Here is a 57,671-nt window from a genome sequence, read left to right as displayed (position 1 = left end):
TTATTATTTTAGTCTAGGTGGGTAATCTAATGACGAAGCTTCGGTTTTGGTACGGTTTGCTGCCGAAATTTCAACACTTGACTTGAGAACCTTTTCGATGTTTAAACCGACTCAATAGAGCCGCAATACTCATAGCTTTAGCCACTGATTTAGGGTTAGTATTTTCACCCAGTTTAATTTTCAGTTCGGAAGCGTATTTTAAGGCTAGTGAATTTTGTGGGTTAAGTTTTAATGCTTGACAGATGTAAACCCTAGCCATCCCGATAAACTTCTGTTTGAGATGTACCAAACCTAATAAGGCATAATAGTCGCTGTTATTCGGCTGTAACTTGATGGCATCGCGCAGTTCTTGCACGGCTAGAGGCCATTTTCCTAGCCTGACGTATTCAATAGCTCGCTGGTAGTGACGTTGAGCGTAGTTTGTCAAAACTGGTTTGACATCATCAGTTAACGGCAATTGAACTGGATTTGAGTCTACTTCAGGGATGATGGGAACAATTTTTTGTGGTAAGAAGAGGTCTGGTTTATGGAAACGTAAGTAGACTAAATTCAGTATAGTAATTTGTTGCGTCACCTGATAAAACTGATCTAGTGATTTGTATTGAGCTTCTCCATAACAGGCGATCGCTTCTTCGTAAAACAATTCTGCTTCGGGTGTGGGCATTTTCATCATTTCCTGAGCTATGGCACTTTGAGAAGACAAAGGCTGCTGCTGCAAAACCCTTGCATCGGATCGCAGCATAGCGATCGCAATCAAGCGCTTCTGTCGATTTTTCAGTTGTTCATAAGCTGGATTGATCAAATGGCTAAATATTGCCGTTGCTAATTTTTGGTCTGAATTACAGTTTTTGGCATGGCGATCGGGATGTAGCAGCTTCGCTAAAGTGTGATAGCGTTTGAAAATCTGGCGATCGTCAGCAATCACAGAGATTCCTAACACTGCGTAAGGATCGCAAAGCTTTTCAACCCATCCCCGTGGTAGTAAGGTCTGTGACATAGTAGTAATAAAGCTGTTAAAAACTTAAAATTAGCATCAAAGCTCAATGCACAGTCATGTGAAACTTACTCAAATTTCTTCAAAATTGTGTGGGACTTTCAAAAGTTTCAAGGGCAAGCCAGGGTAGTTGACTGTCTGATTGTAGGAACTATGGTATTGATAGATTTATTAGAAATATGTTGACTAAGCGCAAAAGTCGAAGTGTCGCTGCTGTTTTAGCTTTTTCTGGAACGCTGACAATTTCAGGATTGCATAAATTCTATCTAGGACAGCCGTTGTGGGGTGTTTTGTACGTGCTGCTTTCCTGGACACCGATCCCCAAGGTAGCTAGTGCCATTGAGGGAGTTTGGTATTTAGCGCAAGACGAAGAAGCTTTTGATCAGAATTTTAATCTCGGCAAGTCAGCGACAAGAAACTCACAAAAGGTAAGTAATCAGGTAGGAGCAATGGCTGAAGCAATGCGAGAATTAGATGCTTTGCGTCAGGATGGACTGATTTCAGAGTATGAGTTTGAACAAAAGCGCCGCCAGCTGCTAGACCAGATTTCTTGAGGTAAGCGATGAATCATGAATAACTGGCTACCTTTGAACCCCAGGCTGCAAAAACTCCGCGCCAAGCTCCTCAACGATCCCTACTATCGCCTCCAATCTGGGGAAGAGATTCAGCTAGCGGCCAAATTAGGTATTCGCATTGATGCGAATCAAGCCACTGTAGATGATTGGTTACGCTTACCAGGTTTGTCAATTCACCAAGCGCGATCGCTTGTAGAACTTTCGCATTCTGGTGTTAAATTTTACTGTATTGAAGATATTGCTGCGGCTTTGGCTATACCAGCACCGCGCTTGGAACCATTAAAGCCTCTGCTGAATTTTATTTACTATGACCACGAATCTCTAGAAAGTCCGACCCATTTAGTCAATCCGAATACAGCAACAGTCGAAAAGTTAGCACAAATTCCATTTATAGATTTATCTTTAGCGCAAGCAGTGGTGCAAAATCGGCAATCAGTCGGGCCTTACCGTAACCTAGCTGATTTTCAACGGCGGCTGGAGTTACCTGGTGATGCGATCGCTCAACTGATGTATTATTTAAAGTTTTAAGTTAAAAGTTAGAAGTTTTAAAATAACTCCTAACTCTGTCAATTTTAGATTTTGAGTCGAACTTTTGGTGCGCTTACAGGGCAATTTGGATTAAAAGAAAAATCTAAAATCCAAAATTGACTAAATGAACCCAATGCGATCAAGAGGCCAAAAACGAAATGTTGCCCGACCGATGACATTTTTTCTGGGTAAAAAGCCCCAATAGCGAGAGTCATTACTATCGTTACGGTTATCTCCCATGACAAACAATTCGTCTTCTGGGACTTTTACTGGTTGATATGGCTGATTTGGTGGTTCAGCGATGTAATCTTCTGCCAAGGGTTGACCGTTGAGATAGACTTTGCCAGAAGCAACACTAATTACCTCACCAGGCTGGCCAATAACCCGCTTGATAAAAGCTTGGTCTTTGGGATATCCTCGACGTTGTAGTTCTGCGGATGGCTGAAAAACAATAATATCCCCAGTTATGGGAGGATGAAAATGGTAGGATATTTTTTCGACTACCAAGCGATCGCCAGTATGTAAGGTGGGCAGCATCGAGTCAGAAGGTATATAGCGGGGTTCGGCGATAAAAGTCCTGATCAAGAGTGCTAAAAATAATGCGATCGCAATTAAAATCAGATTCTCTCGCCAACTACGCCATACTTTTAACGACGCACGTTCTTCTTTTGCATCACTTTCGTGAGGAATCATAACAATTTGTAGCCAGTTTCAGAAGTGGGACAAATACCTTGATTATTTTGACTCAAAAGGTATATTAATAAAAAATTTAGGTTCTGCATCAACCCATACAGATATTAAATAATACAGTTATTGCATCTACTAAACACAAGTAAAAGTACTGTAAATAAACAATGACCTGTCTTAGGCAATATCAAGCAAATCATTAAGATTTCTAGATAATTAAGAATCTTAATTCTAATTGCTGCAATTATAAGGCAAGTTATTAGATAATTTTCAGTTTTACTTCCTCCTAACCTCTGCCTTTCTTTGGTAAAGGCTGATATGATGTTCGGTAAATTGCCCATACTTCTATGCCTTACCTTTGCCTAAGTTATCACTAGGGTTCCCTATAGAGCGGGTGGGGTAGTTTTATTATGGGTTATTAAGCAGATTGATATGAATTGAAAAGAAAATATATTTTTATATATTATTAAGTGATGTTACATAAAATTAACTCTGTTTAAGTGTATTTTTGAATACAAAATTTTCGGTTATTCAAGTTAGAATAGTCAAAATTTTTACCTTATCTACATTAAGCGTATAATTCAATAGTTCAATAGCATAAATGCTATATAGGACTCAATATTGATTAAAAAAACTTAGTACAAATAACAAAGCCTTCTTTCTTGTTGACTGTTCCTTACCTATGCAAGTAAGTATGGCTACGCCACGCTGCGCGAACAGAAACCGAAGCGGATTACTAGAATATTGCAATTTTCACAAGTTCCCTATATATATTTGATATTTTCCGTAATTACACGGTGACACTACATATTAGATTGTACTATTAATAAGATATAAATCTTCTAGACTATCGAAAACAACATTAACAGACAAAAGTCACTAAGAATTTAGGCTAAAAGTATCAGCATTAAAAATAGAACTAAACTGTTGATAAAATTATCTTTGCTAAATGAGCCAAAAGTATCTAGATTAACGAATAAGTGCCCCTTGGCAATGAGAAACTATATTTAATCAATTTTCGTCTAGTCTATTACATAGAAAGTGCAAGCTAATATTCTGTCACTTGAAAACTTAACTTTTTCTTAAAAAGGAAGTAATGGCAGTAGGCATTAGAATATATCTTATCAAGAATATAGCTAATAGTTTCCTAGACTATATTTGGAAAGATACCCCTCTTCTTATAAGTAGTTTTGTATTGTTAATCAAGTAATTCACAAAGTTGTATAACTTACAACTTTACTGTGAAAAACCTTGAAGATAAAAACTTCAGCCTGCGGAAGCTGCAAATTTTTAGCGCAGCATAGCTCATCTTATTGGTAAAGCTATAAAGCTTGAAATGATAATGCTGCCTTAGCAGTGAAGTTAAAGACAGAAACTAATTCAGTACTCCTATTTAATAGGATCTTGGGGTATGACTAATTATCTAATTTTGCTCCTTCTTAGAGCTAGCGTTAAAAAGGCGGAAGTACAAACTTTGCCTTTGATGGATGGGTTGATATTAAACAGTAGCAAATATTCTGTAAGCGCTCATCCAAATCTAAAGTATGTAGGTTCAGTTAAAGCCCTATAGTCTGTCTTCTCAATGGTGAATCTCCGTTAGCCGAATTCCCATTTTCAGGATTATCAGGAAGTAGCTGGTATTTAAGATATCTAAATAAGTGTGCTATAACGTACCGTCATAACTGTTGTTGATGGTTCGATATTTGAAGGAGCTATGAGGTGGAAAACAATAAGTCGTTTCTGTGGCCAGAAGGAATATTAATTGCACTGCTTGCTTTATGTGGTGTTTTTAGCCTTGCTTTCATGATGCTTTTAAGGCCAAATACTTCGGAGGCTCAGATTAGACAAAATATAGATGTCAAGGATGTAGCTGCAAAGGTAGGAACTCAGCAGCGTATTGAGAAATTAAAAGCGGCGATGCTTACGAGTTGGCAGCAAGAAGCACAAACAAAAGGGCTATCTTATGCCATACCATCACGTTTTCAAGGAGTAATAATTAAGGAAGCAAAACTCACTAAAGCAGAGAAAGTGATTGCTCTCACCTTCGATGATGGCCCTTGGCCTCAGACTACAGAGCAAGTATTAGATATTCTGAAATCAAATAATATCAAAGGAACGTTTTTTGTCGTTGGACAGAACCTAAAAAATTATCCAGAATTAGGAAAGCAAATTGTTGCTCAAGGCCACGTCATTGCGAACCATACTTGGCATCATTGGTATCACTTTTTTAATCAACAAGCAGCAGCTCATGAAATCGACCGCACAACAGACCTAATCTATCAAATTACAGGTGCTAAAACAAATCTCTTCCGACCACCTGGTGGCAACTTGCACAATGGATTAGCTGCTTATGCTAAAGGAAAGAAATATACTGTGGTGATGTGGTCTGCTGACTCCATAGACTACAAATTACCAACTGTACCAAAGTTGATAAATAACGTAATTAAAGATTCAAAGCCTGGTGGTATTGTACTGATGCATGATGGTGGTGGGAACCGTTCTAGAACTGTACAAGCTTTACCAGAAATTATTAGCAACTTTAGAAAGCAAGGCTATCGCTTTGTAACTATTCCAGAACTTTTAGAAATAGAAGATGCAGAGCAAAATTTGCTCGCTCACAAAAAGTAATTTTTATTAATTAAGCGTAATTAGCTAATAGTAATTGACTAATTACTAAAATTATATTTTTTGGTTAAAATACGTTATTTCTGAGTTAGTGAAGATTCGTCTTTAAAGGCGAATCTTTTTTTTCGATCCCTTTTTAAGTCAATACGGTTCAGTTAAGGCTAAAAACTACAACTGGCGTAGGTTGGTTTGAGGAACGAAACCCAACATTATCAAGGATTTTTTGGGTTTCGCTGCCGCTTAACCTAACCTACTACTCTTCTTACTGAACCGTATTGCTTTTTAAGGAGTAATATCATGTCCGGTTAAACGATTGTTATTGCACTTGCAATGAAATATCACAAGTAATTTACCGGACAATTAAGAGAATGGTTACAGCTACTAATGACTAGTTACTAAACTAAACTCAGTTGTTTGTCTTTGCGGATCAGCTTCTGGACTGTCAGCTTCAGAAGGCGGAACTAATTGCCAGAATTTCGGCAAAAATTCTTGCCAGTTTTGCAGAATTTTCTTCGCCTTGGGTGAACCAGTTCGTTCCGCATGAGTTTGGATTAACTCTTGCAGTTGTCTTGCACCTACTTCTGTAATCACTCTCTGAATTTTGACTATTTCCGGATTGACTAACTCTCTAAATGAGTCATCTTCATCTAAGAAGTATGCCAGTCCACCAGTCATTCCAGCAGCTACGTTACGTCCTACCTTGCCAAGGACGACAATTACACCACCGGTCATGTATTCACAGCAGTGATCCCCAGCGCCTTCAATCACTGCTATACCTTTGGAGTTTCTCACAGCAAATCGCTCTCCGGCTAAACCGTTGGCAAATAACACGCCACCAGTAGCACCATAGAGGCAGGTATTGCCAACTATGACGTTTTGTGATGCGTTATAGGTAGCATCAGTTGGAGGTTTGATGATGATTTCGCCACCATGCATCCCTTTACCTACGTAGTCGTTTGCTTCTCCTTGCAGAGTCAGAATTATGCCGGGGAGGTTGAAAGCACCAAAACTTTGCCCAACACTACCTGTAAAGTTGAGATTAATTTGCCCTTCAAAGTCACTGTCACCGTATTGAGAAGCGATCGCTCCCGCTAATCTTGTACCTACTGTTCTGTCAGTATTAACAATAGGATAAGTTTTGGTGACGGTAGACTGATCCCTGATGGCAGCCTGGATGTCGGCATCGGCAAGCATCTTGTCATCCAAAACTACGCCGTTGCTATGGACTTCTTCATGCAGTAACCAACTACGATTGTCTCTGGTATCTGGCAGCTTAAGTAAACAATCCAGGTTTAGCGATCGCGTTTTGGTAAGTTTTGCCTCCTCGCGCAGTTTCAACAAATCTGCACGTCCAATGATTTCTGACAAAGAACGGTAGCCAAGTCGTGCTAACAAACTACGCACTTCTTCAGCGATGAAGTAGAAAAAGTTGACAACCTGTTCCGGTATTCCCGTAAACCGCTTGCGGAGTTCTTCTTGTTGAGTAGCCACACCCACAGGGCAAGTATTCTTATGGCAAACTCGCGCCATGATACAGCCTTCAGCAATCATGGCGATGGAACCGAAACCGAATTCTTCAGCACCCATCAATGCACCTATTACCACATCCCAGCCACTCTTGAGTCCGCCATCTACACGTAAAATTACGCGATCGCGCAAACTATTTTCCATTAAGACGCGATGCACTTCACTTAAACCTAACTCCCACGGTGAACCAGCGTGTTTAATCGAACTAAGGGGAGATGCACCTGTACCACCATCATGTCCAGAAACCTGGATAATATCGGCGTTTGCCTTAGCCACACCAGCCGCGATCGTGCCAATGCCAACTTCTGAAACTAGCTTTACCGACACCTTGGCTTTGGGATTAATTTGGTGCAGATCAAAAATCAGTTGCGCTAGGTCTTCAATAGAATAGATGTCATGGTGCGGTGGCGGCGAAATCAGTGTCACACCCGGCTTTGAGCGCCTTAACATCGCAATATATTGGCTTACCTTAGGGCCTGGCAACTGTCCACCTTCCCCAGGTTTAGCACCTTGGGCAATTTTGATTTCAATTTGTTTGGCATTGACTAGGTACGCTGGCGTGACACCAAAGCGTCCTGATGCAACTTGCTTGATGGCACTATAGGCTTTATCACCATTCCGCAATCCTTTTAAATGAGGTAGAGTCGGCGAGTGGCCAGACTCGTCTACATCATTTAGAACTGTATACCGTACTGGGTCTTCGCCGCCTTCTCCAGAATTTGATTTACCACCAATGCGATTCATGGCGATCGCTAAAGTTTCATGGGCTTCTCTTGACAAAGCGCCTAAAGACATACCACCGGTGCAGAAGCGTTTGACAATATCAGCTACTGACTCTACTTCTTCTAGAGAAATTGGGGTGCGATCGCCTTGGAAATCTAGCAAGTCTCGCAATGCTGTTACTGGTCTGCCTTGGAGATGCTTTTTGTAAACTTCATAGTGGTCGTAGTTTTTGCCATCTAGAGCCTTATGCAGCGCCTTGACCATTTCGGGGCTATTCATGTGGTACTCGCCGCCAGGACGGTACTGCACAAAGCCCAGGTTTTCTAACTTCTTCGTTGTCAGTTCTGGAAAAGCTTTGACGTGGAAAGAAAGTACTTCATCAGCGAGTTCGCTAATACTCAAACCACCGATGCGAGAAGTCGTACCACGAAATCCTAGTTCGATTAAATCTCCACCGAGGCCAATAGCTTCAAAAATTTGGGCTGCTTGATAGCTGGAGAGCAGAGAAATTCCCATTTTAGAGAGAATTTTGAGCAAGCCTGACTCTACTGCTTTGCGATAGTTTCCTAAAGCTTGTTCTAGGGTAAGGGTGGGAATTTTTTCTACACCCATTAACTTTTGAGTTTTGGGATCAGACCACCAATCACGCACTGTATCCAAAGCCATATATGGGCAAACTGCACCAGCACCATAGCCAATCAGACAAGCAAAGTGATGAGTACTCCAGCATTGGGCAGTATGGACAATCAGGGATGTTTTCATTCGCAGCCCTTCCCGAATCAGGTGATGATGCACAGCACCCACTGCTAACAAGGGAGGAATGTATGTATCTTCTGGGTTTATACCGTCATTTCCCTTATCGCTTAAGATTAAAATCTTTGCACCTGCCCGGACTGATTCAGCTGCTTGTGCTTGTAAAGATTGGACTGCGGCTTTCAATCCTTCAGGGCCGGTAGCGATCGCAAATAAGGTTGACAACTCAGCCGTGGCAAATCCTGACAGCTTAATCGCCTCTAACTCACCATCTGTTAATACTGGCGATTCAAGTTTCAATCTCCGAGCATATTCTGGCTTTGGTTCTAATAAGTTACCCCGTTCACCTAATTCGACTTTCAAAGACATCACTAGCTTTTCCCGCAGGGGATCAATTGCCGGGTTCGTCACCTGAGCAAAGCGCTGTTTGAAATAGTCATAAAGCAGGTGGGGTTTTGTTGACAGCACTGCTAAAGGAATATCATCCCCCATGCAGAAAGTCGGTTCTGAACCTGCGATCGCCATTTGGTGAATCACCATTTCTACATCTTCTGTGGTGTAGCCAAAGGCAGTTTGAAGTTGAAGCAGGGTTTGTTTGTCAATTGTTACTTGTCCTTGGTCATTTGTCATTTGTCCTTTGCCATTGCCATTTGCTAATGACGCATGACCGACCCCTGACTTTAGTTCTTGACGGTACTGTTGCAGCCATTCTCCATAAGGGTGCTGCTTGGCGATACGCTGTTTAATTTCCCAATTCTTCAGCACTTCATGATTGACTAAATCCACGGCAATCATTTGTCCTGGGCCGAGTCTACCTTTCTCGACAATATCGGCTTCTGGAAAGTCCACTACACCAGCTTCGGAAGCTACAACAATGTAGTTATCTTTGGTGATTACGTAGCGAGCTGGTCTTAAACCATTACGATCTAGTGTTGCACCAACTTTTTTGCCATCGCTGAATACTAAAAGCGCTGGCCCATCCCATGCTTCTTGCAGACCACTGTAGTATTCGTAGAAATCAACAATTTCTGGAGAGTCATGCAAAGAAGGCTGATTTTGGTAAGCCTCTGGAACCATAATCATTAAAGCTTCCAAGGGGCTGCGTCCAGAACACACCAGCAATTCTAGTACGTTGTCTAGGGTTGCTGAGTCGCTGTTATCAATATGAACTAATGGTTTGAGTTCCTTAATGCGATCGCCCCATACAGGATGATCCAGGCTAGCTTCTCGTGCCATCATCCAGTTGATGTTACCCAACAAGGTATTGATTTCGCCGTTGTGACCCAAAAGCCGCATTGGTTGAGCTAGAGGCCATTTGGGCATCGTGTTGGTACTAAAGCGGCGGTGATAGACAGCAAAGGCGCTTTTGTAAACCGGATTTTTTAAATCTTGATAAAAATCTCCCAATACGGCAGAACGCACCATGCCTTTGTAAACAATTGTGCGGCTTGACAACGAGCAGATATAAAATTCTTCTGAGATATTAGTTGCAACTTTACTAATCCGGCGGCGGGTAATATACAACTGTCGTTCTAATTCATCGCCACTTTTATCAACAGAAGCTAACAAAACTTGTTCAATCTGGGGTTGATTTTCTCTTGCTTGTACACCCAGTAAATCAGATTGCACTGGCACTTCTCGCCAACCTAGTACAATCAATTTTTCTTCGGTTGCTACTTGCTCAACTGCCGTCCTAGCTTTTTGTGCTGCTTCTTGGTCTTGTGGGAGAAACATCATCCCCACAGCTATATTATTGATGGATGGGAATTCCTTCCCCCTTTGAGCAAAGTCTTGTTCGAACAAATCCCAAGGGATAGCTGTCAAGACTCCAGCACCATCACCAGAGTCTTGATCGGCGCTACAACCTCCCCGGTGTTCTAAACAGCTTAAAGCAGCTAAGGCTTTTTCTACAATTTCGTGGCTGGTATGATTCTCACGATGAGCAATAAAACCTACACCACAGGCATCTCGTTCTTCTACTAACCACTTTTGCCCCTGATAGGTATCTCTTGAGTTTATATTTGCTGTGATTTTCTGGTCTTGATTCATCGGTTGATTATTCATACCCTGTTCCTGAAGTATTGAGTTACCAATTTTGCCACTACTTATGGGAAAAAATTTCTAAATTCTGTGATTGAGAAATAACATATAAGCACCGAAATTTAGGGAAAAAAAATTTTAACTTCGGTTTTACTTTCTTAGTTCACCTGTGTTAAAATAGTTGCGTATTGCTTATGTATTTATACGGTGTTAGACAACTTACTGCTGCCAAGGCATGACTTTTGCCGTGACAGTTTCTTTTTTATATTGTGAAGCTAAGTATTTTCTCAATGTCCTTTTTCCAGATGCACGCTAGCTACTCACAGAGCCTTATTTCGGCTCACCTGAAACAAAACTAAAACTGAACGCTATCCTATGTTTTAAAGCCAAACTCATCCTGATTTGGCAATAAAATCAGCGTATTACAATATATACCCATTTGACAATTCCCAAATATTTTTGTTGTTGTCTGGAGTTTTGCTGCTTACCAGTTGCTATATATTACTATTAACCAGACCTCACTGAAGTAGCAATGTTCAGTCAGGATTGAATATCTTAATCTAGTTTTGATAACCAAGACTACCGTGTATAGTGTGGTTAGAATTAGTGCCAGTTAAAACACTTGATTGCAGTGGCTTCAGCGTCTAAATTTATTTTTCTTTATAAAGAGATGAGTAGCCAATATATAGAATAACATCTTTTTTAAGGAATAAAGTCATGTTATCTTTATATTTCCAAATAATTAGTTAGTTTATACCTTGGGTAATACTTTTCAAAAGTACTTAGTAAATTATGGTAAAAATGCCGAGTTGTTGCCAATCGGGGATTAGCGATGGCTTCTCTACAAAACGCTGCGCGAACGCCAACACCAAGGACAAGTGCAGATTTTTCCGGGCTACTGTCTCGCCAATACTCTTAACAGTATTGTGCTTAACAACTACTTGTGCTACTAATGCCCAGGAACCGCCGAAAAAAACCAAGCCAATACTGATCTCTCAGTCATCTGCACCTCCTTTAAAAGGTGTGGCATCCTCTGGTAATCAAATTTCTCTCAACGGTCGTACTTTAACAGCAACTTGGTTACAGCGACCTGGAAAATCTGGTCAGGTGACAACTCACCTCAGCGATGGGGCATTTAGGCAATTAATAGGAGTAAATTTTTTAAACACTAGTAATTCAGCGAAGCAGCCAATCCAGTGGTTTTCATCGGTGACAAAGCCACTAGTTTTATCCACTAGGCTATTAGGAGCATATCGCTATCTGGATATTAGCAATTTTGCTCAAACATCTGGATGGAAAATCCGAACCAATGGCAATATTTTAGTGATTGCTACCCCAAAAGCACAAATTACAAACATTGTTCAAAGCCAAGAACGTCCAGAGGCAAGTACCCCTTTGCAACAAACTCGGATTTTTGTCGATTTAGATCGTCCAACTCCCTGGCAAGTTGCACAAGGGTCAATCATTAAAAAAATCGAAACTCCATCCCCCGATCCAGACACGCCAACTCCAAAATCCACTGTACCGCCAAATAGAGAGTGGACAATTACCCTAGATGGAATAGCCGCTCCTGTTTTGATAGAACGCTATACCCCCCAGCCACCAGCAGCACCACCGACATTGCTGCCAAACCTACTCAAACAATTATTACCAGTTACACCAACACAACCAATACCACCAGCACCAGCCCCTGAACCACTGATTCAACAAGTGGAGGTGGTGAAAAACCAAACGATTATTAGTTTGAGCGTTCCCTTTGGTCTATCACCTCAGGTTAGTACTGTAGCTAACCCCAATCGCCTGATTATCAATATTCGACCCGATCCTCTGGAAGAACGAGATATTACTTGGGCCCCAGGATTGCGCTGGCGACAGAATTACGTAAACTTAGGCACAGAACGCTTTCCGGTAGTCTGGTTAGAAGTTAATCCCCGTAAAATTGGGCTAACCTTGAAACCTATGTGGGCTAGTCCTGATGGGCTTGCGGGTACTGCTCCCTTAATTCAAACAGCCCAACGTTACTTAGCAGTAGCTGGAATTAACGGTGGTTATTTTAATCGCAATAACAGATTGCCATTGGGTGCTATTCGTCGGGATAATCAGTGGTTATCAGGCCCTATTCTTAACCGGGGTGCGATCGCTTGGAATGATTCAGGTCAATTTTACTTCGGTCGTCTCACCTTAGAAGAAACTTTAATTACTGCAAATAACCAGCGCTTACCAATTCTGTTTCTTAATAGCGGTTATGTGCAGAGTGGGATTGCTCGTTACACCCCAGTTTGGGGAGCAACTTATACGCCCCTAACGGATAATGAAATTATTTTAGTAGTACAGAAAGACCAAATTACTCAACAGTTACCAGGCGGCAAAGTTGGTGAGACGGCCGTTCCCATTCCCCAGGATGGCTACCTACTAACTTTACGTGCTAATGCTGTCAGTGCTGCCTCACAGTTACCTCTTGGAAGCGCAGTACGTATTTCCAGCACTACTACTCCCACTGATTTTAGTCGTTATCCCCACATTATCGGAGCCGGGCCTCTATTAATCCAAAACCGTCAAATTGTTCTTGATGCCAAAGCCGAAAAATTCAGCAATGCCTTTATTGCAGAAAAGGCTATTCGTAGCGGTATTTGCACAACAGCAACAGGCGCACTCATGATTACTGCCGTGCATAATCGGGCTGGCGGTTATGGGCCTACATTAGCGGAACATGCCCAACTGATGCAACAGATGGGCTGTGTAGATGCCCTAAATTTGGATGGCGGTAGCTCTACCAGCCTTTACTTAGGAGGGCAGCTACTCGACCGCTCGCCTAGTACTGCTGCTCGCGTTCATAATGGAATTGGTATTTTCTTAAAACCACGATAATGAGGAATGGGAATCAGGGAAAGCAGAGGCAGAATAACTCATACCCATTCCTCATTCCCCATTCCCAATTTCCCATCTTTTTTTAAAGTTTAGAACAAGCCATCATTTTGCTTGATGAAGACTTAATGTAGATACAACAGTTTTAGCGGTGATGATTTACACCGTTACGTTTGATTTTGTTATGTTTATCAAGGTGCGACAAAATTGCTAATTTTCAACGTTGCAAGATAGCGCCAGATTTTTTATCAATAGTAAGAGTATCAACGGTTTGTTATGTCTTCAAATGAGGTAACTATGGCTCGATATCAAGAAACTACACAGACTGAAACTCTACACCTACCTTCAACTATCACATCCAGAGGCGTTGCTGCAACTGAGTTACGTCCTTGGGGTGCTTTTACAGTCTTAGAAGAAGGGCGCGGATACAAAATCAAGCGCATCGAAGTTAAGCCCGGACATCGCCTCAGTTTACAAATGCACCACCACCGCAGCGAACATTGGATTGTCGTCTCTGGTACAGCTAGGGTGACTTGTGGTGAGCAAGAAGTACTACTGAGTAATAATGAGTCAACTTATGTACCCCAATGTACATCTCACCGTTTAGAGAATCCTGGCGTGATTCCCTTAATATTAATTGAAGTGCAAAATGGCGAATACTTAGGAGAAGATGACATCATCCGCTACCAAGATGACTATGCCCGTACTAAGGATTAAAGCTTTAATCTAAAAACTGAATACATTCTTGTGCAACCCGTCTTTACGAACCACTGCACCCCAGAAGTCCCTACCTAGTTAAGGTAAGGACTTCTGCTTGTTGTGCTATAAATGTAGTAATAGCGATCGCGCTCATGGTTTAGGTAATTTGGAATTTTCGATCAGCGAGAGTTATCCCATCTGTCTGTAAAATGAAGATAGGGTATTCAATTGTAAAAGACGAGTTTCATGATTCATCTGAGTCAAGCAGCCGCAAGTGAAATTGGGCGAATAAAGTCCAGGCAGCAGCCAAATGTTTTGTTTCGATTGGCAGTAAAACCAGGCGGTTGTTCTGGATTATTTTATGATATGTCCTTCGATGAAGAAGTAAAAGTTGGCGACCAAGTTTTTGACTTGGATGAAATTCAAGTAATTATAGATGCCAAAAGCTTAAATTACCTCAACGATTTGAGGGTAGATTATTCAGAAGACTTAATGGGTGGTGGTTTTCGTTTCCACAATCCCCAGGCGATCGCAACCTGTGGCTGTGGTAATTCCTTTTCCACAACCGACCAATAATTTTTAATTAGCAAACGATCGCTAATTAATAAAGGAAAAATTACAATTGACATAAAACACTAAAAAACGATATAATCAGGATTTGTTAAAACTTAGACATATAAGCAGCTTTACGCGCTGTAACTCATGCCAACAATACAGCAGCTAATACGTACCGAGCGCGAACAAGCGCGTCAGAAAACCAAGTCCCCGGCTCTGAAACAATGCCCTCAACGTCGGGGAGTTTGTACCAGAGTCTACACGACCACACCAAAGAAGCCTAACTCAGCTTTACGGAAAGTAGCAAGAGTCAGACTTACCTCTGGATTTGAAGTCACAGCTTACATTCCAGGCATTGGTCACAACTTACAAGAACACTCAGTTGTGATGATTCGTGGCGGTCGGGTTAAGGATCTACCAGGCGTGAGATACCACATTATCCGTGGCACCCTAGATACAGCCGGAGTCAAAGACCGCAAGCAAGGGCGTTCCAAGTATGGAACCAAGCGTCCTAAAGAAGCGAAAAAATAGGATTAGGCGATTAATCGCACCCAACACGGTTAATCGTCTACCTTAAAAACGCTCAGGGGCAAAAAACTATCAGGGTTTGTGTTCTAAGAGTAGTCATGAAAGCTGCTCAAATCTGTTTAAAAAAATCAAGCTACACCTACACTAAGCGAGCAAGTGTAGAAGTTTTGAGGAGAAAGCTGTAACCCACAGCAGAATTCTCATCTAGACATTAAGGTTTAGAATCTTGTCACCTTAAGTATTTAGTTGCAGGTAGCAAGTCAATAAATTTTAGATTTTTAGATTTGCAATTTTGGATTGGTCGAACCCACAAGGGGATAAGGCTTACAGACTTTTGAGTTTTTCCAATCCTTGTGGTCGGAACATCTACCAAAAACTCTAATCCAAAATTGGCAGTCAATAGGTCAGCCTTGCTGCAACAGTCGAAAACAAAATTGAAAAAGTCTGAGGGTTGGGTTCCACAGCTTTTAGTTTCCGGTGTCTGATAGCATATAATTTCGTTGCCAATTCCGAATTAAAGGTGAAGTATGTCTCGTCGTGGTGTTATTCAAAGGCGCCCAGTTCCGTCTGACTCCGTATATAACAGTCGCCTTGTGAGCATGATTATCAGACGGATCATGCGTCATGGCAAGAAATCTCTTGCCGCAAGAATTGTTTATGAAGCATTGAAAACTATTGAGGAACGCACTGGTAACGGTGCTTTAGAAACCTTTGAAAGAGCAGTGCGAAATGCCACGCCTCTAGTAGAAGTAAAAGCTCGGCGAGTAGGTGGAGCAACCTACCAAGTACCAATGGAAGTGCGTACAGAACGGGGCACTACCTTAGCACTGCGTTGGTTAGTGCAATATTCCCGGTCTAGACCAGGGCGGACAATGGCAAGCAAACTGGCAAATGAGTTAATGGATGCTGCCAACGAAACTGGCAATGCGATTCGGAAACGCGAAGAAACGCACCGGATGGCGGAAGCTAACAAAGCATTTGCCCACTATCGTTATTAAGTAAAAAAGCGATATATCGCCTTGCCGAAGTGGTATATCGTGGATTTACAAAAAGAAGACGGTTTTCCGTAAAAGTATAGAATCTTAACAAAGAGTAATATACAAGATATCATGAGGCAAAAACTATAGGAGGTAGCTGTGGCACGCACGATCCCGCTAGAGAAAGTACGCAACATTGGTATTGCGGCGCATATAGATGCGGGCAAAACAACAACAACAGAGAGAATATTATTTTACTCTGGGATAATTCATAAAATTGGCGAAGTTCATGAAGGAACTGCCGTCACAGACTGGATGGATCAGGAGCGAGAACGGGGAATTACCATTACTGCTGCTGCGATCAGTACTAGTTGGAAAGATCATCAAATTAACATTATCGATACTCCGGGTCACGTAGACTTCACAATTGAAGTTGAGCGCTCCATGCGCGTGTTGGATGGTGTAATCGCAGTATTTTGTTCTGTGGGCGGCGTGCAACCGCAGTCTGAGACAGTGTGGCGGCAAGCAGAACGCTACAAAGTTCCTCGGATAGCCTTTATCAACAAGATGGATCGCACCGGAGCGAACTTTTATAAAGTTCACGAGCAAATACGCGATCGCCTGCGGGCGAATGCGATCGCTATTCAACTACCAATTGGTAGTGAAAACGACTTCCAAGGTATCGTTGACCTAGTACGGCAACGTGCGTATATTTACGCCAATGACCAAGGAACCGATATCCAGGAAACCGATATTCCAGAAGAATTGCAAGCGCAGGTAGACGAATTCCGCACCAAGCTCATAGAAGCCGCAGCAGAAACCGATGATGCTCTGATGACTAAGTACTTCGAGGGCGAAGAACTTACAGAACAAGAAGTTCGGACTGCTCTGCGTAAAGGCACAATTGCGGGAACAATCGTACCAGTACTTTGCGGTTCAGCATTCAAAAACAAAGGCGTGCAGTTGATGCTGGATGCCGTTGTAGATTACTTGCCAGCGCCAAGTGAAGTCCCACCAATTCAAGGCTTACTGCCCAATGGTGATACTGTTGAGCGGCGGGCTGATGACAGCGAACCCCTAGCAGCTCTGGCATTCAAGATTATGGCTGACCCTTATGGTCGCCTAACATTTGTTCGCGTTTATTCTGGTGTCCTGAAAAAGGGCAGCTACGTTCTCAACGCTAGTAAGAATAAAAAAGAACGGATTTCCCGCTTAGTTCTAATGAAAGCAGACGATCGGCAAGATGTTGACGAACTGCGGGCGGGTGATTTAGGAGCAGCTCTTGGATTAAAAGACACCTTGACAGGTGATACGCTCTGTGATGATGGATCGCCAGTGATTCTGGAATCCCTATTCATTCCTGAGCCTGTGATCTCGGTGGCGGTCGAACCCAAAACCAAGAACGACATGGACAAGCTGTCCAAGGCTCTGCAATCTCTCTCGGAAGAAGACCCCACCTTCCGTGTCCGCGTCGATCCCGAAACAAACCAAACCGTGATCGCGGGGATGGGAGAGTTACACCTAGAAATTCTAGTAGACCGGATGTTACGAGAATTCAAGGTGGAAGCGAATGTAGGTGCGCCCCAAGTAGCTTACCGAGAAACAATTCGGAAAGCCGTGAACAAAGTTGAGGGCAAATTCATCCGCCAAAGTGGTGGTAAAGGTCAATACGGTCACGTTGTGATCAATTTGGAGCCTGGAGATCCCGGTACTGGCTTTGAATTCGTTTCCAAAATTGCCGGTGGTTCAGTACCTAAAGAGTACGTTGGCCCCGCAGAACAAGGAATGAAAGAAAGCTGCGAATCCGGTGTTCTAGCTGGATATCCGTTGATTGACGTTAAAGCCACGCTAATTGATGGGTCATATCACGATGTAGACTCTTCGGAAATGGCTTTCAAAATCGCTGGCTCAATGGCGATGAAAGAAGCTGTACTGAAAGCTTCACCAGTCATCTTAGAACCTATGATGAAAGTTGAGGTTGAAGTTCCTGAAGACTATATCGGGAACGTCATTGGCGACCTCATCGCCCGCCGAGGGCAGATTGAAAGCCAAAGCACCGAACAGGGACTTGCTAAGGTCGCATCCAAAGTTCCACTAGCGACCATGTTTGGCTACGCCACTGATATCCGATCAAAAACGCAAGGTCGGGGTATCTTCACGATGGAGTTCAGCCACTACGAAGAGGTGCCTCGCAGCGTAGCTGAAACTATCATTGCAAAAAGCAAAGGGAACGCTTAGTTAAAATAAGGAAATGAGCATTCATGGCACGCGCAAAGTTTGAAAGAAATAAACCCCACATCAATATCGGTACTATTGGCCACGTTGACCACGGTAAAACCACGTTAACAGCAGCCATCACCTTGACCTTGGCAGCTCTTGGTCAAGCTACAGCCAAGGGCTACGATCAAATCGATAACGCGCCAGAAGAAAAGGCACGGGGTATTACCATCAATACAGCTCACGTTGAGTATGAAACCGAAAGTCGGCACTATGCTCACGTAGACTGTCCTGGACACGCTGACTATGTGAAGAACATGATCACCGGCGCTGCCCAGATGGATGGAGGTATCCTCGTAGTAGCTGCTACTGATGGCCCTATGCCCCAAACCCGCGAACACATTCTGTTGGCAAAACAGGTGGGCGTTCCCAGTCTGGTTGTATTCTTGAACAAAGAAGACTTGATGGATGACCCAGAACTCTTGGAACTAGTAGAACTAGAACTGAGAGAACTGTTAAGCAGCTATGACTTCCCTGGCGATGATATCCCCATTATCAAAGGCTCTGGTCTGCAAGCTCTCGAAGCAATGACCAAGAATCCTAAGACCAAAAAAGGCGAAAATCCTTGGGTAGATAAAATCTACGAATTGATGGATGCTGTGGATTCTTTCATCCCCACTCCTGAACGGGATGTTGATAAGCCCTTCCTGATGGCTGTAGAAGACGTATTCTCAATCACAGGTCGTGGTACTGTTGCCACCGGTCGGATTGAACGGGGTATCGTCAAAGTTGGCGATAACGTTGAACTAGTGGGTATCAGAGATACTCGCGCCACTACCGTAACTGGTATTGAAATGTTCAAGAAGAGTCTGGAACAAGGTATGGCTGGAGATAATGCTGGCGTACTACTCCGGGGTATTCAGAAGGCTGATATTGAACGCGGTATGGTAATTGCCAAACCAGGTTCAATTAAACCTCACTTGGAATTTGAAGGTGAAGTGTACGTCCTAACTGAAAAAGAAGGTGGTCGTAAGACTCCATTCTTCGCTGGCTACCGTCCCCAGTTCTATGTACGGACAACCGATGTAACTGGTACTATCAAAGCCTACACCTCCGATGAAGGCAAAGAAGTAGAAATGGTGATGCCAGGCGATCGCATCAAGATGACAGTAGAATTGATCAACGCGATCGCTATTGAACAAGGAATGCGCTTCGCTATCCGCGAAGGTGGGCGCACCATCGGTGCTGGTGTCGTCTCCAAAATCCTGAAATAGCACCTTTTCGCTCATAACAAAGGAGCAGAGATGATATAATTTCTCTCTGCTCCTTTCTCTTCCCTTTATAAATAAGGTAATAGGTTACAGGGGACAAGTAATAGTTTTCTGTAACCTTTACCCTGTAACCTCTAACCTGTAAATAATCCTCTAATTACGCAGAACCTGGAAAATTAAAGATGGCAACTCTACAGCAGCAAAAAATTAGAATTCGCTTACAGGCTTTTGATCGGCGCTTATTAGATACATCTTGCGAGAAGATCGTAGACACAGCTAACCGCACCAACGCTACAGCCATAGGCCCAATTCCTTTACCCACAAAACGCCGGATCTATTGTGTGTTGCGATCGCCTCACGTAGATAAAGATTCACGGGAACACTTTGAAACCCGTACCCATCGCCGGATTATTGACATTTACCAGCCCTCTTCTAAGACTATCGATGCCCTGATGAAATTGGATCTACCATCGGGTGTGGATATTGAAGTCAAACTTTAATTTAGTCATTAGTCATTAGTCATTGGTCATTAGCAAAGGACGAAGGACAAAAGACGAAGGACATTAGTATAAATTATCATATAGCCCTGAGATATATTTCTTCAGGGCTTTTATTTAGCTAGGAAACAAATGATAGAATGTAGATAAAGTACGGGAAAAGCAGAGAAAAATAAATTTTAAAGATTAAGTTTATACCAAGGTAACAATGACATCATCTTCTAAAATTGCAGTTCGTGAACTACCTCTGTTCCCGTTACCCGAAGTAGTTCTATTTCCTACTAGACCATTGCCTCTGCATATCTTTGAATTTCGCTACCGAATCATGATGAACACGATTTTGGAGAGCGATCGCAGGTTCGGTGTTTTGATGTTCGATCCAGTCAAAGGTACAATTGCAAACACTGGCTGCTGTGCGGAAATCGTTCATCACCAAAGGCTGCCAGATGATCGGATCAAGATGTTGACTTTAGGGCAGCAAAGATTTCGTGTACTAGAATATGTTCGTGAAAAGCCATACCGGGTTGGTTTAGTTGAGTGGATTGAAGACCAACCACCAACTAAAGATTTGCGTCCTTTGTCTTCTGAAGTAGAACAACTACTGCGGGATGTTGTGCGTCTTTCAGGTAAATTAACCGAACAAAATATTGAACTGCCAGAAGATTTGCCCGATCTACCAACAGAACTATCTTATTGGGTAGCCAGTAATCTTTACGGTGTCGCCGCAGAGCAGCAGTTATTATTAGAAATGCAAGATACTGCAACTCGTTTAGAGCGGGAAGCAGAAATTTTAACTTCTACTCGTAACCACTTGGCAGCTCGTGCTGTTCTTAAAGACACGTTTAATGAAAAGCGATGAGTGAGGAGCGAGGAGTAAGGAGTGAGAAAGAAAAAATAACAATAATTTATATTTTCTAACTGATAACTAATTATTAACTCCTAACTCCTAACTTTTTAAGTAAAGGCGCTAATTGGCAAAACATTGTAAGTGCCAAGAATTTTTAAAATCTCTGTGTGGATAGTTAATTCGCCTAAAGCAGATTGCATTTGTGTTTCCTTGACATCTGCTTCTAAATCCATGAAAAACAAATATTCGCCTAGCGATCGCTTCGTCGGACGAGATTCAATCCGGCTGAGGTTAATCCCTCGTTGAGCAAAGATTTGCAAAGGTTTGAGTAATGCTCCGGGTGTGTTGGTAGGCATACTAAAAGCTAGCGATGTGTGACTAGCAAGTGTTGTTGATGCCTGATATCCAGCGTCCGCGTCACCCTGACTTACTACCCAAAAACGAGTACAGTTTTCTGGATAGTCGTTAATACCAGTGGCAAGTATGGGGAGTTTGTAGAGTTGAGCGGCTCTACTAGAAGCGATCGCTGCTGTTGTTGTCTCTTGCTCTAATCGCTGTAGTGCTTCGGTTGTAGAATTGCTGGGAATAATCTGTACAGTCGGCAGAAACTGCTCTAACCATCCCTGACATTGTGCCAAAGCTTGCGGGTGAGAATAAACAGTTTTAATCTTATCCAAGCCAGACGCGCAGGAGATTAACGTATGTACGATGGGTAATATCAAAGCCAACCGAATTTGCAAACTGTCTAATTGCCATAGTGTATCCAGTGTTGTAGTAACACTCCCTTCAATAGAATTTTCCACTGGCACAACAGCTAAGTGAGCTTGACCATCAGCAACGGCGTGCAGTGACTGTGAGATAGTTGGATAGGGACATAACGTAGCTTCAACTCCGCTATTCTTAGTCAACCAGTTGACATAAAAAACAGCTGCTTGCTCTGCGTAAGTGCCGGGAGGCCCTAAATGTGCAATCAATATCATGCTTTTAGCCTTGAGTTGCGAGTTTAATGCGTAAAATAGAGATTATGATATTTTAGGTTTAGCAAATATAAAATATATTCGGATATCTACTCTTAATAAAGACTACCAAACGCCGTGTTACCATTACTGATAAAAAAGGTATTGGTGAGTTGAAATTGTTGGGTAAATGGGATATTCAAACATACCCTGTTAAATTGATTAAGCGTATTAGATTAGTGCGCCGTACCGATGGCTATTACTGCCAGTTTTGTATTGATGTTGAAGCTTCAGACATTCAACCATTAACAGGTAATGAAATTGGCTTAGATGTTGGGATTGAGAGTTTTTACACTGATTCCAATGCTGTATAGGTGATAAGCGGCGATAGTTTTATCGTCAATCAATTTTGTACTTTTCTAATAATTAGATTTAATTTATTAAAAAATATTAAAATTAAGAGACAGATATTTTTATTCGCTCATGGCCACCCGGTTTACTGCCTTCCAATCGGTTGAAATCGCTGTTCCAGAGCAGCCTATTCCCATTCAGCACTACTTACGCCAGCCTCAACGTCTGGTTAAGGCTTTGGCTGACAACGCCCGAATTCAGCAGCTTTCTGAGGAAGTATTTCGTTTGAAAATGCGTCCGCTTACTTTTATGTCGTTGAGTATTCAACCCACTGTAGACATGAGAGTTTGGGCAGAAGCAAATGGAATAATTAATTTGCGATCGCTAGGCTGTGAAATTCTGGGTTTCGAGTATATTAACCAGCGCTTTACCCTTAATTTAAAAGGGCATTTGTCTCCCAAAGAGTTTAGCACTGGCACTCGCCTGGAAGGAAGGGCTGATTTAGAAGTGCTGGTGGATTTGCCACCGCCATTTTCCTTTACTCCGAAACCAATTTTAGAAGCTACTGGTAATGGTTTGCTCAAAAGCGTGCTGTTATCGGTTAAGCAAAGGTTATTAAATCAACTTTTGGCGGATTATCGCTACTGGGTAATATCACAAACTAAAGATAAAGGACTTAACACTAACACTACTGAATTGCCAATCCTGAATGCTGAGTAATCATTTATATCACTCAGCGTTCGGTAATTTGATTTGGCAAGGACGAAAAGACTGACGATGTAGGGGCGAGGGGCCGTATTGTTGCAGAGCCAGCAAATGCAGCTGGCTACCATAACCCTTGTTACGTTCTAGGTTGTACATCGGGTATTTTAATGCTAGACGTACTACCAGTTCGTCACGCCAAACCTTGGCAACAATACTAGCAGAAGCAATAGCAAGCGATCGCTCATCTCCTTTTACTATTGTTTGTTGTGGCAATGGCAAGTCTTTGATTAACTGATTGCCATCAACCAAGCAGATTGCAGGCTGTACTTTCAACTTCAGTACAGCCCGCTTCATTGCTAATAGTGTCGCTTGCAAAATATTTATTTTGTCAATTTCGGCAGTAGAAGCAAACCCAATTTTCCAGTCCATAGCCAGCCCACAAATTTGCTGTGCTAGCTGATTTCTCCGAGAACTAGACAACTTTTTACTGTCTTTAATTTTAGCTGCCATCAGTATTGGCAAAGCATGATCTGGTAGGATCACTGCTGCCGCCACCACCGGGCCAAATAGAGCGCCTCGCCCTACTTCATCCACACCTGCAACCAATCCTGGAATCCCTGACAAGGTAGAAAACTCCAGCCAATTGGATTGTTCCAAGAGCGTTGGTAATATTTCTACCATAAATCAAATTAATTATCCTCGATCGCTGAGGAACGACGGCGGCGGCGACGGCTAGCAGTAGCGGCGCTGTTAGCATCATTTTCATCTGCGATCGCATTGGCAGCGCTGTTGGCATCACCTTCATCTGTGATCGCATTGGCAGTGCTGTTTGCAGACAAGCTTTCCAAAGGATTGGCAGTCACCTCAGATGGTTCAATTGTCTCTTCTATCAAAGATTTTTGTTCTGGTTCAATAACTTTTGGTATTGGTAACTTGGTTGCAACTACTTCAGGTGTTGCTCTTTGGGCAATAGGTGATTCTAAGGTTGATTCAGTTGGAGTCGTTCGCGTTTGACCGGGCTGAATCACATTAATGATCACAGACTTGGTATTTTTAATCTCTTGATCTAACTTCACCAAGGGAGATATTCCCATCAAGGCAAACATATCCTGTTCCTGGAGGCTCATTTCTACAGTTCTAATTTCCGGTGGTTCTACCACTGGTTTAACTGGCTCTGCCTTGATAACTCTAGTGCGCTCTACAGTGCGTTCTGCTCTTTCACTCCATCCTGGTTTACCAAGGGTAGGTGAGGGAATCTCTGGTACAATTCCTAATTCTGGTTCTGCGTCAAGGTCTAAATCTGGCTCGTTGGCAAAAGCCAGGGGATTGGCAATAACGCGAGATTCATCTTTCCCGTTTAACCCATTGATGCCGATTTTACTGCGGCGAGTGCGGGTACGACGCTTATTATCATTAAGTTCTTGATAACTAGGATGATTGATCAGATTTAGATTACTCGATTCCGAGTCGCCGTCAAATGTCTCCCCGAACCCATCATAAGTTTCTCGTGGTTCCGGGACGCGGGCAGCTGGCTGACGTGGTTCTCGGTGAGGTAAGGATACAAAACGCTCGCGCTCTGGTGTTTCTGCTGGTATTGGTAATCGGTTTTCGAGTTCTCCAGGCAGACGCACAATATGTCCTAAACCGCCGCAGGTGGGACAAGTTTCACCAAACAGTTCGTAAATGTTTTGGCCTTGACGTTTGCGGGTCAGTTCTACTAAACCCAGTTCAGTGAGTTGGGCAATTTGGGGACGAGCTTTGTCTGCTTTAAGTCCTTTATTAAAGTGTTCGAGAACTTGCAGTTGATCGCGCCGTGATTCCATATCAATAAAATCAACGACGATCACCCCGGCGATATTTCGCAGACGCAACTGGCGAGCGATTTCTGTTGCAGCTTCGCAGTTTGTCCACAAAACTGTTTCTCTAGCTGTTGCTGATCGCGTGAAGGAACCTGAGTTAACATCAATTACGGTTAATGCCTCCGTTGGCTCGATAATGATATAACCTCCCGAAGGTAGGTCTACCCTTGGTTTCAGAGCTTCTCGAATCGCAGCACTGATGCGGAAATACTCTAGAATTGGGGAGCGATCGCGGTGATGATCGATCAACAATCCTTGCGGTGTTTGACCGCCACTCCAATTCTGCAAGTACTGCTTCACACGCTTCAAGCCAGTACTAGAATCTACGACAATCCGATTGACATCCGCGCCGTACATATCTCGCAATACGCGCTGGATAAAGTCATCGTCTCGGTTGAGCAGTGCTGGGGCACGGGTAGAATGCGCTTCCTGCTGGATCGCCTCCCATTGCTTTTGCAGCAACTCCAAATCTTCCATAATCGCTTCTTCCGGTTTGCCTTCGGCTTCTGTACGCACGAGCAAACCCATTCCCGCCGGTTTGACCAAAATTGCTAGTGCCCGCAAGCGGTTGCGCTCACTTTCACTTTTAATTCGTCGGGATAAATTTACGCCCCTACCATAAGGCATCAGTACTACGTAACGTCCGGGTAAAGTAATATTACCCGTGAGCCTGGGCCCTTTTGTCCCCGTTGGCTCCTTCATTACTTGCACCAAAACTTTTTGCTGTGGTGTTAATAGTTCTGTAATGGCTGCTGCGGTACGCTTTAGCTTTAATGGGCCCAAGTCGGTGACGTGAATAAAACCGTTCCGCTCTGGGTCGCCAATGTTCACAAAAGCTGCATCTATCCCAGGCAATACATTTTCTACTACTCCTAAATAGATATCACCTATTTGATGATGACCGGTAGCAACAACGAGTTCTTGTATTTGATCTTCAGAAAAGACAGCAGCAATTTGGTGCTGCTCCGCGATAATAATTTGTTTTGGCATTCAATTTCCTCAAAAATTGGCAGCACCAATAGGTCTGGAGGTTGTTATACCTTTGTTGCCCTTGCAACCCTCAAAAGGTGCTACTGATGATAAAAATCGCAAACCTGATGTTCTAAGTTAAATAGCTATTGGCGCTCTTAAGAGCGTTTTCACGGCGGATTATTCCAGAACGTCTGCATATTTAAGCTATTAAATCAACCGTCTGTGGTTGATTTATGATGCAATACTCTCAATAAAGAGAGTTTTGAGTTGAAAATTCTGAATCCTGAGTGAGTTTTTAACTCAGGAAGCTTTTTTTGAGAGTAACCTACTGAAGTCGCTAAGAAAAAGAAACTATTTCTATTTTCCATTCCTGGATTTATTCTTAGGGTTATACTCAGCAACGCCAGCTGCTACCCTACTTTTAAGCCGCACTTTGCGCGTCTAGTGAACGTCTGCAAATCGGCTCAGCCTACAGCAGTTGTTTACCCGACGGTAACACCAAGGGCGAACAACTCTATAAGAGTAACGCGCTAGCTCTTGGGCAATACTGTGGATTAGACATTCAGCAGTTGTTGAAAAAGTATGGATTTAGAGAAGCTAACCGAGTCTGCTGTTAGTTACTGATTCACAAGGTAGCTATAGAGAGTGTGTGTTCTTTAATCTGCCTCAGTTTGTCTGGGATAAAATCCTAGAAGTTGCACTCTAATATCTTTGCTTTCGCCCCCTGAACACCAGGGTAGTGAACCAGCTAATTCAATGCAGCGCCAGAAAAATTCTCTTCACCCCATTCTAACGCAACCTTGCTAAAAATCAATTCCGACGATGTGCCATGTTAGGACAACTACTAGCAAGCTGCCCTACAGGGATTATACCGCTAAAATTAGCCGATTGCGGTGGATGTGCAGGAGTTGAAATTCTCTACTACCCACTATCCCTAGCATAAACAGAATTTGTTCAGGACGCAATAGAAAACCATCTGGGCGATAGCTACCTACATAACGGATAACAGACATAGATTCTGCAATGCCGTTGTGGGTTTCTACTAATTCCAGTTCAAATAAGCGATCGCGCAGATTTATTAACTGGCTCTTGCCTGACTTTGTTGTATGCTCGTACCAAAGCTCATCTTTTGCTTTGATGGTATCAATCCAGTTTTGCCATTCTATAGGTGTTGTTTCTTCAAGTCCTGTTACGGTAATTAAATATTCTGCGGTTTCTAGCAGTTGAGTAGCTGCCGGAGTTTTTAAATCTATCTGCTCCACATTATATATAGGTATGTCTGTGGGCATTTCCCGAACCAATTCTTCTCGAAAAGTATCGATGTCCACTGGTACAGTTAACTCAAAATCCGCAATTTCACCGCTACTAGTAGCACCTAGAGCCAATGCCGTTGCTACAGAAATTCGTGGCATTGGATGAAACCCACCAGTGAAAGCAATAGGCAAGCCTGCTCGCCGCACAACTCGGTCAAACAAACGGATTAAATCTAGGTGACTTACCAAAGCCATGTCACCCTGTTTTCCAAACCAAACTCGCAGTCTTTGGGACTTAGTTGTGTTGGGGACAAACTCGCCAGCAAATTCTGGGATAGCAGGTGATTCAATCACGACATTATGGCCAAAGTCGGTTCCACATACGCCACAGTGCGAACAACCTTCAAAAGAGCAGTCGGGTACAATTGCAGCTTCTAAGGCGCGTTGCAAGTCTTCTTTGAGCCAGTTTTTGTCAATTCCGGTATCAATATGATCCCAAGGGAGGGGAGTATCGAGGGAGTGGGGAGTGGGGAATTGGGCATTTTCCGCGTCTTCCGATTTGTTCTGCTCTTGTGCATGAAACAAATTCCATTCGCCATTTTCTACTTGGCGGTATTTCCAATCTAGATCGGCCCCGGCGATCGCGTCTTCCCAAGCACTAAAAGCCTGATCTAAATTTTCATACCAGGAATCCATTCCTGCACCCAATTCCCAAGCGCGGCGGACTACTTTGCTCAAATTGCGATCGCCTCGTCCCACAAAATCTTCCATTGCCGAAATGCGGACATCGGTAAAATTTACCTTCACTCCCTTTATCCGGCGGAATTCTTGCCGCAACAGGTTTTGTTTGCGCTTAAATTCTGTGGTAGAAACTGAGTGCCACTGGAATGGTGTATGGGGCTTGGGCGTAAAGTTAGAAATTGTCAGGTTAAAGTTTAGAGGTTTTCTGCCTTTGCCGCGACATTCTCGCTGTAGCCAGCTAACTGTTTCTGCAATACCCAAAACATCAACATCCGTCTCACCCGGCAAGCCAATCATAAAATACAACTTGATTTTATCCCAGCCTTGCTCCCAAGCGGTTTTCACTCCCCGCAATAATTCTTCATTCGTTAAACCTTTATTTACAATGTCTCGCATTCGCTGAGTTCCAGCTTCTGGAGCAAAAGTTAGTCCGCCTTGCCGTGTACCTCCCAGGATGTTGGCAATATTCTCATCAAATCTGTCTACCCGTTGGCTTGGTAGAGTCAAAGAGATGTTTTCATTTTTTAAGCGATTTTTGATTTCCATCCCCACTGCTGGCAGGGATAAATAATCAGAACAACTTAGAGATAGGAGGGAAAACTCATTGTAACCAGTTGCCCGCATCCCCTGTTCAATTGCTTCCACAACCTTATCGGGTTCTACATCCCGTGCTGGCCGAGTCAGCATTCCTGGTTGACAGAAGCGACAGCCACGAGTGCAACCACGCCGAATCTCAATAGTTAAGCGATCATGCACCGTCTCTACGTAGGGAACTAAACCAATGGAATATGCTGGTATGGGAGTTGCAACCCGTCGCAGAATTCGTTTTGGTACGTCAGGGCGACAAGGATGAACTGAGCCATCCTTTGCCATGTCGTAAAACCGGGGAACATATACGCCTGGTATCTGTGCCAAATCCAGTAATATATCTTCTTGATTTAATCCTGCTTGTTTGCCTTCTTCCAATACCAAACCAATTTCTGGTAGCAGCTCCTCTCCATCTCCAAGGGCGATAAAGTCGAAGAAGTCAGCGTAAGGCTCAGGATTCGATGTTGCTGTTTGCCCACCAGCAAAAATTAACGGAAACTGAGATTGGAGGTTAGTAAATTCTCCCCCTGCTTCCACCGCTTTTTGCCTTTCTCTCCACGTCAATGGAATTCCAGCCAGATCCAACATTTCTAAGATATTAGTTGCACCCAGTTCATAACTGAGGCTAAAGCCTAAAATGTCGAACTCTGTGAGCGATCGCTTTGACTCTACCGCAAACAATGGCGTATTAGTTTCGCGTAGTTTGGCTGCCAGGTCTTTTCCTGGGAGGTAGGCGCGATCGCACAATTGACGAGGTTGGGCATTCAAGATGTTATATAGGATAACGTGCCCTAAATTAGATGCACCGACTTCATATACTTCCGGGTAGGTTAAGACCCAGCGTATTGCTGTCTTATCCCAAGCTTTATGTACTGCTAGACGCTCATTACCAAGGTAACGCCCTGGTTTTAAAATATCCGATGTTATTAATTTCTCAACTGCAACAGCCACTGTGCTATCTTCTAGCTACCTTAATTACAGCTACCCAAACCCAACCTTAGCATTGAATTAGGTCTTCTAACATAGTTTCTCGTTGTAACTTATAACTCCTTTACATAAAGTCCACTTTTTAACCGAACCTTTGTGCTTTTACATACATAAGTTATCAGCTATGTTGCAGCCAACTCAATTTCACCATCCAATATTTCAAACACGCTATCGAGTTGCGTTAGTTCAAAAATAATTCTAATTGACGGAGCTACAGCACAAAGTCGCAGACTCCGTTCTAAACTTAGAGCCAACTTGTGTATAGATAACAATGCCATTAACCCCGCGCTATCAAAGGATTCTACTGCTGCGAGGTCTACTACCAAGATGGAAATATCATTTTGTGTTAACGCTGTGGTCATATCTCGTTCAAATTCCAAGGCGTTTGTAGCATTCAAACACCCTTGGGGGCGAATGACTGCAATCTTGGGATAATTAAGCACTGCTTGCATAGTTACATCCTATTGAGAATTGTTGAAGCGTCAAGCTAAGGATTATTTGAACATAAACTCTATTCTGTTGCATCGACCTTATGTCTTAGCTCTCTTTGCGGAATCTTTATTTCTTTGGTATCTCTGTTTAAAGATTGTTATAATTCCAGGTTAAAATGTGTTTATATATACTTTTTTTTTATCTGAGTTCAAAAACAATCAACATAGACAGCCATAGAGCGAAACAAATCATCAGTAACTATGCTGATAAAACTTGCTTATTCTATGACTAAAGCTAATTTAAGTAAGTCTTAACGGTAAGTTAAATTTCCTACTTTAGCGTTGCTGATGGTATACGGCACAGTCATAGCGGATTATCTATTGAACTAATTAATTGTGATCTATATCACAATTAACTTTAGTATTTGCATCGCTTTTTGTACTGAGGATTATCTGGCATAATTAGTATCATATTACAGTTGGATTATTACTTATGAGAACTAAGTACGCTATTCGTAAATTGGTAGAAAAAGCTCTTGACATCAAAAAGCTAACTCCTGAGATAGAAAATGAAATCAACTCAGAACTGACGGAATTAGGTTACATTTCTGACGTTGACTATGAAGCTCTGGAATTATTAATGTCGGAGATGGATGCTGGTAGAATTAAGTTGGTTCCTAGCTTCGGATATTCCTAAATGCTTATGCATAGAGGTAGATCAAGTGAATTTGATTAATACTAAAGCAATCAAAAAGCCGAGTTAGTAGAACAAGTTTTAGTAAAAGTAGGGAGGGTAAGAAGGACGATATTATTGTTTGTATTTTTCTTCTATGAGGTTGATTATTTAAATAACTTAAGATGGCAGAAACAGTGCTAATAAGCCTCTACATTGTGCATTCGTAGTAAATCACGATGTAGTTTGCTAAACGCCTATAAAAGTTTTCTCCCTATTTGTTTGCCGAAATTCTCCATAAGCATAATGAACTCGTTGCCAGAGGAGTTGATACGATCAATATAGCCGTTGGCGCTCCAGATAAAACTAGTCCCAGTTACATTATTTGCCCTATGCCTATTGATATGCTTGCCATAGTTGGTGAATAAATTGATTGAGTTGTTGCTTGGCGGATAAATCAGGTTCGGTCTTTGGTTCTTTTGCTAAAACTTGACTCAACAAGCTGATTACTTCTGTGTCTAATGCTGGCCGAAATAAATTAGCAGGCCAGAGCAAGTCAGACGCATCTCGCAAATCGGTAATTAGCGGCGATTCTTGAATCAAAGTAACCATTAGTAAAGGACGTACCCAGCACAACTGGCGGGAAACTACAAATTGAATGACTTCTGCATACAGATTTCTGTCGCCATGCTCTAAAGACACAATTTGTCCTGGTTGAAGAAAATCTAGGCTAATGTCCATGATTATGGAGTTTGGGCAGGGGCAAGGATTATTTTGCAACTTCCTTAATCTTAAAAATGAAAATGCGCTAAGTTTAAAGAAGCTTCTGTAAGATTAGGGTAGCACTCTCATGGCAATGATGTCTAAAACCATTGGCCTCACAAGTGGCTATGCCATAAGTAGAGCAGTTTTTCTAGCATAGTATCTCAACAGAAATACTATAGAATAGGTAAATAACTGTTAAGCGATCGCTACACAGACATTTTGTAGTAGTGAATCAACAAGAAAAGAGCAAAGAGCCGTGTCAGTTGAAACTATTCAAAAGCCTTCCACAACCCGTAAGCTAGCGCCTCGGTATCGCGTTTTGCTCCATAACGACGACTACAACTCTATGGAGCATGTTGTACAGTCACTAATCGCTACTGTACCAAGCCTTACCCAACCCCAGGCTGTTAGCATCATGATGGAAGCCCATACTAACGGGCTAGCTTTAGTCATTACTTGCGCTTTAGAACACGCTGAGTTCTATTGCGAAACCTTGATAAGTCACGGTTTAAGTAGCACAATTGAACCTGACGAATAGTTATTGGTCATTTGTCATTGGTCATTTGTCGAAATTTAAAGTGTTGACTAGTGATTGGTGACTTACTTGGTATGAAAGAAAACTTTGTCCGTCTAGCTGAACGCCCTGCCCCTATTAGGCTGGGTGCTTTTATTTTGACTTTATTGTTGCTATGGTTGCCATTGGCTACACCAATATACTTGCTAGTGGATGATTCAAATTTAGAAAGTATATTGACATTGGTATTGTTATATGGAATATTCATTTTTCTCCTGAGACTATGGGGTAAATATGTCTACCAGCAGCCCCAAATTCTGCGGTATTATGGCTTAGAATTCACGCAGCAAAACGGTGTGGATTTATTGCGTGGTTTGGCTCTGGGAATAATTAATACTCTGATACTTTTTGGGTTACAAGGTATTTTGGGTTGGTTAGTGTGGCAACAACCGAAAGTTTTTTTGCTAAAAGTAATTTTAGAGGGTTTACTTGTTGGCTTAGGTATTGGATTTGCTGAAGAATTGTTATTCCGAGGCTGGTTGCTAGATGAGTTACAACGAGATTACAATCCGCGTGTGGCAATGTGGACAGATGCAATTGCCTTTGCTGCATTACACTTTATTAAACCCTTGGAAGCAATTATTCATACACTGCCACAATTTCCAGCTTTAGTACTACTGGGGTTAACGCAAGTATGGGGAAAGCGCTGGCGGAGAGGACGCTTGGGTTTTCCAATTGGTTTGCATGGTGGTTTAGTTTGGGGTTACTACATTATTAATGTAGGTAAATTAGTGAAATATTCTGGTCAAGTTCCTGATTGGGTAACTGGTGTGAATAATAATCCCCTGCAAGGAGTGATGGGGGTGTTGTTAATGAGTGTACTAGCTTTGGGGATACGAGGGCGAACAGTGAAAAATTAAAAATGGAAAAGCCTACGTAGCGTTTTGATGAATACTAAAACTATTGTTATGCCGACTGTTTCCTGAGTATGCAACAACACGAACAATAGCTAAAGCTTAGCTGTTATTGTAGTGATTACGCGCTTACTAAATTGTTTCTATAATGGGTTATGTTAAGCCCACTATGCTATGAGCTTTAGTTTAGAGAGCTTTCAACTCGGCAATATTATCACTGGAAAAATCATTAAGCTGGAGCCTACAGGTATTTTTGTTGATTTTTATACCGATCAAGTAGCTTATGTTCCACTACTAGAGCTATCACTCAATGAGATTCAGTGTCCAGAAGAAGCCCTGCAACTGAATGAAATCCGAGAATTTCTGGTTGTGGGAAATTACGATGGCGAACACGATATTTTCTTCTCGCATTGTTCACCTGAGACACTGAAAGATAGCGATCGCTTGTACGAGGTTGCATTAGAGCTGGCTTCTGAAAAATGTGGTCATCCTATAAGTAGAGAAGACCTAATCGTACACACTAAAATTCGTGCTGTTCATGGAGGCGGAGTATCAGCAACTATTCAGTGGTTCTTGCATTCTCAAGAGCATCCACCAACAGTTTCTTTTTCAATTCGCAAACTAGAGATGCGAACAGCATGGGAACGGATATGGCAATTATATACTGAGGACGTAACAGTATACAGGAAAATCCTTAAAAAAACTTTGAGGGGTGCATTAGTGAAAATTGAGGGTTTGCGTGGGACAGTTCTTACTTATGTTGATAAGCATAGGGAAGAATTGATAGTAGGGGAGGAATTTCCACTCAATATTATAAAACTGAGAGAGGACTGTAATCATGTAGTACTGCTACATAGCTCTGTTTCAATTAGACTCAGGCAATTGCAGGTTGGTCAGATTGTTAGCGGCACTATACGGCGTATTAAAGACTATGGTGTGTTCGTTGATATTGGAGATTTATATGCCTTGTTACCGACCTCAAAAATATTTCATCCATCTGTTGACAATCCAAACCAATTCTTCAAAATTAATGACCATTTAAAGGTAAAGATCATCAAAATAGATCCTGAAAATGGTCAAGTTGTTCTAGAGAGTTGTGGAAGGTCTGATATTGTAAAGTAATACACTGCGGCGAAATAATTATAATTTTAAGGAGATTGCTTGATGCCAAACTCATACCACGTTTACCTCTTACGAGATGGGCAACATCAAGTCCTAACTATTCCTGATGAATTTGCTCTATCCAGTACAGAAGTTTTGTTACGCAAAGAAGGTAATCGATTAATCATCGAACCCATTTCTTCCGGTTCTCTACTTTCACTGCTTGCCACTTTGGAAGACATTACAGAAAACTTTCCTAACATAGATGAAGGGTTACTGCCACTCGATGATATTGTGCTTTAATCCTGCCCAATGACCTATCAATACCTGCTAGACACCAATATCATTTCAGATTTGGTAAGACATCCTCAAGGTTTAGTGTTTCAGAGGCTTACAGCCTTAGAAGAAAACTGCATTTGTACCAGCATTATTGTGGTGTGTGAACTGCGATTTGGTGCAGCTAAAAGTGGCTCTCTCCGTCTTCTTCAGCAACTAGAGAGCATCCTTGAAGTGTTACCTATTTTGTCGCTGTCGCCTCCGGTGGATCGGCACTATGCGATAATTCGTACACACCTAGAGCAAACAGGAAGACCTATTGGCCCTAATGACTTACTAATTGCTGCTCATGCGCTAGCTCTTAACCTGACGCTTGTTACAGCGAATGTCCGCGAATTTGAGCGCGTACCTGGTTTAAGTGTAGAAAATTGGCTACTTTGAGAGCATACATTTGGGTATTCTAGTATATTATTCATTGCAGTTTGTATAAATTAACCCTTATTCAAAACGCAGCCTCCACAACTGTCCCCACTACACACGCTTTATTCAAATTAACGCCGCTCAAATTTGCACCTTCTAACTCTGCACAGAGTAAATTAGCTCCCGTCAAATTCGCCCCTGCCAAATTCGCCCCCCGCAAGTCAGCTTCTTCCAAGTTTGCTTCACTCAACAAAGCCCCTTGCAAATCGGCGCGACTCAAATCTGCACCTTTGAGATTTGCTCCTGTCAGGTTTGTACCACGCAAGTCAGCACCGCGTAAATCAACGCCTTGTAAGTTGACGTTCATCAAATTGGCACCACTCAAGAAAGCACCCACTAATGACACATCACTGAGTCTTGCTCCCATCAAGTTAGCACCACGCAAATTACTACCCCGCAAGTCAGCACCCGTTAAATCTGCTTGCATCAGGTTTGCTCCCATCAAGTTCGCCCGCAAGTCAGTTTCTTGAAGGTTCGCCCCCATCAAATTCGCTCCCTCCAAATGCCCACCTTCGAGTTTGGAAGCAGCGAAATTAGTGCCGACAAGGGTAGCGCCAGCAAGATTAATCCGGCTTAAATCCAGTCGGGAGAGTTCCTCGTCTTCTAAATTTGCCCCTGGAAGTTGTTTGAGTTTTCCTAATCTAATGGCTTCAATATTCATGTAAAGTAACTACCAATCTCTTCACTAATCTTGCTGTGGCTATCCCATTGGGAATCAAGTATCCAGATACCGGCGCTAAATTTGGGTGTCATGATGGGTAAGTCGAGTCCCTGTTGTAAACCCATAACTAATAAAGTTAGGGTATCTACAAGTTTAGGGTCAAAGCGGTTAGATTGTTGCTGTTTGCACTCATCTAATGCTTGAGTAAATATCTGTTCCCGGCTTTGATTTGACGATTTTAGCTCATTAACTCGCCACTGAAAATCTGCCAGTAATGCCAAAATCCTCGACTCTAGAGGAATTTCATCCCCAGCCAAACCTGCTGGTTCCCCTGTGCCATTCCACCACTCGCTTTGGTGAGTAATAATTTGGGCAACGGCTCGTAATCTTGGCATAGTTCGCAATACTTGTGCCCCTGGTACTAAGGGACAAGTTAAAGGACAACTGGGAGCATCTTCTTGGTAGCGTGTGGATATACCGCCAGTCAGAACGCTTTCTGCTTTTTGTAGTGGATCTATGCGATGCAACAGAGCCGCCAAGCGCAATCTTTTAATCTGCCAGGCGGGAAGATCCAAAAGCTGGGCGATCGCTTCAGCAAGAACTACCACTTCCGCAGCTGCCATTGGATTGTTGACATCTGCCATATCCATCAGTTGCGCCATTCGCAAAAAGGCTTGGATTTCGTTAGAAACCAAGTTGCGATCTAGGGTTTGTTGGTGAGACGCTGTGGGGATGGATAAATTATCTTGCCCAGTCTGGAGGTAATCTACTACACGGGAGACAACTGCACCTAAATTTTCCGATCTGGCCATTGACGGGACAATTTGTTGTTTGTCGGCTGTGAGTTTTTCTGCCAGTTCTGGGTTGTATTTTTTGATGTGAGCGATCGCTATTTCTGCTGTGTCTTGGACTAACTCCGGCTCAAATGTCCACAAACCATAGAATTTCCGCTCTAAGTCTGATGTCGGTACTCCAGCGCTGCCATAATCAGCCTCCGATAATTCTTGACAAATTACCATTGCTGTGTATTTCGGCGATAAAATAATTAAGTGCCACTCCTGTGCGACTGGATCGCCTGCATCTAATCCCACTAAGTCTACATTGGGTAGCTGGCTGGTGGGATGTTCAGCAAAGCCAGATTCAGAGGCAGCCATGATCGCAATATGGCGGCTGTGCTGGGCGATGTCTGCATATCGTTCAGCTTCTTGTAGATACCATTTCCCCTGTTGGAAGGCTGTGATGACTAGGGGTGTACCGTCATCGGCTAAGATATGGTCTTCTAGAGCGTGGCACAGAGCAACTAGGGTATTTTTGTAGTAAACACCGAATCGAATTGGCCTGGTGGTATGGCGATGGGCTGTTTCTAGCTTTTGTAGTATTGAACCTTCTAACATGGGATTTGGTAAAAATAACCGCAGAGGCGCAGAGGACACAGAGGAAGAGAGGGGGAGAAAATCAGAATTCGTGTTTTCTAGGATATACCCGCTAACTGTTTTTCTTTCGTTTCTATTGGTGCGGAAAGTGCTGCTTCTAAGTCGGCACAACCCAGTTTTTCTTCTAAGATTTTCATGACTTCACGCCCGAAATCGTTGGGGTTTTGTTGCCAAGCTTGTAAGCAGACTTCGCCGAAGAATGAACCAAGGGGTTCGGGATTCCAAAGGAGTTTTTTGGCTGTCCACGGCATCAAACTCATTGGATCGTATCCTGGTTTGAGGATGCCTTCTTTGAAAGCGTATTCTTCTAAATGGGTATGGGGTTGTAGTCCAATAAAAAAGATAGCAGGTTCGACTTTATCAGCACCGAAAATCCTTTCTAGTTCGCGGTGGTAGGCGATGGTTTGGCGGATGGTTTCGGGACGTTCGTCAATGACGTTAAAGGAGTAGTTGACGGAAACTAAATCGTTGAAACCAGCTGCTTTTAAGTCACGGCAGTTTTGCAAGACGGTTCGCAGGTTGTACCCCATCCGCATTTTCCGCACGAGTTCTTGAGAACCACTGGTAATCCCGATTTCAAAGTAGTTCATCCCGGTTTTTGCCATCAAGTCGCACAACTCTGGTGTCAAATTGTCGGCTCTGATATATGCTGCCCAGTGGATATCTGTCATACCAGAATCGACGATTTTTTGCAAGAGTTCTATGGCATCGTCGATAAATTTTCGTGCGGGGATAAATTGGGCATCGGTAAACCAAAAGTTGCGAATGCCGCGATCGTATAATTGGCGCATCTCAGCAACTACTTCATCTGCTGGGTTGATGCGTACTTGTTTGCCTTCGACAACCGTATAGACGCAATAACAACAGTTGTGGGGACAACCACGCTTAGTTTGTACACCTATATAGAAATCTTGCTCTTGCAGGTAAAAGTTAAATTCCGGCCAGATGCTTTCGATATAGTCGTAGTTACAAGCTGTTTTTTCTAGCGGTGTAGGTTGTTCGTGAATCAGCCGTTGACGTGGTTGGGTTTCTCCCGCAACGTAACAACGTTCATCTCGAAAATCTTTGCCACTTAAAAGTTTTTCCAGCAGAGTTTCGCCTTCACCCACAGAAATAATTGTCCCTTGGGGTAAGCTTTTACCCAACTGTTCGTAAAATACGCTAACTGCACCACCACCTACAACTACACGGGCATTAGAATTATATTTTTGGGCACGCTTTAAACCGCGTTTGATTAAGCCCTGGTTTCGCCATAACTCTACATAGTAAGCGATGAAAATTCGTAAACCGCCCAATCCGCCACGTAGTTTTAATAGAGGATTCTTAGCGTAGTAAAATTCAAAGGCATTTTGCAGTGGGTTCCCACCACGTCCACCAACTGGGGCATAAATTTGAATATCCCGCCAAGAAAATACTAGCAGTGTCGGTTTAAATTCATCGATACAGCGATCCAGAGCAGAATTGTAGTCTAAAGGTGGCACCGTTCCTAAATCGAAGATGCGCTGTTCAATATTAGGAAACTGCTTATGGACATGATCGCTCAAGTAGACAACCCCAATAGGAAAGATGGGGTTACAAGGAAGGCGAACGTAAAGAATTCGATTTTCCATCATCTGTGTTTTGACTTCCATCTTGCCAATCTTTGGAGAAAGCGAGAAAAACATCCAGTTTTTAAAGTGTGTGCTTGTTTAATTTTGTTTTTATTATCGCGATCGCGCTTGACATTTCATCTGATTGCTGGTATAGAGAAAATTAATGTTAGCAATTGGAGGAAACGCTAAAATTGCTATGCATAAAACATACATAGAATTTTATAGATAGGCTTTATGAAGATATTTTTCATATAGCTTTACCATAACATTGAGTTTATTCATTAAGCGATGATCCCAGCCTATTAATCCTGGGATACATAAAACGGCAAAACTCAGTTCTTCGCTAGGCGAAAAGCAAGGGGATCGTCGTCTTAAGAGAATTCAAGCTTTGATCCCAGGATAAAATATTAAAAATTTTTGTTGTGTAGTGTATAATTCCGAAAAAGCCACAAATAATTACAAAATTTTCATAATCTATAAATATATCTTTAGGAAGAAATAATCTCTAAAGACACAGTTGGTATTCACAGTTACAGCAACTGGGGATCAGTGAGTGCTAGGCTTGGCCAGTGTAATGTAAAATTGTGGCGTAAAGCTCCTCAGCAGTTATGGCTCAAATATTAGATCCTCTACCACCTGAGCAATCGGGAAAAATTCTCTGCTGCTACATCAATGCCACGAGCAAAATACAGGTAGCTCGCATCTCCAATATTGCCAACTGGTACTTTGAAAGGGTTGTTTTCCCTGGACAACGTTTAGTTTTTGAAGCTCCGCGAAAAGCTCAATTGGAGATTCATACAGGGATGATGGCAAGTGCAATTTTATCCGATAAGATTCCGTGCGATCGCCTGATGCTCGAAGAAACCGATACTCATGAGTTTGATACAGACTCATTATCTGGAAAAGACCCTATTAATACCAAATCATTGGTGCAGCAAATTAATACAAAAACCGGAGATACTACAAAACCTTTACAAATGGCTGGTTTAGCATCTGTTGATTGATTAAAAAAAATTTAGCTAAATTTAAGGGTTGCCGAATTCGGCAGCCCTTTTTATATTGGTCATTGGTCACTTGTACTGAGCGTAGTCGAAGTATTTGTCATTGGCATTGTTCCTCATCTCCTCACTCTCATCTACAATCATTCTTATGAATCTGCCTTCATTTCTTTGGTTGTGGAAAATAGCGGCCTGGTCGATGGGGTTGTCCCTGCTGGCATATCTGATGTTAGCAATCACCGGCGTTTGGATGTTTCGGGCGAGAACTTCGCAACAACTTCCTTTTACGCCATTTATGGGCGGAAATAGGGAGGTGCGATCGCTCCACTATTTAATGGGCATTAGCATGGTAAGTTTAGTACTACTATTGCTAGCCATCGGGATTGTTGGGACTTTAGGACACTTTGGTTCTTTAGGTCACTCGTCACACTTAGCATCTGGATTGATAGTGGTAACATTAGTTTTACTATCTGCTTTCAGTGCTACGCAGATTAGTGCTAGACGACCTTGGGCTAGACCCTTACACATCGGCGTAAATATTATTCTATTTGTAGGATTTGCCTGGGTATCTCTTACTGGTTGGATCGTAGTGCAAAAGTATTTACCCTAAATAATTAGTAATTGCAAATTACGAATTACGAATTACGAATTACGAATTGAACAGTCCAGCTAAGACATAGACCTACCCTACAATGAAGAAAAGCATTGTAATTGAGCCGTGACAGCAAATTCAGCCAATATTTCAGCTTCTGTCTTTCGTTTGTCTCCTTTGATTCGGATAACGTTGCTGAGTCTATACGTAGCACTCACAGTCCCATTGCCCTTTTTATCGCAGGTAACAGCCGCACCCGTACCTCCAATATTATTGTGGATAGGGATTAGCATCGGCTTAGTTGCCTTGTACGCAGTATTGACAGAACAAGTAATTGTAGATGACAAGGGAATTCAGGTTACTTACCCCGCCTGGGTTCCTCGCTTTTTCCGTAAAGGCTGGTTTTTACCTTGGTCAGAGGTGAAAGAGTTAAAACCCCGCACCACTGGTCAAGGAGGCTTAGTTTATTACTTCCTCAGCCAGGATGGGAAAGCTTATTTACTACCGATGCGTGTATCTGGATTTGCCCGTTTTGTGCAAATTGTCCAAGCAAAGACAGGTATCGATACTACAGATGTTCGCCCTTTAGCACAGCCGTGGATGTACATGATTCTACTAGTATTCACACTGCTGTTACTATTGGTCGATGGCTGGGCGATCGCTACAGCTTTAACTACTGCACAATTAACTTAGGATTGGGCATTGGTTATTTCTCCCCTATCTCCTCACTCCCCTTGAATAAGGCAACACTCAGGCTAGAGCAAGTTAATCTGTTTACAAAGCTGAAAACCCAACTTCCCGGCAATCAGCAGGGATATCCCATATTGCGAGATATTGACTTGGAGGTTTTTCAGGGCGATGGCTGCGGCGAACGCATTGCCATTGTAGGGCCGGTAGGTGCTGGTAAAACTTCGTTATTACGCCTCCTCAACCGCCTAATTGAACCCACCAGTGGGAAAATCTATCTAGAAAACCAAGAATATCGCCAAATTCCCGTCATCCAGCTACGCCAGATGGTTGTACTTGTATTGCAAGAGTCAAAGCTGTTAGGGATGACAGTTCAGCAAACCTTGGCTTATCCTTTAGTTTTGCGTGGTTTGCCCAAACAGACAATTCAGGAACGAATCAGTTACTGGACAGAACAACTGCATATCCCCAATGAATGGTTAGGGCGAACTGAGGTACAACTTTCTGCTGGACAACGACAATTAGTAGCGATCGCTCGTGCGTTACTAATCCAGCCTAAAATATTATTATTAGACGAGCCGACCTCTGCCCTTGATGCAGGTACAGCATCTCATGTCACGCAAGTCTTAATCCAGTTGAGTCAAACTCATCAAACCACGATTCTGATGGTAAATCACCAACTGGAACTTGCCCAGATGTTTTGCACTAGGTTATTACACCTACAACAGGGTCATTTATCCGCAAATCAAACAGTCTCTGAAATAAACTGGCTTGAATTACGAGAAAGCTTAATTAAAGCAGAAACTCAAGACGATTTTGGATTTTAGATTTTGGATTTTAGATTTTGAACGGGTCAGGAGACAGAAACCAAGAATCGTTATCTAACCTTCCCAATTCCCAATTTTTTATCAAACCTGACTACTACTAAGTGTCGAACGTTGATTATTAAATCTTTCTCTAGCTAACTTTGTTGTTTGTGATTGTGAAATATTGGTATTCAAAATTTCCATGTTAAAACGGTATCCTACATTGCGGATAGTTTGAATCAAGTTCGGTTGGCGAGGGTCGAGTTCAACCTTTTTCCGCAGCGACAAAACGTGAGTATCAATGGTACGAGGGTTATCGATAGCATCAGGCCAAGCACGACGCAGCAATTCCGACCTACTCAAAGGTACTCCCCCAGCTTGTGCCAAAACGTACAGCAAACTGAATTCTTGAGGCGTTAAATCGATAAACTCCCCCTGAAAGCGAACACGGCGCTGAACTAAATCGATTTGCAAAGTGCCATAATCCAAATAAGCTGGTGCAGTAGGTGTGCGTTTCCGGCGAATCAGCGCCTCTACCCGTGCTAAAAACTCTTGCATCCCGAAAGGTTTGCTCAGGTAATCATCTGCACCCGCCTTTAAACCTGCGACAATATCGCCTTCACTATTACGGGCAGATAGCATTAAGATTAGAGGCTGCTCTTGACGATGCAACCAACGGCAAAATTCAATGCCGTCACCATCAGGCAGGTCTGCATCCAATACTACCAGTGTTGGTTGGTGGCTTAAAAATACTTCCCTTGCTTGATAAATACTGGCAGCTTGATGAACACGGTATTCTAGCTGTTGCAAGTGCCAACCCAACAACGACCTCAGATGGGGATTCCCCTCAATGATTTCTATACAAACCGAACCCACGGCGGCAAGACCCCTTAGCGTCTGATGACTTTCAAAGTAACAAGCCCGTCTCTAAGGTTTTGTAGCCTTTGTTACTTCAATTGCTATTAGCTTTACATTTCCTCATCAAAAGCGTGGCAATACCTTTAACTTAAGCCTTGCCGGAAGGCAATTAGAAATATTATTAAATTTTTATTAAATTTATCAGCAGTGTTGTTATACTTATCAAAAATTCTTCTAGCTTAACATTCTGCTTTTATATGGTGTAATGTAGCAAATATCTAAAATTCAATCAGCTAAGAGTTGATGCAACAGCTTTTTAACCTGATGGTAAAAGTAGATTTTTCGCAAAAATTAGTGCCCATATCCAAGAACATAACACCAATACAATTGGGCTATGGACTATGAAAATCAGAAAAATAATTTACCAAAAAACCAGAATCAATGTTTTCTGGAATAGGATTAAAGTAGCGTGTAGCTGCTATGAGGGTACTACCCAAAGTAGATGTGTTTACTTTGAATTGATGTCAAAGTGAAATTACACTTCACATTTGAGCGTGAATCATTTACAATTCTCATTCCAAGAGATTAATACAGCAGTTATGCTCCAAGACACACAAACCATCCGCTATTACCAAAGACTCACTGACGCCTTCGCCGAGTTATGGAATCGCGGTTATCGCACGGATGACATGCGGATGTATTTGGATGGATATCTAGCCGCATTGCGACAAAGTAACGTCATTGAACCTTATCTGATTCATCGTCTAGAAGAGGAGGCCAGCCGCTTCTTGTACGATGGATCAAACTTTGCAGTGGTGCAACCACAGCCACAAGCCGATTACTACTAAGTACCATTTACTTGGTCATTGATAGTAACCTTTGATTACCGCAGATAATTATAGCATATTATCTGTATTGGTCAATGCTTTGCCGTGGTGTGAGATTTTGGAGATATTGTATTGATTAAACGCATCCCCTCAGCCCTATATTGGTTTTGCCAACGTGACTGAGGGGATTGTTGACTAGCTATAAATTATTTTTGTCTGCAACCTATTAAAAAACCTTGAAAGAGGAGATATTATTTCTCTCCCCTTTCAAGGAAGTTAAAACGGCATATTGCCTTGATTGCGTAAAGAAAAATTAGGAAGCTAGTGCTACTTCTACCTTTTGCTGCAATTCACCTTTTTGGTACAGTTCAATCAAGATGTCAGAGCCACCAACGAATTCACCATTGATATAGACTTGGGGAATTGTTGGCCAGTTGGAGTATTCTTTTATTCCTTGACGGATTTCAGAGTCTGAGAGAACATCAACCGTCTCAAAGGGAACTCCCAAGGTATTGAGGATCTGTACAACGTTGTTGGAGAAACCACACTGGGGCATTAACTTGTTTCCCTTCATGAAAACTACAATCTTGTTCTCTTGTAGTAAGTTATCAATTTTGTCTTTGAGTTCTGGTGTCATGGTATTCGTGTTTCCTATGTTGCATTCAACGATGACGAGTGAGGAGTTATAAATTTTTAACAGACGCGATTCATCGTGTCTCTATTCTTAACTCCTGTACAGACGCGATGAATCGCGTCTCTTAGGAACTTGCTGTTGCTTGCCAAGTTTCGGGAGTGTATGTTTTTACTGCCAAGGCATGAATCGCTTCAGTTGACATAGCTTGACCCAACGCACCATAAACTAACTGGTGCTGTTGCACTAGTCCTTTACCTGCAAAGTGCGATGAAACTACTGTCACTTGATAGTGGTCGCCGCCACCAGTCAAGTCTTGCACCTGAACTTGTGCGTCTGGCAGTCCCGCCTTGATCATTTCCTCAACCTGTTGCGGACTAATCATCGCAATTCCTGAAAAAACTTACTTTTCTATTATTAACAGATATAGAGCAAAAGCCTGTGCCAACTTCAGATGTTTGGCAAGACTGGGGACAAATACGCCTCTGAGGTAGATTTTTGAGAAGGCTGGGGCAAAGCTACGGCAGATAATCACATCCTAGCACTGGGGCGTTTCAAGGTGCTGTTCAGGGAGTGAAGGATTTGAAATAGGTGGGATATTAGGAAAACAGGTAACGCCAATTTAATTTATTTTTTTGGGGATGAGGAAGATGAAGTACCACCCTCTCTAGGATAAGGAGAATCAACAAAACCCAACTCAAACAACTGTTTATAGGCTTTCTTGCCTAAATCCCGTGTCGGGTTTTGACTCTTAATTATTTGAACCAGCAACGGCACAGCTAATTCTGGCTGATTTTGGGCGCGATGTACCAATGCTAGCTGAAAGGTAGCTTCATCCCGCTTTTGGGCTGTTAATAGAGCTTTTTGACGTTGAGAATCAGAAACTCTATTGTCAATTCCCGAAAAGCTAGAGTTTAACTCTTGATAAAAGTTAGATAGCTGATTATAAACCTGACGTGCTTCTTGGAGTTTCTTAGCAGCTAAAGGATAGTTTTGACCAGAAACGGCTTGTTCTGCCTCTTTTACTAAGCGATCGCCACCTTCAATGCTCAAAAGGCTGTTATTTTGGGTTATGGGGCGCAGGTTATTGGGAGCGTTAGGATCAATGGGTTGTGGGCTATTAGTGCCTGGTGACTGTGATACCTGAGCATTCACAGGTGATAGCAGGCTGAGGACTGCTATGACTGATAAAAGGGTACGGTGCATCAAGGTAACAGCGGCAGCAGTGTTCATGGGATCAATTAGTGCGACAACTATATAAAAAAGTTATGGAAACTTCGGGTATCTTAACTCTGTTTTGGTCTTGGAAAAGCAAAGTTACATCCTAAGTATCCCTGATTTAGGACTGAAAATCGCTTTAAGAGAGTTCCCATTGCCCCTGTATATTAACTAACTTAATCGTCGTGATGAGCGATGCTTACGGTGGACTGGGTTAACGCTTAATTCCTGTGATTTTCTTTCTCATCGATTTACTCGCAACCAGCTTGTAACTATCTAGCTGAAGTAGTAAGAATGTTTCTGATCGACCAGTGAAGCCGCTTGCAGACAATTCTTAGCTATTTACTCAAAAAAATGCCAATTTGCCTGAATATCCCATCAAGAGTAGGTAATCTATATATGTATACATCCTCAACGGTTGCAAAATACTACTAAATCTTTGATAACTTATTCAGGATGTATGTAGCAGTTAGCTAATTAGTGTCAAATCTTCAAAACGTGCAGTTTTTTTAAATCATACACGGTCAATGGTCAATGCTTAAGAGGCGATCTTAGGACTCTTGCCCTTTGAGGAGATCAAGAATTAGTAATTTCTGCAAATGCGTGATTAGTAATTTTTGTTTCTTGATGGCTTAATTGTTGCAGTGCCTTTCCTAAATCAGTTGTGATGCTTTTGGCATCGTGTTTTATACAGCCACTCATGTAATCCGCTACTTTGATTGGGGAGCCAATGTCAATACTCACATCTGTGCCCCAATTGGGATAAGGCTGGCTGTAATTGATGCCTATGGGTATAATTTTAACTCCCAGCCCGGAATGACTAGATTCAGCACTCAAAGCAAGACGAGCAATTCCCGGCTTCAACTGGTGAACTTGACCATCACGAAAAATATTACCTTCTGGAAAAATTACCAGGGTTTTTCTCTGCTGAAGTAACTCAACTCCATGTCGCAGCGTGCGGATTGACGGATGCTTAGAATTTACGGGAAACCCGCCCAAGCGTTTGACAAACCAGCCTTGCAAACCTTGGCATTCGTCAACAGTCACCATAAACCGCAGGTCTTGTTCTCTCCGACAATCAGCCGTAGCGTAGGGTACAAGTAATGCATCCCAACGTGCCCGATGTGTAGGCGCAAGGATCACAGGCCCAGTTGTAGGGATATTTTTTTGTCCGGTTACTCTAATTTGCCCAAAGAATAATGGTAATAGGCAGTGACGACCTAATAAATATGCCAGAGGGCTTAACCAAGGAGAAACCTTTGAGGTAGTACCAGTCACCTGATGATTTACTGGTGTGCGCTGGCAGGTATCGGATGAAGAGTGAAATTCCATCATGACGGATGCAGCTGATTGACGGGTAAAAATTTAACGAAAAGCCTGATTAGTTACACCGTAGATTCTCTTGCGTGACTTGTGTCGTAGTAGATGGACAGTTTTACCTCTGTCCGTTAGTTTACCTTACGCCGCCTAGTAGCAAACCAAGCCTGTAATTGTTGACGACAAGCTGACTCTAGAATGCCTCCAATGACCTGGAGTCGGTGATTAGAAGCAGCACTATCGGGTATGTTAATAACTGTACGTATTGCGCCAGTTTTTGTATCGTCTACTCCATATACAAGTTGTCTTACACGCGCTTGCAAAATGGCACCTGCACACATTGGACACGGTTCAAGAGTTACGTAGAGGGTACATTCATTAAGATGCCAATTTTGTAAAGTTGTAGCAGCTGTTTTGATAGCGAGAATTTCCGCATGGGCGGTAGGGTCTTTGTCGCGCTCTTTTCTATTTTCTCCTTGTCCCAGCAATTTGCCTGTTGAACCAATAATAACAGCACCTACAGGGATTTCACCTGCATCACCTGCTGCTTTTGCTAATTCTAGGGCATAACTCATCCATTGTTGATGTATAATATATTCTGGGTATTTAGTTAACATCCACTTATCAATATAAAAAAAATTTCAAAATTGCGATCGCTTTTGGACGGGCGAGATAGCATCCTAACAAGAAAGAAAAAGCGAAATGGGCGGTTAGAAACCGCGTCTACACAAACAAAACCCACCTGCGTGGGTTAAAAAGCCTTAATTTACCGTTAGTTTGCGGAGGCGGTCTACCCTGCGGGTTTGCCAATGGGGTACGTTTGTATAGGCGCGTGAAGCCTTCGGCATAGCTTCGCTTAACGCGTAGCGTGCCGGAGGCTCTATTCCATTCGCTTGGGCTTAAGTTGATACTAATGCACAGCTGTGCATCCCTACTGTTGGGGCTAGTTTGATTTCTAAATAGCGACTTGGGCTAAAAGGGGATCGAGTTGGTTTTTTGTGTCTAGCTGATAGAGGTCATCGCAGCCACCGATGTGCTGGTTATTAATAAAAATTTGTGGTACGGTACGTCTTCCGTTAGCGCGTTCTGCCATTTTCGCTCTAGCTGCTTCGTCACCGTCGATTTTATATTCGGTAAAATTTACCCCTTTCCACCACAGCAGCATTTTGGCACGAATGCAGTAAGGGCAAGTTGCCCATGTGTAAAGTTCGACGTTGGCTTTGACTCGCTCTGGATGGCGATTTAATAAGGGATTAAGAAAGTCAAGCATATTGATCTTGAACAAGGTTTTAACTATGTCTCTAGCCTAGAACATTGCTTACCGCATCGGTGCTGGAACCCACTTTTGGAAACCCTCTAAATGATTCCAGTAACCCAAATATCCAGTCAAAGCCCAAATTAGAGCGGCTACTATCAGCACTGCTACGCCAATTAACCGCCAGGTTCGGTTGGTTTTCCAATAGAGGGTTGGCGCTGCAAAAATACCACCTAATCCAGTTAAAATAAAGCCGATTCCCGATAAAAGCGGTTGGCGTGTCATATTCAAGTTGATGATGCGGATACCCACAACGATCGCAACTGCACCAGCAAAGAAGCCGTAAATTGCTATTGTCAATAAATCCCAACCTTGAGCAAGAGCGATCGCAGCCGCAACAAACAAGATTCCAAATAAAACACTTGTCTCACCAAAGGCAATATTAAAACTACCAGTAACTGGCCAGGTGAAGCTCATGTGTAAACCAGTTGTGAGTGCGATCGCACCCGTAATTCCAAAACCGGGAATCCACTGCCTTTGATTAGAACTATCTATACCACGATACACATAGTCAGCCAGTAGAAATAGCCCAGCTACCATATTGATCAACATGAGTGTAATGTAGTCGATAAACACGATTAACCTCTTAATTTGACAAGCTATTTACTCTGAGCCTCGTTTTTTAGTTTTTAGCGAATTCACTAGTTTTTTTTCTTTATTATTTTATACCTAAAGATAAACACTGAAGACAAGTAATGTTCTAGATACATACTGCTACCCATTTGTGCAGTGCTTAACTTAGTTACTTTTGCACACGCTTTATACTGGAGTAGTTAGAAGCAAAAATCAGGATGTGCTAAATGGTACTTTTATAACCAGTTAGCAGTAAAACTTAACTTTCTTCCACGTGTATCCGCCCTTTGGTAGACTTGAAGACTGAAATAGCCAGATAAAGCGGCGGAAATTCAAGCAGTTGAGAGGGCAGACTCCGTGGAAAATACACTTGGGTTAGAGATTATTGAAGTAGTAGAGCAAGCCGCGATCGCTTCCTCGAAATGGATGGGGAAAGGCGAAAAAGACATTGCTGACCAAGTAGCAGTGGAAGCTATGCGGGAGCGGATGAATAAAATCTATATGCGAGGTCGCATTGTGATTGGGGAAGGCGAACGCGACAACGCACCGATGTTATATATCGGGGAAGAAGTTGGTATTTGTACTCAACCAAATGCCGAAGCTCTCTGTAACCCTGATGAACTAGTTGAAATTGATATCGCCGTTGACCCCTGTGAAGGTACGAACTTGGTAGCTTATGGACAACCTGGTTCGATGGCTGTCTTGGCAATTTCTGAAAAGGGTGGATTATTTGCTGCTCCTGACTTTTACATGAAGAAGTTAGCAGCGCCTCCCGCAGCTAAGGGCAAGGTAGACATCAACAAGTCAGCAACAGAAAACCTCAAGATTCTCGCTGAGTGTCTAGATCGCTCGATTGAAGAACTTGTGATCGTAGTCATGAAGCGCGAACGCCACAACGATTTAATTAAAGAAATCCGTGAGGCTGGAGCGAGAGTCGCCCTAATTTCAGACGGTGATGTGGGTGCAGCTGTAAGCTGCGGTTTTGCTGGAACTAATATCCACGCTCTGATGGGTATTGGTGCGGCTCCTGAAGGTGTAATCTCGGCAGCTGCAATGCGTGCTTTGGGTGGACACTTCCAAGGTCAACTGATTTACGATCCAGCAGTCGTAAAAACAGGTCTGATTGGAGAAAGCAGAGAAGCCAACATCGATCGCTTAAAGTCTATGAATATCAATGACCCCGATAAGGTCTATGATGCTCATGAATTGGCATCTGGTCAAACTGTTCTGTTCGCTGCTTGCGGTATTACCAGTGGTAATCTGATGAATGGTGTACGTTTCTTCCACGGCGGAGCCAGAACTCAAAGCTTGGTAATTTCCAACCAGTCGAAAACTGCTCGATTTGTTGATACAATTCACATGTTTGGCGAACCTAAGACTCTCCAACTGAACTAATTTTTAGGGAATGGGGAATGTTAAAAGTAGGGGTAAAGCATTTGGAAATAAATCTTTCTAAAAAATGGAAAAATAGTCACCCGAATGCTTCATCGTTACACTAGTTAGTAGTTAGTATTTAGTGATTAGTTATTGTTTATTGGTTGGAAAAACTATCAACCAATAAACAAAAATTCCCCATTCCCTATTCTCACTCAATGCCCTATTCTCAACTACCAACTAGTAACTACGATTTAGCAAATGAATATAGCAGTGGTGGGGTTAAGCCATAAAACAGCCCCAGTAGAAGTCCGGGAAAAACTGAGCATTCCAGAACCACAAATTGAAAGTGCGATCGCTCAACTGGCGAGCTATCCTCATATTGACGAAGTTGCAATTCTTAGCACTTGTAACCGTCTAGAAATTTATATTGTTACCAGTGAAGCAGACCAAGGTATTCGAGAAATAACTCAGTTTCTTGCGGAATATAGTAAATTGCCCGTGCTTTCTCTGCGACAGCATTTGTTTATGCTGCTACATGATGATGCAGTTATGCATGTTATGCGAGTAGCAGGTGGTTTAGATAGTCTAGTACTCGGAGAAGGTCAAATTCTGGCTCAGGTGAAAACTACTCACAAACTGGGGCAGCAATATAACGGTATAAAAACCATTTTGAATCGATTATTTAAACAAGCGCTGACAGCTGGTAAGCGGGTTCGCACTGAAACTAGTATTGGTACTGGCGCTGTCTCTATCAGTTCGGCAGCTGTAGAGTTAGCGCAGCTAAAAGTTGCAAATTTAGCTGCTTGCCGAGTGGTAATTCTGGGTGCTGGTAAAATGTCGCGGCTACTGGTGCAACACCTAATTTCTAAAGGTGCTGTGGAAATTAGTATTGTAAATCGCTCTCGTGAACGTGCCCTAGAATTAACAAAGCAGTTCCCTCAACAGCCGATCGAAATTCATCCGCTATCGGAAATGATGACTGTAATTGCCGATAGCGATTTAGTATTTACAAGTACTTCGGCAACCGAGCCAATACTTGACCGGGCCAAATTGGAAATGGTTTTAGAAGTTCAGCGCTCTTTAATGTTATTTGATATTTCTGTGCCGCGTAATGTTGATGCGGATGTTAATGAACTGGAAAATGTGCAAGCGTTTAATGTGGATGATTTGAAGGCTGTAGTGGCGCAAAACTACGAAAGCCGTCGGAAGATTGCCCAAGAAGCCGAGCGACTTTTAGAGGAAGAAGTGGAAGCTTTTGATATTTGGTGGCGCAGTTTAGAAACTGTGACTACTATTAGCTGTCTGCGAAATAAAGTCGAAACCATCCGCGAACAAGAGTTAGAAAAAGCTTTGTCGAGATTGGGTTCGGAATTCGCTGAAAAACATCAAGAGGTGATTGAAGCATTAACACGGGGAATTGTCAATAAAATTTTACACGACCCGATGGTACAGTTGCGATCGCAGCAAGATGTTGAAGCAAGACGGCGCTGTATGCAAACTCTGCAAATGCTTTTCAACCTGGATGCAGAGGAACAGTTTAGTTAAATTTAACAACAAGTAAGATCCCCGACTTCTTAAAGAAATCGGGGATCTTGGCTTTTCGATTAGATATACTTCTAATGACATAAAAATAGAATATTCGATTTTAACACGAGCCAAATTTCCAAGGATTTGACACTGTGTAGGACTTTCTCTCAGTTATTTCCAAAAAACTCCCACATTTTATTACAAGTAGGTGATTATGACTCAAGCACCTCCAAAACTAATAACCTTTGACGATTTTGTTGAGTGGATACCAGAGAATTCGGGAAAGCGCTATGAACTGCACAATGGGATGATAGTAGAAATGGCACAGCCAGTAGGCGATCATGAAGAGATTGTAGGATTTTTAGTACAACAGTTAACTGCTGAATACCTTCGATTAAAGTTGCCTTACATCATCCCAAAAACTGTACTAGTCAAAACATCTACAAGCGAATCAGGTTATTCACCAGACATCTTGATACTCAACCGTCCTAATCTTGTGAATGAACCACGATGGAAAAAAGAATCAACAGTTACTCAAGGGTTATCAGTCCCCTTAGTGGTGGAAGTTGTAAGCACTAACTGGCGTGATGATTATCACAAGAAATATGCAGATTATGAAGAAATGGGAATTCCAGAATATTGGATTGTTGATTACGCAGCGCTAGGTGGTAGAGAGTACATTGGGAAACCGAAACAACCGACTATCCTAGTTTGCTCTTTAGATGAAGGTGAATATCAGGTTCGCAAGTTTCGGGAAAGCGATCGCATTATATCACCGACGTTCCCTGACTTGAACTTGAGGGTGCAAGATATTTTTCAAACTGGCAAATTTTAGCCGCACAATCATAGATTGTATTTTTATGCAGTTAGAAAGACAAAAATTTTATTATACACCTGAAGAGTATTTAGAAATTGAAGAAAAAGCTGAATATAAAGGCGAATATTGTGATGGAGATATTGTACCGATGATGGGTGGCACTACAAATCACAATAAAATTGCTTTGAATTTAGCTGCATCCTTAAAAACTGCTTTAAGGCGTAAAAATTATGATCGTTAATATGCAAAATTACCTATCTAACCGGAATTGTAACTATAAACTCTGCACCTTGTCCTGGTGATGAAATGCACTGTAACGAACCACCATGTTTTTCAGTAACTATCTGGTAACTAATTGATAATCCCATCCCAGTACCTTTACCAACTGCTTTTGTGGTGAAAAAAGGGTCAAATAAACGTGACTGAATTGCTTCTGGAATCCCTGTGCCATTATCAGTAATATGAACAACGATATTTTCATTAACCTGGGCTGAAGAAATACGAATTATCGGTTCTGGACAAAGCCCCTTTTCAAAAGCCTCTTCTAAAGCATCAATGCCATTTGCCAAGATATTCATAAATACTTGATTCAACTGTCCTGCAAAGCACTGAATTTTAGGGATATCACCATACTCTTTAATCACCGTGATTCGAGGACGGGCGCTTTGGGATTTTATCCGATGTTGTAAAATTAACAAGGTGCTGTCAATCCCTTCATGGATATCAGCAGTTTTAAACTCAGCTTCATCCAAACGAGAGAAGATTCGTAAACTAAGGACAATTTCTCGAATGCGACTAGCTCCAACCTTCATGGAAGTCAACATTTTAGGCAAATCTTCTGTTAAATATTCAATATCAGCTTCTTCTTTAGCATTTTGAATTTCTGGTTCTGGGTAAGGATAATGTTTTTGATAAAGTTGAAGTAACGATAACAACTGTTGAGTGTAATCATCAGTATACTTGAGGTTGCCGTAGATAAAATTAACTGGATTGTTGATTTCATGAGCAATACCAGCAACTAACTGCCCTAAAGAGGACATTTTTTCATTTTGGATTAATTGGGACTGGGTAAGCCTAAGTTCCTGTAAAGTCTCCTTGAGAACTATATTTTTTTGTCGCATTGCTTGCGTTCGTTCTTCTATTTTTTCTTCTAGTGTTTGGCTGTAAGACTCTAGCTTTTGATTCGTTTCGTGTTGTTCTACTAATAATCGCTTTACCTGTTGAATCAATTGATTAAAAGAAATAGCTAATATCCCAACTTCATCTTCAGTAGTTACGGGAGCTTGGAGATCAAAATTATATTCTTGGGTAACTCTTTGTGCAATCTGTGTGACAGCTTTTAGGTGACGAGTAATTGTTCGCGCAATTAAAAAACCAATTACTGCCACAATACTGCTTCCCAAAAAAAACAACAATCCTAAATCTTTCCATAACTTTCGTTGTTCAACCTCTAGCAGTGAGATAGGATACAAAACTGTGGCTTTTAAAGACTGACTTACTCCTGAAAAGATGATAGTTTTAGCTAAATAATTTTTGCTATCAATAGTGATTCGTGTAGGAGACAAATTAGGAGCAGGGAATTGCCAATCCACTTTCTTGCTTTCTATCAACAAGGTTGTGCCAAATAGACGATTATCTCTGTGAATAATCAGATGTTTAGAGGAACCAGCAGCAATTTTTTGTAATAGGGTGTCGTCTACTAAGTTGCCAATAATAATTCCTCCCAAAAGTCCTGCTGATGATTTGATTCCATTTGTTACCACTTCGAGAACTTGTTGCTCACCTTCTATATCTACCAAATCAACTAAATGCGCTCCTTGAATTGCAGTGCTGGTAACTACCTTGTCTAAGAACTTGGCTTGACTCAAAGAATTGTTTCGTAAGTCTACGAGGACATTACCCTGAGTATCGATTACCTTAATCCAATCCAATTTTAAAGTGGATTTGAGTGGTAGTAATATTTGCAAAAGTAAACTTTGATCGTGCTGCTTTACAGCCTCATTCAGCATATCTCGATTAGCAATCAGTTCTATTTCAGTTTCTAGGGTTTGCTGTTCATACTGAAAATCTTGATAAACTCGTTCAGCAAAACTTTCGATCTCTTGACGGAAATTCTGCTGTAAACTATCGGTAAACCAATTACCTAGAACTACTAAGCCCAGCATGAATACGGTAAGACAAACTGCAAACATCGGTAGAACAATTTTTTGGCTGAGTCTCAGCCCCCTGAAAAATCTCTGCATGGCACGTTCAATTTATTTGGTAGGAACAAAGCCATTATTTTGTAGTAGTTTTTCACCTTCCTTACTGAAGATAAAATCAATAAAGCCCTGAGTAGCTGCTGAAGGTGTTTTGTTCCAGAGAATACCTATGTGACGCACCATTTGGTATTTACCACTAGTGAAGTTTTGGGGTTTGGGAGCAATATTATTGAGATTGAGATGATTAATGGGCAATTTATTAATAATAGAATAAGCTAAAGAAAAAGCACCGATGGAATTAGGGGTACTTTGTAAAGTTTCGATTAATTCCCCTTCTTTATTCAAAATCACAGCTTTCGTTGTAGTCTTATCTTCTCCCAAATAATATTTTCGTAATAATTTTTTTGCTGATTCGTCTTCAGGTCTATCTAATACTACAATTTTTGCATCAGCGCCGCCTAATTCCCGCCAATTTGTGATGTCACCTTTGTAAATTGCCTTTAATTGCTTGGTTGACAGGTTGTTAACACCTTTAACACTGCTATGGGTGGCGACAAGTAACAAATCTTGCGCTACTTCTTGATATTGAATTTTACCGTTATCTTCTTCTGGTTTTAGTTGTTTGCTGCTACCAGCGATATCAATAATATCGTTGTTTAGCGCCGCGATCGCTCCTTCTGATTGGCTATTAGAGATAAACTCAATTTTGACAGTCTTATTTTGGGATTCATAGCCTTTTGCTAAAAGTTTTAAAACAGTTACCGTTGAACTAGAACCACCAATTTTGATGAGATTTTTGCCTTGAGCTTCAGTTTGGCTGGTGACTGGATTAGAATCTTTCAGTTCCGTTGTTTTAACTGAGTTGCAACTGCAAAGTCCAAGCAGGATGATACCGATGATCGTTGACTCAGCAATATTTTTCATAAATAAATATCCAAAACTCAATATTGTGTCTAAGCTCTCATAGCTTAATATTCCCGAATAATCCTAAAATATAACTGCGATCAGCAAGATACCCGACTGATTTGATAAGTCGGGTATCTATGGCTTTCAGAAGAAAATTTGTATAACAACATCCATATTGTGTTCAATAATCAAAAAAGTCATTCCTTCTTGGCGGTTCCAAGGGAGAATGCGGTTCAGTCGCTACCAACATCCTTCACTAAATTGTGTTTCTTCCTCGGTAAAGATAGGAGGCCACAATTCAGTAACGGGTAATTCCCAGCCGGGAAAAAGTTCTGGTATAGTTAAAATCTCGCCGTTTTCTAAAACTGTCGGTTCGCCTGTAGAGCGATAAATTGTAACTGTCTCTTCATCAGGATCGATCAGAATACCGATGATCGCTCCTAATTCTATAAATTTCAAAATTTTGGCTACTATAAGTTTAATTTTATCGCTCTGAGATTTAATTTCTACCACCAAGTCAGGGACAAGTTCTCCAAAGTAGCGAGGACTTTGGAGAAGTCGGGAAGCGCGAACAAAAGAAACATCGGGTGCTTTGAGGTTTGTATCTGGCATGATGAAACCGCCAGCAGAATCAAATACTCTTCCCCAGCGACGAGGATTTATCCAAGCAAAGAGAAAGGCGATGAGACGACTACTAATTTCGCTGGATACAATATCTGACGGCCCCATTATTGAAATTTTCCCATTTTCGAGTTCCAGCTGGTAATCTAAACCTGCTTCGGTAAAAGCGGTTTGAACTTGCTCTAAATCTTTGACTGTCATCATTGACATAAAAAGCTTCCTATCCCTTTATAGGTAGAATATCCTGAATTCTGACTCCTGTTTTATTTGCCCAAATAAGCTTCTAAAACTTTGGGATTAGTTTGAATTTCTGCTGGTGTCCCGTCGGCCAAATTCTGCCCTTCGGCAAGTACCCAAACGCGATCGCACAAGGACATCACAACATCCATATTGTGTTCAATAATCAAAAAAGTCATTCCGTCTTGGCGGTTCCAAGTGAGAATGCGATCGCAAATATCATCAATCAGTTTCGGATTCACCCCAGCAGCTGGTTCGTCCAACAAAATTAACTTGGGATTAGTCATCAGCGCCCGTCCCATTTCCAGCAGTTTGCGTTGTCCACCAGACAAGCAACCAGCATAATCGTGCGCTTTTTTTGCCAAGCCCACCGATTCTAACAGGAACATTGCCCGCTCTTGCAGTTCCTTTTCTTCCTTAGCGACAACGTGCGGTTGCAACTGCACTTGCCAAAAATTCTCACCCGTTTGTTTTTGCGCCGCCAGCAGCATATTTTCTAACACCGACAACCGCGAGAGAGTGCGTGCAACCTGAAAGGTGCGGATTACTCCCTGCTGGGCGATTTGATATGGTTGCAAACTGTGAATCGGTTCACCGTCAAAAATCACTCGTCCCTTATCTGGGCGGATGAAGTTTGAGAGTAAGTTAAATAAAGTGGTTTTACCAGCACCATTGGGGCCAATCAAGCCCGTAATGCTGCCTTTAGCAACTTCGATTTTCGCCTCATTCACTGCTTTGACACCACCAAAGCTTTTAGAAAGTCCAGTGGCTGCCAAAAGGGGAAGTGGCGATGACTGGTTATTTACCAAGGGTAAGTTCCTCCTTTTTACCTAGAATACCTTGAGGTCGCCAAATCATCAGTATCATCAAAATTAGTCCGATTACCATGATCCGAAATGCACCCAAACGGGCTTCATCAAGGGGGATGATTCTGGGTAAGACTTCTCGCGTTAGGGCATCGTAAGTAAAGTAAATTACCGCACCTAAGATTGTGCCAACATTATTTCCAGAACCGCCTAAAATCACCATGATCCAAGTGTCAAAGGTAAGCTGTGGTTGAAAGTTATCGGGGTAAATGGCGGCCAGTTGCCAAGCAAAGAAAGCGCCAGCGATACCTGCGATCGCACCACCTAACATTAATGATTGTAATTTATACCAAAAGACATTTTTCCCCAGTGCTTTGGGAATTTCTTCATCTTCGCGGATAGCTTTGAGAATTCTACCCCAAGGCGATCGCACCAAAATTTCTAAGCGCCAGTATACAAGTGCTAAAACCAGCAGCAACACCAGCATCAAACCTGCTTTTGGGTTGTAATTATATAATCCAATTACCCCAGAAATATAAATTGCTGTTGCCAAAACTGCTAATACAATTCCCACAGCTAAACGGGATATAAATTCTTGTTTGCTAGTTGTTCTTTTGCCCAAATCACTAGTCCGAGATATTTGGATAGTACGGATCCATCGCCACAAGGTAAATAAAGTTACAGCAGCTAGTAGCGTTAACAACCCAATCATTACTAGTCTGACAAACAAATTAGGCTCTGTGGATAAGGGTATAGGATAACTTTGTACACCAAACGCCCCAGGAACCCAGGTATCACCCACAGGCAATTCCTGATTATTTACCACCAAACGAATTAATTCGCCCGTACCGATGGTGACAATTCCTAGATAATCTTCCCGTAAGCGTAGAGTTGCAAAACCAATTATCAAACCCAACAAGGCAGCGACAATTGCCCCAACCACTGCTGATATCAATAAGGGTACGCCCTTTAAGCTTAATAATACGGTTGTATATGCTCCCAAGGTCATGAAAGCAATATGACCAAAGTTAATTAACCCCGTAAAGCCCCACTGTAAATTTAGTCCTAGAGCGAATAGAGCAAAAAGCCCTGTAGAAATTGCTAAGAAAATTAGATAGTCAACCATTTTAAATAGTTATTTGGGAATGGGGAATTGGGAATTGGGAATGGGGAATTGGGAATGGGGAATTGGGAATT

The 57,671-nt window shown here is 42.2% G+C and carries 52 protein-coding genes and 2 pseudogenes; 29 read left to right on the top strand and 25 right to left on the bottom strand.

What is annotated here, in order from left to right; genetic code table 11:
• Positions 1-70 precede the first annotated feature (70 nt).
• Positions 71-997, bottom strand: coding sequence for a J domain-containing protein (locus tag VB732_RS01795; RefSeq protein ID WP_323229087.1), 927 nt, complete (start codon positions 995-997; stop codon positions 71-73).
• 176 nt (positions 998-1,173) lie between these two features.
• On the opposite strand from VB732_RS01795, the gene VB732_RS01790 reads away from it, so the two are divergent.
• A complete protein-coding gene (locus VB732_RS01790; protein ID WP_323229086.1) occupies positions 1,174-1,548 on the top strand; it encodes an NINE protein in 375 nt (124 codons plus the stop codon).
• Positions 1,549-1,563: 15 nt separating this feature from the next.
• Positions 1,564-2,097 (top strand): ComEA family DNA-binding protein, encoded by a 534-nt coding sequence (locus tag VB732_RS01785; RefSeq protein WP_323229085.1) that lies wholly within the window; start codon positions 1,564-1,566, stop codon positions 2,095-2,097.
• A gap of 120 nt (positions 2,098-2,217) precedes the next feature.
• Here the strand turns inward: VB732_RS01785 and lepB are convergent, their stop codons facing one another.
• Positions 2,218-2,790 (bottom strand): signal peptidase I, encoded by a 573-nt coding sequence (lepB, locus tag VB732_RS01780; protein ID WP_323229084.1) that lies wholly within the window; start codon positions 2,788-2,790, stop codon positions 2,218-2,220.
• 1,713 nt (positions 2,791-4,503) lie between these two features.
• Between lepB and VB732_RS01775 the strand changes: the two genes are divergently transcribed.
• Positions 4,504-5,412 (top strand): polysaccharide deacetylase family protein, encoded by a 909-nt coding sequence (locus tag VB732_RS01775; RefSeq protein WP_323229083.1) that lies wholly within the window; start codon positions 4,504-4,506, stop codon positions 5,410-5,412.
• A 378-nt stretch (positions 5,413-5,790) separates the two neighbouring features.
• On the opposite strand, the gene gltB is transcribed toward VB732_RS01775, so the two are convergent.
• Positions 5,791-10,476 carry a glutamate synthase large subunit gene (gltB, locus tag VB732_RS01770; protein WP_323229082.1) on the bottom strand — a complete coding sequence of 1,562 codons (4,686 nt, stop codon included), beginning with the start codon at positions 10,474-10,476 and terminating at the stop codon, positions 5,791-5,793.
• Positions 10,477-11,253: 777 nt separating this feature from the next.
• On the opposite strand from gltB, the gene VB732_RS01765 reads away from it, so the two are divergent.
• The 9 genes from VB732_RS01765 to VB732_RS01725 all read left to right on the top strand — a co-directional run bounded on the left by VB732_RS01765 (position 11,254) and on the right by VB732_RS01725 (position 20,920).
• Positions 11,254-13,320 carry a phosphodiester glycosidase family protein gene (locus tag VB732_RS01765; RefSeq protein ID WP_416235720.1) on the top strand — a complete coding sequence of 689 codons (2,067 nt, stop codon included), beginning with the start codon at positions 11,254-11,256 and terminating at the stop codon, positions 13,318-13,320.
• A gap of 294 nt (positions 13,321-13,614) precedes the next feature.
• Positions 13,615-14,034, top strand: coding sequence for a cupin domain-containing protein (locus tag VB732_RS01760; RefSeq protein ID WP_323229080.1), 420 nt, complete (start codon positions 13,615-13,617; stop codon positions 14,032-14,034).
• 228 nt (positions 14,035-14,262) lie between these two features.
• Entirely contained in the window at positions 14,263-14,592 is a 330-nt protein-coding gene (locus VB732_RS01755) for an iron-sulfur cluster assembly accessory protein (protein WP_323229079.1), read from the top strand.
• A 126-nt stretch (positions 14,593-14,718) separates the two neighbouring features.
• Positions 14,719-15,102 carry a 30S ribosomal protein S12 gene (gene rpsL, locus VB732_RS01750; RefSeq protein WP_015214573.1) on the top strand — a complete coding sequence of 128 codons (384 nt, stop codon included), beginning with the start codon at positions 14,719-14,721 and terminating at the stop codon, positions 15,100-15,102.
• 524 nt (positions 15,103-15,626) lie between these two features.
• Positions 15,627-16,097, top strand: a complete 471-nt coding sequence (rpsG, locus tag VB732_RS01745) for a 30S ribosomal protein S7 (RefSeq protein ID WP_094331156.1) — start codon at positions 15,627-15,629, stop codon at positions 16,095-16,097.
• A gap of 138 nt (positions 16,098-16,235) precedes the next feature.
• The gene (gene fusA / locus VB732_RS01740; protein ID WP_323229078.1) at positions 16,236-18,314 is read left to right on the top strand and encodes an elongation factor G; all 2,079 of its coding nucleotides are present in this window, start codon (positions 16,236-16,238) and stop codon (positions 18,312-18,314) included.
• 23 nt (positions 18,315-18,337) lie between these two features.
• Positions 18,338-19,567, top strand: coding sequence for an elongation factor Tu (gene tuf, locus VB732_RS01735; RefSeq protein ID WP_323229077.1), 1,230 nt, complete (start codon positions 18,338-18,340; stop codon positions 19,565-19,567).
• Between the two features lie 179 nt (positions 19,568-19,746).
• Positions 19,747-20,064, top strand: coding sequence for a 30S ribosomal protein S10 (gene rpsJ / locus VB732_RS01730; RefSeq protein WP_008232935.1), 318 nt, complete (start codon positions 19,747-19,749; stop codon positions 20,062-20,064).
• 205 nt (positions 20,065-20,269) lie between these two features.
• A complete protein-coding gene (locus tag VB732_RS01725; protein ID WP_323229076.1) occupies positions 20,270-20,920 on the top strand; it encodes an LON peptidase substrate-binding domain-containing protein in 651 nt (216 codons plus the stop codon).
• A gap of 95 nt (positions 20,921-21,015) precedes the next feature.
• On the opposite strand, the gene pheA is transcribed toward VB732_RS01725, so the two are convergent.
• Entirely contained in the window at positions 21,016-21,888 is an 873-nt protein-coding gene (pheA, locus tag VB732_RS01720) for a prephenate dehydratase (protein WP_323229075.1), read from the bottom strand.
• 104 nt (positions 21,889-21,992) lie between these two features.
• On the opposite strand from pheA, the pseudogene VB732_RS01715 reads away from it, so the two are divergent.
• Both VB732_RS01715 and VB732_RS01710 read left to right on the top strand, forming a co-directional pair.
• A pseudogene (locus VB732_RS01715) lies at positions 21,993-22,229 on the top strand (RNA-guided endonuclease TnpB family protein); the annotation flags it as partial.
• Between the two features lie 118 nt (positions 22,230-22,347).
• On the top strand, positions 22,348-22,935 hold the full coding sequence (locus tag VB732_RS01710) for a DUF1997 domain-containing protein (RefSeq protein WP_323229074.1): 588 nt from the start codon (positions 22,348-22,350) through the stop codon (positions 22,933-22,935).
• A gap of 9 nt (positions 22,936-22,944) precedes the next feature.
• Here the strand turns inward: VB732_RS01710 and VB732_RS01705 are convergent, their stop codons facing one another.
• The 4 genes from VB732_RS01705 to VB732_RS01690 all read right to left on the bottom strand — a co-directional run bounded on the left by VB732_RS01705 (position 22,945) and on the right by VB732_RS01690 (position 29,772).
• Complete coding sequence (locus VB732_RS01705) at positions 22,945-23,601, bottom strand: ribonuclease HII (RefSeq protein ID WP_323229073.1); 657 nt, start codon at positions 23,599-23,601, stop codon at positions 22,945-22,947.
• 8 nt (positions 23,602-23,609) lie between these two features.
• Positions 23,610-25,769, bottom strand: coding sequence for an Rne/Rng family ribonuclease (locus tag VB732_RS01700; RefSeq protein ID WP_323229072.1), 2,160 nt, complete (start codon positions 25,767-25,769; stop codon positions 23,610-23,612).
• Between the two features lie 848 nt (positions 25,770-26,617).
• Complete coding sequence (locus tag VB732_RS01695; protein ID WP_323229071.1) at positions 26,618-29,284, bottom strand: TIGR03960 family B12-binding radical SAM protein; 2,667 nt, start codon at positions 29,282-29,284, stop codon at positions 26,618-26,620.
• 158 nt (positions 29,285-29,442) lie between these two features.
• Positions 29,443-29,772, bottom strand: a complete 330-nt coding sequence (locus tag VB732_RS01690) for an STAS domain-containing protein (RefSeq protein ID WP_323229070.1) — start codon at positions 29,770-29,772, stop codon at positions 29,443-29,445.
• 472 nt (positions 29,773-30,244) lie between these two features.
• On the opposite strand from VB732_RS01690, the gene VB732_RS01685 reads away from it, so the two are divergent.
• Positions 30,245-30,448: a hypothetical protein gene (locus VB732_RS01685; RefSeq protein WP_094331166.1), complete on the top strand. Its 204-nt coding sequence runs from the start codon at positions 30,245-30,247 to the stop codon at positions 30,446-30,448.
• A gap of 372 nt (positions 30,449-30,820) precedes the next feature.
• Here the strand turns inward: VB732_RS01685 and VB732_RS01680 are convergent, their stop codons facing one another.
• Positions 30,821-31,165: a hypothetical protein gene (locus tag VB732_RS01680; protein WP_323229069.1), complete on the bottom strand. Its 345-nt coding sequence runs from the start codon at positions 31,163-31,165 to the stop codon at positions 30,821-30,823.
• Between the two features lie 280 nt (positions 31,166-31,445).
• Here VB732_RS01680 and clpS point away from each other — a divergent pair, with 280 nt between their 5' ends.
• From clpS to VB732_RS01655, 5 genes are all read left to right on the top strand, one after another.
• Positions 31,446-31,727, top strand: a complete 282-nt coding sequence (clpS, locus tag VB732_RS01675; protein WP_012410249.1) for an ATP-dependent Clp protease adapter ClpS — start codon at positions 31,446-31,448, stop codon at positions 31,725-31,727.
• A gap of 71 nt (positions 31,728-31,798) precedes the next feature.
• Positions 31,799-32,623 (top strand): type II CAAX endopeptidase family protein, encoded by an 825-nt coding sequence (locus tag VB732_RS01670; protein WP_323229168.1) that lies wholly within the window; start codon positions 31,799-31,801, stop codon positions 32,621-32,623.
• Between the two features lie 168 nt (positions 32,624-32,791).
• Positions 32,792-33,739, top strand: coding sequence for a S1 RNA-binding domain-containing protein (locus VB732_RS01665; protein WP_323229068.1), 948 nt, complete (start codon positions 32,792-32,794; stop codon positions 33,737-33,739).
• A 42-nt stretch (positions 33,740-33,781) separates the two neighbouring features.
• Positions 33,782-34,021 carry an AbrB/MazE/SpoVT family DNA-binding domain-containing protein gene (locus tag VB732_RS01660; protein ID WP_322648595.1) on the top strand — a complete coding sequence of 80 codons (240 nt, stop codon included), beginning with the start codon at positions 33,782-33,784 and terminating at the stop codon, positions 34,019-34,021.
• 9 nt (positions 34,022-34,030) lie between these two features.
• Positions 34,031-34,435 carry a type II toxin-antitoxin system VapC family toxin gene (locus VB732_RS01655; protein WP_323229067.1) on the top strand — a complete coding sequence of 135 codons (405 nt, stop codon included), beginning with the start codon at positions 34,031-34,033 and terminating at the stop codon, positions 34,433-34,435.
• Positions 34,436-34,496: 61 nt separating this feature from the next.
• On the opposite strand, the gene VB732_RS01650 is transcribed toward VB732_RS01655, so the two are convergent.
• From VB732_RS01650 to VB732_RS01640, 3 genes are all read right to left on the bottom strand, one after another.
• On the bottom strand, positions 34,497-35,135 hold the full coding sequence (locus VB732_RS01650; RefSeq protein WP_323229066.1) for a pentapeptide repeat-containing protein: 639 nt from the start codon (positions 35,133-35,135) through the stop codon (positions 34,497-34,499).
• Positions 35,132-36,529 carry a DICT sensory domain-containing protein gene (locus VB732_RS01645; RefSeq protein ID WP_323229166.1) on the bottom strand — a complete coding sequence of 466 codons (1,398 nt, stop codon included), beginning with the start codon at positions 36,527-36,529 and terminating at the stop codon, positions 35,132-35,134. The genes VB732_RS01650 and VB732_RS01645 overlap by 4 nt, the downstream gene beginning before the upstream one ends.
• A gap of 77 nt (positions 36,530-36,606) precedes the next feature.
• The gene (locus VB732_RS01640; protein WP_323229165.1) at positions 36,607-38,199 is read right to left on the bottom strand and encodes a photosystem II high light acclimation radical SAM protein; all 1,593 of its coding nucleotides are present in this window, start codon (positions 38,197-38,199) and stop codon (positions 36,607-36,609) included.
• Positions 38,200-38,768: 569 nt separating this feature from the next.
• On the opposite strand from VB732_RS01640, the gene VB732_RS01635 reads away from it, so the two are divergent.
• The 4 genes from VB732_RS01635 to VB732_RS01620 all read left to right on the top strand — a co-directional run bounded on the left by VB732_RS01635 (position 38,769) and on the right by VB732_RS01620 (position 41,264).
• On the top strand, positions 38,769-39,164 hold the full coding sequence (locus VB732_RS01635) for a DUF1830 domain-containing protein (protein ID WP_323229065.1): 396 nt from the start codon (positions 38,769-38,771) through the stop codon (positions 39,162-39,164).
• 145 nt (positions 39,165-39,309) lie between these two features.
• Positions 39,310-39,768, top strand: coding sequence for a DUF4079 domain-containing protein (locus VB732_RS01630; protein WP_323229064.1), 459 nt, complete (start codon positions 39,310-39,312; stop codon positions 39,766-39,768).
• A gap of 108 nt (positions 39,769-39,876) precedes the next feature.
• Positions 39,877-40,443: a hypothetical protein gene (locus tag VB732_RS01625; RefSeq protein ID WP_323229063.1), complete on the top strand. Its 567-nt coding sequence runs from the start codon at positions 39,877-39,879 to the stop codon at positions 40,441-40,443.
• 41 nt (positions 40,444-40,484) lie between these two features.
• On the top strand, positions 40,485-41,264 hold the full coding sequence (locus VB732_RS01620) for an ATP-binding cassette domain-containing protein (RefSeq protein ID WP_416235722.1): 780 nt from the start codon (positions 40,485-40,487) through the stop codon (positions 41,262-41,264).
• Between the two features lie 81 nt (positions 41,265-41,345).
• Here VB732_RS01620 and VB732_RS01615 read toward each other — a convergent pair whose 3' ends face one another.
• Positions 41,346-42,119, bottom strand: coding sequence for a response regulator transcription factor (locus VB732_RS01615; RefSeq protein WP_094346140.1), 774 nt, complete (start codon positions 42,117-42,119; stop codon positions 41,346-41,348).
• Positions 42,120-42,700: 581 nt separating this feature from the next.
• Here VB732_RS01615 and VB732_RS01610 point away from each other — a divergent pair.
• On the top strand, positions 42,701-42,949 hold the full coding sequence (locus VB732_RS01610) for a DUF6761 family protein (RefSeq protein ID WP_323229062.1): 249 nt from the start codon (positions 42,701-42,703) through the stop codon (positions 42,947-42,949).
• Between the two features lie 292 nt (positions 42,950-43,241).
• On the opposite strand, the gene grxD is transcribed toward VB732_RS01610, so the two are convergent.
• The 7 genes from grxD to VB732_RS01575 all read right to left on the bottom strand — a co-directional run bounded on the left by grxD (position 43,242) and on the right by VB732_RS01575 (position 47,985).
• Positions 43,242-43,565 (bottom strand): Grx4 family monothiol glutaredoxin, encoded by a 324-nt coding sequence (gene grxD, locus VB732_RS01605; RefSeq protein WP_323229061.1) that lies wholly within the window; start codon positions 43,563-43,565, stop codon positions 43,242-43,244.
• 121 nt (positions 43,566-43,686) lie between these two features.
• Complete coding sequence (locus VB732_RS01600) at positions 43,687-43,944, bottom strand: BolA family transcriptional regulator (RefSeq protein WP_322695560.1); 258 nt, start codon at positions 43,942-43,944, stop codon at positions 43,687-43,689.
• A gap of 242 nt (positions 43,945-44,186) precedes the next feature.
• Positions 44,187-44,792: a hypothetical protein gene (locus VB732_RS01595; protein WP_323229060.1), complete on the bottom strand. Its 606-nt coding sequence runs from the start codon at positions 44,790-44,792 to the stop codon at positions 44,187-44,189.
• A 561-nt stretch (positions 44,793-45,353) separates the two neighbouring features.
• Positions 45,354-46,112, bottom strand: coding sequence for a 1-acyl-sn-glycerol-3-phosphate acyltransferase (locus VB732_RS01590; protein ID WP_323229059.1), 759 nt, complete (start codon positions 46,110-46,112; stop codon positions 45,354-45,356).
• Between the two features lie 113 nt (positions 46,113-46,225).
• Positions 46,226-46,711, bottom strand: a complete 486-nt coding sequence (tadA, locus tag VB732_RS01585) for a tRNA adenosine(34) deaminase TadA (RefSeq protein WP_323229058.1) — start codon at positions 46,709-46,711, stop codon at positions 46,226-46,228.
• A 338-nt stretch (positions 46,712-47,049) separates the two neighbouring features.
• Complete coding sequence (grxC, locus tag VB732_RS01580) at positions 47,050-47,364, bottom strand: glutaredoxin 3 (RefSeq protein ID WP_323229057.1); 315 nt, start codon at positions 47,362-47,364, stop codon at positions 47,050-47,052.
• Between the two features lie 48 nt (positions 47,365-47,412).
• The gene (locus VB732_RS01575; protein ID WP_323229056.1) at positions 47,413-47,985 is read right to left on the bottom strand and encodes a DUF981 domain-containing protein; all 573 of its coding nucleotides are present in this window, start codon (positions 47,983-47,985) and stop codon (positions 47,413-47,415) included.
• A 354-nt stretch (positions 47,986-48,339) separates the two neighbouring features.
• On the opposite strand from VB732_RS01575, the gene glpX reads away from it, so the two are divergent.
• The 4 genes and pseudogenes from glpX to VB732_RS01555 form a co-directional block, all read left to right on the top strand.
• Positions 48,340-49,377 (top strand): class II fructose-bisphosphatase, encoded by a 1,038-nt coding sequence (gene glpX / locus VB732_RS01570; protein WP_323229055.1) that lies wholly within the window; start codon positions 48,340-48,342, stop codon positions 49,375-49,377.
• Positions 49,378-49,617: 240 nt separating this feature from the next.
• Positions 49,618-50,904 carry a glutamyl-tRNA reductase gene (locus VB732_RS01565; RefSeq protein ID WP_323229054.1) on the top strand — a complete coding sequence of 429 codons (1,287 nt, stop codon included), beginning with the start codon at positions 49,618-49,620 and terminating at the stop codon, positions 50,902-50,904.
• 196 nt (positions 50,905-51,100) lie between these two features.
• On the top strand, positions 51,101-51,721 hold the full coding sequence (locus VB732_RS01560) for a Uma2 family endonuclease (RefSeq protein WP_323229053.1): 621 nt from the start codon (positions 51,101-51,103) through the stop codon (positions 51,719-51,721).
• A gap of 25 nt (positions 51,722-51,746) precedes the next feature.
• Positions 51,747-51,938, top strand: a pseudogene (locus VB732_RS01555) (Uma2 family endonuclease); the annotation flags it as partial.
• A gap of 19 nt (positions 51,939-51,957) precedes the next feature.
• On the opposite strand, the gene VB732_RS01550 reads toward VB732_RS01555, so the two are convergent.
• The 5 genes from VB732_RS01550 to VB732_RS01530 form a co-directional block, all read right to left on the bottom strand.
• Positions 51,958-53,946, bottom strand: coding sequence for an ATP-binding protein (locus tag VB732_RS01550; RefSeq protein WP_323229052.1), 1,989 nt, complete (start codon positions 53,944-53,946; stop codon positions 51,958-51,960).
• A gap of 12 nt (positions 53,947-53,958) precedes the next feature.
• Positions 53,959-54,828: a substrate-binding domain-containing protein gene (locus VB732_RS01545; RefSeq protein ID WP_323229051.1), complete on the bottom strand. Its 870-nt coding sequence runs from the start codon at positions 54,826-54,828 to the stop codon at positions 53,959-53,961.
• Positions 54,829-55,050: 222 nt separating this feature from the next.
• Positions 55,051-55,641 carry a Uma2 family endonuclease gene (locus VB732_RS01540; RefSeq protein ID WP_323229050.1) on the bottom strand — a complete coding sequence of 197 codons (591 nt, stop codon included), beginning with the start codon at positions 55,639-55,641 and terminating at the stop codon, positions 55,051-55,053.
• 53 nt (positions 55,642-55,694) lie between these two features.
• On the bottom strand, positions 55,695-56,477 hold the full coding sequence (locus tag VB732_RS01535; RefSeq protein WP_323229049.1) for an ABC transporter ATP-binding protein: 783 nt from the start codon (positions 56,475-56,477) through the stop codon (positions 55,695-55,697).
• Positions 56,467-57,600, bottom strand: coding sequence for a branched-chain amino acid ABC transporter permease (locus tag VB732_RS01530; RefSeq protein WP_323229048.1), 1,134 nt, complete (start codon positions 57,598-57,600; stop codon positions 56,467-56,469). Before VB732_RS01530 ends, VB732_RS01535 begins: the two co-directional genes overlap by 11 nt.
• Positions 57,601-57,671: the final 71 nt, after the last annotated feature.

Source organism: Nostoc sp. UHCC 0252 (assembly GCF_034931145.1).
Lineage (GTDB): Bacteria > Cyanobacteriota > Cyanobacteriia > Cyanobacteriales > Nostocaceae > Nostoc.
The sequence above is the reverse complement of the archived record's forward strand: the minus strand, read 5'-3'. Positions and strand labels throughout refer to the sequence as shown.

Bases quoted from the DNA above. Each gene is read 5' to 3' on its own strand.
- VB732_RS01795 (WP_323229087.1), bottom strand. From the start codon at position 997: ATGTCACAGACCTTACTACCACGGGGATGGGTTGAAAAGCTTTGCGAT.
- VB732_RS01790 (WP_323229086.1), top strand. From the start codon at position 1,174: ATGTTGACTAAGCGCAAAAGTCGAAGTGTCGCTGCTGTTTTAGCTTTT.
- VB732_RS01785 (WP_323229085.1), top strand. From the start codon at position 1,564: ATGAATAACTGGCTACCTTTGAACCCCAGGCTGCAAAAACTCCGCGCC.
- lepB (WP_323229084.1), bottom strand. From the start codon at position 2,790: ATGATTCCTCACGAAAGTGATGCAAAAGAAGAACGTGCGTCGTTAAAA.
- gltB (WP_323229082.1), bottom strand. From the start codon at position 10,476: ATGAATAATCAACCGATGAATCAAGACCAGAAAATCACAGCAAATATA.
- VB732_RS01765 (WP_416235720.1), top strand. From the start codon at position 11,254: ATGCCGAGTTGTTGCCAATCGGGGATTAGCGATGGCTTCTCTACAAAA.
- VB732_RS01760 (WP_323229080.1), top strand. From the start codon at position 13,615: ATGGCTCGATATCAAGAAACTACACAGACTGAAACTCTACACCTACCT.
- VB732_RS01755 (WP_323229079.1), top strand. From the start codon at position 14,263: ATGATTCATCTGAGTCAAGCAGCCGCAAGTGAAATTGGGCGAATAAAG.
- rpsL (WP_015214573.1), top strand. From the start codon at position 14,719: ATGCCAACAATACAGCAGCTAATACGTACCGAGCGCGAACAAGCGCGT.
- rpsG (WP_094331156.1), top strand. From the start codon at position 15,627: ATGTCTCGTCGTGGTGTTATTCAAAGGCGCCCAGTTCCGTCTGACTCC.
- tuf (WP_323229077.1), top strand. From the start codon at position 18,338: ATGGCACGCGCAAAGTTTGAAAGAAATAAACCCCACATCAATATCGGT.
- rpsJ (WP_008232935.1), top strand. From the start codon at position 19,747: ATGGCAACTCTACAGCAGCAAAAAATTAGAATTCGCTTACAGGCTTTT.
- VB732_RS01725 (WP_323229076.1), top strand. From the start codon at position 20,270: ATGACATCATCTTCTAAAATTGCAGTTCGTGAACTACCTCTGTTCCCG.
- pheA (WP_323229075.1), bottom strand. From the start codon at position 21,888: ATGATATTGATTGCACATTTAGGGCCTCCCGGCACTTACGCAGAGCAA.
- VB732_RS01710 (WP_323229074.1), top strand. From the start codon at position 22,348: ATGGCCACCCGGTTTACTGCCTTCCAATCGGTTGAAATCGCTGTTCCA.
- VB732_RS01705 (WP_323229073.1), bottom strand. From the start codon at position 23,601: ATGGTAGAAATATTACCAACGCTCTTGGAACAATCCAATTGGCTGGAG.
- VB732_RS01700 (WP_323229072.1), bottom strand. From the start codon at position 25,769: ATGCCAAAACAAATTATTATCGCGGAGCAGCACCAAATTGCTGCTGTC.
- VB732_RS01690 (WP_323229070.1), bottom strand. From the start codon at position 29,772: ATGCAAGCAGTGCTTAATTATCCCAAGATTGCAGTCATTCGCCCCCAA.
- VB732_RS01685 (WP_094331166.1), top strand. From the start codon at position 30,245: ATGAGAACTAAGTACGCTATTCGTAAATTGGTAGAAAAAGCTCTTGAC.
- VB732_RS01680 (WP_323229069.1), bottom strand. From the start codon at position 31,165: ATGGACATTAGCCTAGATTTTCTTCAACCAGGACAAATTGTGTCTTTA.
- VB732_RS01670 (WP_323229168.1), top strand. From the start codon at position 31,799: ATGAAAGAAAACTTTGTCCGTCTAGCTGAACGCCCTGCCCCTATTAGG.
- VB732_RS01665 (WP_323229068.1), top strand. From the start codon at position 32,792: ATGAGCTTTAGTTTAGAGAGCTTTCAACTCGGCAATATTATCACTGGA.
- VB732_RS01660 (WP_322648595.1), top strand. From the start codon at position 33,782: ATGCCAAACTCATACCACGTTTACCTCTTACGAGATGGGCAACATCAA.
- VB732_RS01655 (WP_323229067.1), top strand. From the start codon at position 34,031: ATGACCTATCAATACCTGCTAGACACCAATATCATTTCAGATTTGGTA.
- VB732_RS01650 (WP_323229066.1), bottom strand. From the start codon at position 35,135: ATGAATATTGAAGCCATTAGATTAGGAAAACTCAAACAACTTCCAGGG.
- VB732_RS01645 (WP_323229166.1), bottom strand. From the start codon at position 36,529: ATGTTAGAAGGTTCAATACTACAAAAGCTAGAAACAGCCCATCGCCAT.
- VB732_RS01640 (WP_323229165.1), bottom strand. From the start codon at position 38,199: ATGGAAGTCAAAACACAGATGATGGAAAATCGAATTCTTTACGTTCGC.
- VB732_RS01635 (WP_323229065.1), top strand. From the start codon at position 38,769: ATGGCTCAAATATTAGATCCTCTACCACCTGAGCAATCGGGAAAAATT.
- VB732_RS01630 (WP_323229064.1), top strand. From the start codon at position 39,310: ATGAATCTGCCTTCATTTCTTTGGTTGTGGAAAATAGCGGCCTGGTCG.
- VB732_RS01610 (WP_323229062.1), top strand. From the start codon at position 42,701: ATGCTCCAAGACACACAAACCATCCGCTATTACCAAAGACTCACTGAC.
- grxD (WP_323229061.1), bottom strand. From the start codon at position 43,565: ATGACACCAGAACTCAAAGACAAAATTGATAACTTACTACAAGAGAAC.
- VB732_RS01600 (WP_322695560.1), bottom strand. From the start codon at position 43,944: ATGATTAGTCCGCAACAGGTTGAGGAAATGATCAAGGCGGGACTGCCA.
- VB732_RS01595 (WP_323229060.1), bottom strand. From the start codon at position 44,792: ATGAACACTGCTGCCGCTGTTACCTTGATGCACCGTACCCTTTTATCA.
- VB732_RS01590 (WP_323229059.1), bottom strand. From the start codon at position 46,112: ATGATGGAATTTCACTCTTCATCCGATACCTGCCAGCGCACACCAGTA.
- tadA (WP_323229058.1), bottom strand. From the start codon at position 46,711: ATGTTAACTAAATACCCAGAATATATTATACATCAACAATGGATGAGT.
- grxC (WP_323229057.1), bottom strand. From the start codon at position 47,364: ATGCTTGACTTTCTTAATCCCTTATTAAATCGCCATCCAGAGCGAGTC.
- VB732_RS01565 (WP_323229054.1), top strand. From the start codon at position 49,618: ATGAATATAGCAGTGGTGGGGTTAAGCCATAAAACAGCCCCAGTAGAA.
- VB732_RS01560 (WP_323229053.1), top strand. From the start codon at position 51,101: ATGACTCAAGCACCTCCAAAACTAATAACCTTTGACGATTTTGTTGAG.
- VB732_RS01550 (WP_323229052.1), bottom strand. From the start codon at position 53,946: ATGCAGAGATTTTTCAGGGGGCTGAGACTCAGCCAAAAAATTGTTCTA.
- VB732_RS01545 (WP_323229051.1), bottom strand. From the start codon at position 54,828: ATGAAAAATATTGCTGAGTCAACGATCATCGGTATCATCCTGCTTGGA.
- VB732_RS01540 (WP_323229050.1), bottom strand. From the start codon at position 55,641: ATGTCAATGATGACAGTCAAAGATTTAGAGCAAGTTCAAACCGCTTTT.
- VB732_RS01530 (WP_323229048.1), bottom strand. From the start codon at position 57,600: ATGGTTGACTATCTAATTTTCTTAGCAATTTCTACAGGGCTTTTTGCT.